Source organism: Aeromicrobium sp. 10G20-16, from assembly GCF_055809665.1.
In genome coordinates, this window is the sequence record NZ_CM147919.1 from 3,184,934 (window position 1) to 3,241,318 (window position 56,385).

Below are 56,385 nucleotides of genomic sequence, written 5' to 3' on the forward strand. Positions count from 1 at the left end.
CGAGGCGGCGCACGGCGTCGAGGACCTGCTTGTCGACGTCGGACGAGATCGACCCGCTGAGCCCGTCGGGCCCGGCGGCGGCGCCGTCCAGGGTGGTGACCATCATGGCCCGGATCCACCTGCGGCCGTCGGGCCACGGATAGGCATCGAGCACCTGGGCGTCGTCGAGGGTTCCCGTGCGGGGGCCAGCGATCATCTCCACGCGGCCAACCTATCCGTCCACAGCCAGTCGGGCTCGCCCTCGATGTCCACAGCGGGCAGACGCACGATGGTTCCCGAACCGCGCCGCGGCGAGGGTCGTGGCATGACCTACGCACACAACAAGGGCCTCGGCGACTACGGCGAGAAGGTGGCGGCCCGACACCTGGAGTCGCTCGGCATGGTCGTGCTCGCGCGGCAGTGGACCTGCCGGTTCGGCGAGATCGACATCGTCGCGCGCGACGGGTCCACCCTGGTGATCTGCGAGGTCAAGACGCGATCGTCCACGCGGTACGGCGGTCCGTTCGAGGCCGTCACGGGGCACAAGGCGGCTCGGCTGCGTCGCCTGGCCACCGAGTGGCTCGCCGTGCACGACGTCCATCCACCGGCCGTGCGCATCGACGTCGTGTCGGTGGTGCTGCCCACGGCCGGTGCGCCCGTGGTCGAGCGGATCGCGGGGGTGGCCTGAGGTGGCCGGCGTGACCCACTCGGTGACGCTCGACGGGCTGGCGGGCCGATCCATCGAGGTAGAGGCCGACATCTCCGGTGGTCTTCCGCGCACCGTCATCGTCGGACTGGCCGATGTCATGGTCAACGAGGCCCGCGACCGGTGTCGCTCGGCGATCGCCAACTCCGGGCGGTCGTGGCCGGACCAGCGCGTCACCATCAACCTGGCTCCGAGCACGCTGCCCAAGAGCGGATCGCACTACGACCTCGCCATCGCCCTCGCCGTGCTGGCCGCGCAGGACACCGTGCCAGCAGCGGCCCTGAAGGACGCGGTGTTCCTCGGTGAGCTCGCGCTCGACGGTCGGTTGCGCGCCATCCGCGGCGTGCTGCCCGCCACGTTGGCGGCCGCCGAGGCGGGCTTCGATCGCGTGTTCGTCCCGGAGGTCAACGTCGCAGAGGCTGAGCTGGTGGACGCGGTCACCGTCGTGGGTGTGCGGTCGCTCGGACAGACCGTCGCCCTGCTCACCGGCACCGAGGAGCCCGACGATCCGCCGGTCCCGCCGCTGGAGGAGGTCGGGGGAGCGGCCTGGACGTCGGCCGACCGGTTGGCTGACCTCGACCTGCTGGACGTGGCGGGGCAGGAGGACGCGCGACTCTCGGTGGTCATGGCAGCGGCCGGAGGCCACCACCTGCTCATGACCGGTCCGCCCGGAATCGGCAAGACCATGCTGGCGCAGCGGCTGCCCGGGCTGCTGCCGGATCTGACGCACCAGCAGTCCCTGGAGGTCAGCGCGGTGCACTCGATCGCCGGTGTGCTGCCGAGTGACTCCCCGCTGCTGGTGCGCCCGCCCTTCCTCGACCCGCACCACACCGCCAGCGCGGTGTCGATCGTCGGAGGCGGCAGCCGGGTGATTCGTCCGGGTGCGCTGTCGCTGGCGCATCGCGGCGTTCTGTTCATGGACGAGGCGCCCGAGTTCGCCTCCAACGTCATCGAGGCGTTGCGACAGCCGCTGGAGAGCGGACGGATCGTGGTCTCCCGAGCCGCGCAGACGGCCGCCTATCCCGCCCGCTTCCAGCTCGTCCTCGCGGCCAATCCGTGTCCGTGCGGACTCGACGGAGCAGCCGGCGAGCAGTGCCGGTGCTCGCCGCTGATGCGCCGGCGGTACGCCGATCGTCTGTCCGGGCCGATCCGCGACCGCATCGACATCCACCGCACCCTGACCGCGCCGGCGCGCCCCGAGCTGGCCGCCGCGGTCGGCAACGGGCGCAGCAGCACAGCGCTCAAGGAAGCCGTCACCGCGGCTCGCGAACGCCAGTCCGCGCGGCTTGCAGGCACCCCGTGGCAGGTCAACGCCGACGTCCCGGGCGCCGACCTGCGGCGACAGTGGCCGGTGCTGCCGGCCGGACGCGAGCTGATCGACGCCCAGCTGCGGGGCCACGCGCTCAACCCCCGATCGGCCGACCGCGTGCTGAGGTTGGCCTGGACCGCAGCCGATCTCGCCGGTCACGAGACGCCCACGGTCGAGGACGTCGAGGCCGGGCTGGCGCTGCGACGGGGCACCCCGCTCGGCGGTTCGGTGCGCGACCTGGTGCAGGCGTCATGAGAACCCAGGCCGCGGCACGTCTCGGGCTGAGCCTCCTGGTCGAGCCGGGCGATCCACGCCTGCGCGACCTGCTCGAGGTCCACCCGCCGTCACGGGTGCTGGAGGCCGTGCTGGGCCGGGAGCGACTCGACGGGTTCGAGCTGCCCACGTCGTGGAGCGACCGATCCGACGAGCTCGAACGACTGCGCGACCAGGCGCGCGATCGTGCGGGGTCAGCCGGGCTGCGATGGGTGTGTCCCGGTGACCCTCAGTGGCCGAACAGCTGGAGGATCTGGATCACGTGGAGCCGCTGCAGGACACCGCAGGTGCGCCGCTGGGTCTGTGGATCCGTGGAGCAGCGCGCATCGACCAGCTCGTGGACAGGTCCGTCGCCGTGGTCGGCGCCCGATCGTGCTCCACGTACGGGGCCGAGCTGGCCGGTGAGATCGCCGCCGACCTCGCGGCCGGCGGCCACACGGTCGTGAGCGGAGCGGCCTACGGCATCGATGCCTGTGCCCACCGCGGCGCACTGGTCGTCGATCGGCCCACCGTCGCCGTCCTCGCCTGCGGTGCCGATCGGGTGTACCCGGAGGCGCACACCACGATGCTGGACCGCATCGTCGACGAGGGCGGGCTCGTGGTCAGCGAGCAAGCCCCGGGGGCCTCGCCGCTGAAGCACCGCTTCTTGTCGCGCAACCGCATCATCGCGGCACTGTCGCAGGGCACCGTGGTGGTCGAGGCCCAGCAGCGCAGCGGCTCGCTCAACACGCTGCACTGGGCCGACCTGCTCGGACGCGCCACCATGGCGGTGCCGGGTCCGGTCACGTCACAACGGTCGGCCGGCGCCCACGCCGCCGTGCGCGCCGGCAAGGCGGTGCTGGTCACCTGCGGCGCCGAGGTCGTCGAGGAGGTCGTCGGCCTCACCCAGCCCGCGTGAGTGTGTACGCCAGGCGTGAACACCCCTGGCGCCGGCTCGCCGGTCGTGATTCGCTCCGAGCATGGGAGACGTGCTGGTGCTCGGCGGGACCTCGTGGCTCGGGGGAGAGGTGGTCCGGGCCGCGGTGCGGTGGGGTCATCACGTGACGTGCCTGGCGCGCGGCGAGTCCGGAGACGTGCCGGCCGGCGCCACGCTGGTCGTGGCTGACCGAGCACGCCCACACGCCTACGATCGCGTCGCGGGACAGCGCTGGGATGTCGTCATCGACGTCGCTCGCCAACCGGGGCAGGTGCGTGCGGCCGTCGCGGCGCTGGGCGACGCCGCGTCGCAGTGGACGTTCGTCTCGACCTGCTCGGTCTATGCGGACCAGAGTGGGCCTCTGACCGAGGACTCCGGGTTGCTCGATCCGGCCGAGGGCGACGAGGTGGGACCCGAGCAGTACGGCGAGGGCAAGGTCGCCTGCGAGCGCGCTGTGCAGTCCCTGCCGGGCTCGCTGATCGTGCGAGCGGGTCTGATCGGCGGGCCGGGCGACCCGTCGGATCGCCTCGGCTACTACGTCGCCCGTCATACGCTGGCCGGCGATGGTCCGGTGCTCGTGCCCGACGTGCCGACCCAGCCAGCCCAGGTCATCGACGTCCGCGACCTCGCGCAGTGGCTCGTCGTGGCGTCGTTCGCACGTCGATCCGGGATCGTCAACGCCGTGGATCGGCCCACCACGGTCGGTGCGCTGCTGGACCTCTCCGGGGCGACCGCAGCCGCCGGGGAACAGGTGTCGGTGGCACCGGACGTCCTCGCTGACCACGGCGTCCAGCCGTGGATGGGCGACCGCTCACTCCCGCTGTGGCTCCCTGCGTCGCACCACGGCATGGGCCTGATGGACGATGCCCGCATCCTGGCCGCAGGGCTGGAGCGTCGACCGCTCGAGGACACGCTGGCCGACGTCCTGGTCGACGAGCGCGAGCGCGGACTCGATCGTCCACGGCGCGCCGGTCTCACGCGGTCCGAGGAGCTCGAGCTCCTCGACGGCAGACTGCAGTCATGACGGATGCGCCGGATCTCAGCGAGGCGTGGGCGCGGGTCCTCGGCGAGTACGAGCAGCATCTCGTCGCCGAGCGGGACCTGTCCGCCCATTCGGTCCGCGCCTACCTCGTGGACCTGGCCAACCTGGCGCAGCACTGCGGCCGCCTCGGGATCGCCGACCCGGCCGACCTGACGATCCGCTCGTTGCGCAGCTGGTTGGCCACCCAGCAGACGCTCGGCCGGGCCAGGACCACCATCGCTCGGCGCGGGACGGCGGCGCGGGTGTTCACGGCGTGGCTGGCGAGGACCGGCCGGGCTGAGGCCGATCCCGGTGCGCTCCTGGTCAGCCCCAAGGCGCACCGCGAGCTGCCCGAGGCGCTGTCGCTGGTCGAGATCCGCGCCGTGCTGGACGCCGCCACGGAGGCGTTGGTCACCGACGGTGCGGCAGGCCTGCGCGACCTCGCCATGCTCGAGCTGCTCTACGCGACGGGCATCCGCGTGGGTGAGCTGGCCGCGATGGACGTCGACGACGTCGATCGCGGCCGGAACGTGGTGCGCGTCCTCGGCAAGGGCCGCAAGGAGCGGACGGTGCCGTTCGGCGGTCCGGCCTCCGATGCCCTCGACCTGTGGGTCGAACGCGGCCGTCCCGAACTCGTCGTCGACGGCAGCGGCTCCGCCCTGTTCCTCGGCGTCCGTGGAGCCCGCATCGATCAGCGAGCGGTGCGCCGGGTGGTGCACGATCGGTTGTCAGCCGTGGAGGGAACACCCGACTTGGGTCCGCACGCGCTGCGGCACACCGCGGCCACGCATCTGCTCGAGGGGGGCGCTGACCTGAGGTCGGTGCAGGAGATCCTCGGCCACGCGTCGCTCGGCACCACGCAGATCTACACCCACGTCAGCACCGAGCGTCTCCGCAGCGCCTACAAGCTCGCCCACCCCCGCGCCTAAAGCCCCGAATTTTGCGGGCCCAGGCACGGTTCTCGACCTGAGGAACGGTGCTTCAGCCCGCAAAATTCGGGGCTTCAGCAGGGGAGGGCGTCGATCAGGGTGCGGAGGCGGGACTGGAGGTCGCGGGCTGCGGACTCGTCGAGACCCATGGCGTCGCGGATCTGGCAGTCGAGGTCGTCGAAGCGTGCGGACAGCTCGCGTCCGGCGGCGGTGAGGTCGATGTCGACGACGCGCTCGTCGTCGGTGCTGCGCGTGCGGCTGAGCAGCCCCGACGACTCCAGACGGCGCAGCAGGGGAGTGAGCGTGCCGTGGTCCAGGTGCAGCTCGCGTGCGATGGCCGACACCGGGCGGGCCGGCCCGTCGCTGAGCAGTCGCACGACCAGGTACTGCGGATAGGTCAGGCCCAGCTCGCCCAGCAGGGGCCGGTAGCAGGCGGTGACGGCCCGCGATGCCGCGTACAGGTCGAAGCACAGCAGGTCGTCGATCGTGGCGCTGCGCGCCGTGGGTGTGGTCGTCATCTGGGCCTCCTGCCTTGCGTGGACGATATCACGTGTGTACGTTCATCTTGTGCACAAGACATTCTGGTGCACGACACCGAGCATCCGCCATCAGAGGAGCAGACATGCCCACACGTACCGCACGCACCGCCTGGAACGGCACCCTCGAGGAGGGCTCCGGCCAGGTCGAGCTGACCAGCTCCAAGATCGCCACGTACGACGTCTCGTTCCCCAAGCGCGCTGCTGACGACGCCGGCGGCACGACCAGCCCCGAGGAGCTGCATCGCCGCGGCGCACTCGTCGTGCTTCGCGATGCAGCTCTCGGCCCTGATCGCGGCCGCGGGCGGCACGCCGGAGTCGCTCGAGGTGACCGCCGACGTCTCGCTCGGCCCGGACTCCTCGGACGGTGGCTTCAAGCTGACCGGCATCGCCCTCAAGGTGACCGGTGAGGTCAACGGCCTCGACGAGGCCGGATTCGAGAAGGCCGCGGCCGACGCCAAGGCCGGCTGCCCCGTGAGCAAGGCCCTGTCCGGCGTCGAGATCACGCTGGAGACCGAGTACGTCAGCTGACCTCTCGTCCAGCTGCTACAGGAGCTGCGCGGGGTCCACGGTGTGGCCCCCGCGCAGCACCATGAAGTGCAGGTGACACCCGGTGGCCAAGCCGGTGGCGCCGATGCGTCCGACGACCTGGCCGGCCGACACCCGGTCGCCGCGACGCACCGATCGCGACGACAGGTGGGCGTACCCGGTCTCGAGGTCACCACGATGGTCGATGACGACCCGCCGGCCGTAGGCGCCGTCGGTGGGCGTTCGCGTCACGACTCCCGCTGCGGCCGCGTGCACCGGGGTGCCGCACGGTGCTGCGAGGTCGGTGCCGTCGTGCAGCTTGCGCACACCGGTGATGGGGTGCACCCGCATGCCGTACGGCGACGACACGGGGCCGGCCACCGGCCGTCGGAGCACGCCGCCGGCACCGGCAGGAGGCGGCGGTGGCGGGCCCTCGGGGGAGATCAGCCGGAACCGTCCGCCGCCCAGCAGGTCGAGAGGATCGAGGTACTCGTCGTCGGCGACGCGTCCCAGGTGCAGGCACGGGCCGGGGCAGTGGCTCGGCCCGGGCTGCAGCGTGCCGATGACCTGGCCGCGCTCGATGGCGTCCCCCTGGCGGACGCCGGCGCTCACGGGCTGGTAGGTCGATCGCTGGTCGCCGTGGTCGATGGTCACGACGTCGACCGATCCCACCCGGCCGACGAACGCCACGGTGCCCGGAGCCACCGCCCGGACGGGGGTGCCGGCGCGCGCCGCGATGTCGATGCCGCGGTGCCCGGCCCCGTACTCGGTGGCCGGAGGGTCGAAGGTGCGACCGAGGCCGGCCCGTCCCACGGGCCAGGTCCACGACTCCGCAGCGACGGCCGGGATGGCGATCGCCGTGCAGGCCGCCATGACGGTCAGGACGAGCAGGACACGAAGGTTTCGCATGCGTCGAGACTCGATCCTGCGCTGGTGCGGTGCCAGCGCTCGGACGCGAGCTGTGGACGGAGCGGTCGATTCCTCGATCTGTGGATCCCGCCGATTTCTCTGCTGGCTGCGACCTGCCGTACAGTGGTGCCATCACTTCTTCGGAAGTGAAATTCGCGCGCCCGTCCCCGTCTTGACGCGAGAGCTGAAAGCCGGACGCGGTCCTGGTCTCCCCACCACGGTGAGGAGCGGGCCACGTTGCACGGGTGCCAGGCCGCCGACAACCGTCGGTGGAACACAACCAGGAATGGCACACGTGTGCCACAAGGAGGTACGACCATGGCCGTCGTCACCATGCGCCAGCTGCTCGAGAGCGGCGTTCACTTCGGGCACCAGACCCGTCGGTGGAACCCGAAGATGAAGCGATTCATCCTCACCGAGCGCAACAGCATCTACATCATCGACCTGCAGCAGTCGCTGGCCTACATCGACGCCGGGTACGAGTTCGTCAAGAACACCGTCGCCCGCGGCGGCACGATCCTGTTCGTCGGCACCAAGCGCCAGGCGCAGGAGCCGATCGAGGAGCAGGCCAAGCGCGTCGGCATGCCCTACGTCAACCAGCGCTGGCTCGGCGGCATGCTCACCAACTTCTCGACGATGCACCAGCGCCTGCAGCGCATGAAGGAGCTCGACGAGATCGACTTCGACGACGTCGCCGGCTCCAACCGCACCAAGAAGGAGCTGCTGCAGATGAGCCGTGAGCACGCCAAGCTCACGCGCACCCTCGGCGGCATCCGCGAGATGGGCCGCACCCCGGCCGCCGTCTGGATCGTCGACACCAAGAAGGAGCACCTCGCCGTCGACGAGGCGCGCAAGCTCGGCATCCCGATCGTCGCGATCCTCGACACCAACTGCGACCCCGACGACGTCGACTACCCGATCCCGGGCAACGACGACGCCATCCGCTCGGTGGGCCTGCTCACCCGCGTCATCGCCGACGCCGTCGCCGAGGGCCTGATCGCCCGCGGTGGCAGCAAGACCGGCGAGGAGGAGGCCGGCACCGAGCTCGGCGCCGACGAGCCCCTGGCCGACTGGGAGCGCGAGCTGCTGGAGAAGAAGGACGCCGACGCCGCTGCAGCCACCGCTGCTCCGGCCGCCGCCGTCGACGCTCCCGCCACCGACGAGAAGGCCGCTGCCGCCGAGACCGCCCCGGTCGACGCCGCCCCGGCCGCGGAGGCTCCCGCCTCGCCGGCCACCACCACCGGAGCCGGCGTCACGCCGCCCGAGGGTGCCACCGCCACCGCCCCGTTCGGTCCCGGCTCCAAGGCCCCGCTCAAGAGCGGCAACGCCCCCAAGGGCTACCCGGTCAAGGGCAACGCCGACTCCGGCAAGTACCACACCGAGGACGGCCAGTGGTACGAGCAGACGATCGCCGAGGTCTGGTTCGACACGCCCGAGTCGGCCGAGGCGGCCGGCTTCACCCGCGCCGGCGCCTGACCGCCACCCCACCCACACGCACGAAGGGACACCTGTCACATGGCCATTGCAGCCGCTGACGTGAAGAAGCTCCGCGACGCCACCGGCGCGGGGATGATGGACGCCAAGAAGGCGCTGACCGAGGCCGACGGCGACTTCGACGCCGCCGTCGAGGCCCTGCGCATCTCGGGTGCGGCCAAGGCGGCCAAGCGCGGCGCCGAGCGTGAGGCCTCCTCGGGCCTGGTCGCCAACTCCGGCACCGCGATCGTCGAGCTCAAGTCCGAGACCGACTTCGTCGCGAAGAACGAGCAGTTCATCGCGCTCGCCCAGGAGCTGGCCGAGGCCGCCGACGCCAGCAAGCCGGCGTCGGCCGAGGAGTTCGCCGAGTCGACCCTGTCCAGCGGCAAGACCGTCGCCCAGTCGATCGCCGACCTGGCCGCGGTCATCGGCGAGAGCTTCGAGCTCGGCCGCGTGGCCGCGTTCGACGGTGACGTCGCCACCTACATGCACCGCCGCGCCAGCGACCTGCCCCACGCCGTCGGCGTGCTGGTGCAGTTCGAGGGCGGCGACGCCGAGGTGGCACGCTCCGTGGCCATGCAGATCGCGGCCATGCGCCCGCGCTACCTGACCCGCGACGAGATCCCCACCGAGATCGTCGACAAGGAGCGCGAGATCGCCGAGGCGACCGCTCGCGAGGAGGGCAAGCCCGAGCAGGCGATCGCCAAGATCACCGAGGGCCGCCTCAACGGCTTCTTCAAGGACGTCGTCCTGCTGGAGCAGCCGTCGGTCACCGATGACAAGAAGACGGTCCAGGCCGTCGTCGACGCCGCCGGCGTGAAGCTCACGCGCTTCGCGCACATCGAGGTCGGCTCCTGACGGACGCCGCAAGGAGAGGACGCGCATGACCACTGCCGAGCACGAAGCATCGACGGAGTCTGCGCGTCCCGTGCGGCGTGTCCTGCTCAAGCTGTCCGGTGAGGTGTTCGGGGGCGGCAAGCTCGGGATCGATCCCGACGTCGTCAACGGCATCTCGGCGCAGATCGCCGCGGCGGTCCAGGAGGGCGTCGAGGTCGCCATCGTCGTCGGCGGTGGCAACTTCTTCCGCGGGGCCGAGCTGAGCCAGCGCGGCATGGAGCGTTCGCGCGCGGACTACATCGGCATGCTGGGCACCGTCATGAACGCCCTCGCGCTGCAGGACTTCATCGAGAAGCAGGGCATCGACACCCGCGTGCAGTCGGCCATCACCATGGGCCAGGTCGCCGAGCCGTACATCCCGCGCCGCGCCATCCGCCACCTCGAGAAGGGCCGGGTCGTGATCTTCGGCGCGGGCGCCGGCATGCCGTACTTCTCCACCGACACCGTCTCGGCGCAGCGCGCACTCGAGATCAAGGCCGACACCGTCCTGATGTCCAAGAGCGGTGTCGACGGCGTCTACACCGCCGATCCGCGCACCGACGCCTCGGCCCGCAAGCTCGACGAGGTGACGTTCGCCGACGCCCTGCAGCAGAACCTCAAGGTCGTCGACGCGGCCGCGTTCGCGCTGTGCATGGAGAACCGTCTGCCCATGATCGTCTTCGGCATGGAGGGCGAGGGCAACATCGCGCGAGTCCTGCGTGGTGAGAAGATCGGAACGCTGGTCCACGCCGACTAGGCGTGCAGCGCAACGGAAGAAGGAAGCATCGTGATCGATCAGACCCTGCGTGACGCCGAGTCCAAGATGGAGAAGGCCGTCGAGCACACCCGCGAGGAGTTCGCGGCCATCCGCACCGGCCGCGCCCATCCGGCGATGTTCTCCCAGATCACGGCCGAGTACTACGGCACCCCCACGCCGCTGCAGCAGCTGGCCGGATTCCAGGTCCCCGAGCCGCGCACCGTGATCATCAGCCCGTACGACCAGGGTGCCAAGGCGGCCATCGAGAAGGCGATCCGCGAGTCGGACCTCGGCGTCAACCCGTCCGACGACGGCAAGGTGCTGCGCGTGACGCTGCCCGAGCTCACCGAGGAGCGACGCAAGGAGTACATCAAGCTCGCCAAGTCCAAGGCCGAGGACGGCCGCGTCGCCGTTCGCGGCGTGCGCCGCAACGCCAAGCAGGCGATGGACCGGGCCGAGAAGGACTCCGAGATCAGCCAGGACGACAACACCGGCGCCGAGAAGCGCCTCGACGGCCTCACCAAGAAGTACGTCGACATGGTCGACGACCTGCTCAAGAACAAGGAAGCCGAGCTCCTTGAGGTCTGAGCCTGCGCCACAGGCATCAGATCCACCTTCGGCCGACCCCTCCACCGACGACGCTGCTCCCGCGAAGAGCAGGGCCGGACGGGACCTGCCCGCCGCCATCGCGGTGGGGCTCAGCCTCGTCGCGATGGTGTTCGCCTCGTTGTTCCTGTTCAAGGACGTCTTCGTCGCGGTCGTCGCGATCGCCCTGACGATCGGGTTGTGGGAGCTCGGCCGAGCCGTTCGCACCGCGGGTATCGCCATGCCGTTGCTGCCCGTGGCAGCCGGCGGCAACATCATGCTGATCGGCGGTTACTACGGCGGCATGGAGACGGCAGCGGTCGCCATGGCACTCACGGTGATCGGACTGCTGGTCTGGCGACTGAGCGACGGGGCCGACGGCTTCGTGCGCGACACGACGGCCGGCATCTTCGCGTTGTCGTACCTGTACCTCATGGGCGTGTTCGTGGTGCTCATGCTGGTCGAGGACGACGGCCCGTGGCGGGTGGTCGCGTTCATCCTGGCCACCATCGCGTCGGACATCGGCGGGTACATCGCCGGCGTCCTGTTCGGCAAGCACCCCATGGCGCCGACCATCAGCCCCAAGAAGTCCTGGGAGGGCGTGGCCGGCTCGCTCACGGTGGGGGTCGTCGCCAGCGCCCTGTTCGTCGTGCTCGTCCTGGACGGCCCGTGGTGGGCCGGTGTGCTCCTCGGCGTCGCCGGTGTGGTCTTCGCGACGCTCGGCGACCTGTCGGAGTCGCTGATCAAGCGCGACCTCGGGATCAAGGACATGGGCGATCTGCTGCCCGGCCACGGTGGCATCATGGACCGCCTGGACTCGCTGATCGCCGTCGCGCCGATCGCCTGGCTCGTGCTGTACACGTTGGTCCCGGTTACCTGAGCGACACACCCACGAGGCAGGCTGGTCCCATGTCCATCAAGGTCGCGCTCGAGCACCGCACCACCTACTCCTTCGAGCGACCGGTGCGACTCGGGCCCCACGTCGTGCGTCTGCGGCCCGCCCCTCACACGCGCACCCCCATCGAGGCGTACGCCCTGGACGTCACGCCCACCCGCGACGCGAGCGGGGTCGCCGCTCCCCACTTCATCAACTGGCAGCAGGACCCGTTCGGCAACTGGATGGCCCGTCTGGTCTTCCCCGAGCCGGTCCACGAGCTCGACATCACGGTCGGCCTGGTCGCGGACCTGGTCTCGATCAATCCCTTCGACTTCTTCGTCGAGGAGTACGCCGAGCGGTTCCCGTTCTCGTACGAGCCCGAGCTGGCCGCCGACCTGGCGCCGTACCTGAGGCCCGTGGCGGAGCAGGGCGGTGAGGGCGAACCCGGTCCCGTGGTGACCGCGTGGCGCGAGGCGCTGCCGCCGGTCGACCCCGATGGCGTGCCGATCGTGACGTTCCTGGCCAACCTGAACGCGGCGGTCAATCGCGACGTCGCCTACTCGGTGCGGATGGAGCCCGGCGTCCAGAGTCCCGACGAGACGCTCGGGCGGGCGATCGGATCGTGCCGCGACAGCGCGTGGCTGCTGGTCTCCCTGTTGCGCCAGTACGGTCTTGCCGCGCGGTTCGTGTCCGGCTACCTGGTGCAGCTGACGTCGGACCAGGAGGCGCTCGGAGGAGGTGCCAACGGTCCGGCCGAGGACTTCACCGACCTGCACGCCTGGACCGAGGTCTACGTCCCGGGCGCCGGCTGGGTGGGCATGGACCCCACGTCGGCGCTGTTCGCGGGCGAGGGCCACATCCCGCTGTCCGCCACACCGCACCCCTCCTCGTCCGCGGCGATCTCGGGGCTCACCGAGCCGACGTCGGTGGAGTTCTCGTTCTCCAACACCGTCACGCGGGTGCACGAGGACCCGCGGGTCACCAAGCCGTACACCGACGAGGCCTGGCAGCGCATCGATGCGTTGGGACAGGCGGTCGATGACCGGCTGGATGCGGGCGACGTGCGCCTGACCCAAGGTGGCGAGCCCACCTTCGTGTCGCTCGACGACATGGTCTCGCCGCAGTGGAACACCGACGCCGACGGTGACGACAAGCGTCGCCTCGCCAGCCAGCTGGCCGACACGCTGCGCGAGACGTTCGCCGCCGGCGGCGTCGTGCACCGTGGTCAGGGCAAGTGGTACCCGGGCGAGCCGCTGCCACGCTGGCAGATCGCGATGCAGTGGCTGAAGGACGGCACCGCCATCTGGTCCGACCCGACCCTGCTGGCCGACCCGTGGGACGAGTCCGCTGCCGTCGACGACGCGCCGGTGCGTGCCGAGCAGCTGGCCCGTGAGATGACCCGCCTGCTGGGTCTGCCGCCGGAGCAGCTGCGTCCCGCGTTCGAGGATCCGCTGCTCCAGCTGGCCGCCGACCTGCGCCGACCCGACGGCGAGCGCCCCGACTCCGATCCGACCGCTCCGACCGCCGCGACGGTGGCCGAGCTCGACGAAGGTGTCGACGAGCCCACCGGTTGGGTCCTGCCGATCGCCACGGGCGAGGAGTGGGTCAGTCCCGACTGGTCGCTGCGCCGCGGACGGCTGGTGCTCATCCCCGGCACGTCGGCCGTCGGACTGCGGCTGCCGCTCGACGCCATCAGCTGGACCGACCCCCAGGCCAGCGGCGACCCGTCGTACCTCGAGGCCGGACCTGCCATTCACGCCGGTATCCCCTCCGTGCCCGTGGTGTCGGTCGAGGACCAGCCCACCACCGCCCTGGCCATCGAGGGCCGTGAGGGCCACGTGCACGTCTTCCTGCCCCCCACCGAGCGGCTCGAGGACTACGTCGACCTGCTGCACGTCATCGACGTCGCCGCATCCTCGCTCGCGCAGCCGGTCGTGATCGAGGGCTACGGACCCCCGCCGGACCCACGGCTGACCCAGCTGGTCGTCACGCCCGACCCCGGTGTCATCGAGGTCAACGTGCAGCCGTCCGGCTCGTGGGCCGAGCTCCGCGACCTCACCCTGTCGCTGTACGGCACGGCCCGCGAGCTGCGGCTGTCCACCGAGAAGTTCGACCTCGACGGCACACACACCGGCACCGGCGGCGGCAACCACATCACCCTCGGTGGCGCCCAGCCGGCCGACTCGCCCATGCTGCGTCGTCCCGACGTGCTGGCCAGCATGGTGGCGTACTGGCAGCGCCACCCGGCGTTGTCGTACCTGTTCTCCGGCCGGTTCATCGGCCCCACCAGCCAGGCGCCACGGTTCGACGAGGGGCGCCCGGAGGCGGTGTACGAGGCCGAGATCGCCCTGTCGGAGATCGACCGGCTGGCCGCGGAGTCATCTGACGCTCCCGCACCCCCGCTGTGGCTCGTGGATCGCTCGCTGCGGCACATCCTCACCGACCTCACCGGCAACACGCACCGCGCCGAGTTCTGCATCGACAAGCTCTACAGCCCCGACTCGGCCCGTGGCCGGCTCGGCCTGCTCGAGCTGCGCGGGTTCGAGATGCCGCCGCACCCGCAGATGGCGCTGGTGCAGTCGCTGCTGGTGCGCTCGCTGGTGGCGATGTTCTGGGAGCAGCCCTACCGTCAGCCTCTGGTGCGCTGGGGCACGGCGCTGCACGAGGACTTCCTGCTGCCGCAGGGCGCCATCGCCGACATCGGAGCCGTCGTGGCCGACCTGCGGGCGTTCGGCATCGACTTCGACCCCACCTGGCTCGACCCGTTCACCGAGTTCCGGTTCCCGCGGATCGGCTCGACGAGCATCGCCGGCATCACGATGGAGCTGCGCAACGCCATCGAGCCGTGGCACGTGCTGGGCGAGGAGGCCACCGCGGGCGGCACGGCCCGGTACGTCGACTCCTCGGTCGAGCGCGTGCAGGTCATGGTCGACGGCGTGGTTCCGGGACGACACGTCGTCACCTGCCAAGGTGTTCCCGTGCCCCTCACACCCACCGGTCGCGCCGGCGAGTACTTCGCCGGAGTGCGCTATCGCGCGTGGCAGCCGCCGTCGGCGCTGCACCCCTCGATCGAGGTGCACTCGCCGTTGACCTTCGAGGTCGTCGACATCCAGGCCGCGGTCTCGCTCGGTGGCGCCACCTACCACGTGGTGCACCCCGGGGGCCGGGCCCACGAGAACCCGCCGGTCAACGCGCGTGAGGCCGAGTCGCGACGCAGCGGACGGTTCGAGGCGCTCGGCCACACCGCCGGCAGTGTCGACGTCGCGGCCATGACGGCGCTGGGCCGCCGTGCCGAGACGCCGGAGTACCCGCACACGCTGGACCTGCGCCGGGTGCTGCGCACGCGTGAGGCTGGTCGGTGACGGCGCTCGGTGACTATGCGGCAGCCGTCAGCCAGCCCGCGCTGACCCCTCAGGTCACCACCCGATACGACGAGGTCATCGCACCCGACGGGTCCTTGCGACCGGCCTGGGCGCCGCTGGCCGAGAGCGCGGTCCAGCTGACCGAGACCGAGCTGCGCCGCGTCGAGGGCGACATCGAGCGGTTCCTGGCCAACGACGGCGTCACCTACACGCCGCCCGACGGCGATCCCGAGGCGTGGCGGCTCGATCCGATGCCCCTGGTGCTGACGGCCGAGGAGTGGGCGCCGCTGGAGATGGGGCTGGCTCAGCGCACCGAGCTGCTCAACGCGATTCTCGTCGACCTCTACGGGCCGCAGACCGTGATCTCCTCGGGCGTCCTGCCGCCGGCCGTGGTCTTCGGACACAGCGGCTTCCTGCGTGTCGCGGCGCGAGCGTCGGCTCGCGACCCTCAGCCGCTCCTGGTCGCGGCCGCCGACCTCGGGCGCAACGCCCATGGCGAGTGGCAGGTGCTCGCCGATCGGGCCCAGGCGCCGTCCGGCATCGGCTACGCGATGGAGAACCGTCGGGTCATCTCCCGGGTCATGCCCGAGCTGTACCGCCGAGCCGGCCTGCACCGCATGGCCCCGTTCTTCCAGGCGCTGCGTGCCACCCTCATCGAGGCCGGGCCCGACGACCGCGCGAATCCTCGCGTCGTCGTCCTGTCGCCCGGCACGCACTCCGAGACGGCGTACGACCAGGCCTTCGTCGCCTCCAGCCTCGGCTTCCCGCTGGTCGAGGGCAGCGACCTGGTCATGCGCGACGGCGCGGTCTGGATGCGGGTGGTCGGGCGGCTCGAACGCGTCGACGTCATCCTGCGCCGGGTCGACGCAGCGTGGAGCGACGCGCTCGAGCTGCGGAAGGACTCCCAGCTGGGCGTGGCGGGTCTGTCCGAGGCGGTGCGGCGCGGCACCGTGCGCGTCGTCAACGGGCTGGGCGCCGGTGTGCTGGAGAACCCGGCCCTGATGCCGTACCTGTCGCAGCTGTGCGAGGTGCTGCTCGACGAGCCGCTGCGTCTGCCGTCGGTGCAGACGTGGTGGTGCGGCGACGATCGGTCCCGCGAGCAGGTCCTGGACCGCCTCGGCTCGGTGGTGGTGCGTTCGATCGACGGCCCCGACGATCTCGGCCATCTGCCGCACGACACGCTGCGCGAGATGATCCGGACCGAGCCCTACCGCTATGTCGGCCAGGAACCGGTCGCGCTGTCGCAGTCGCCCACCCTGCAGGCGCGCGGCGTGCAGCCGATGACGCTGTCGCTGCGCACCTTCACGATGAAGTACGGCTCGGGCTACCGGCCCATGGTGGGCGGGCTCGCCAACGTGTACGACGGTGTCGTCTCGGCCTCCAGCAAGGACGTCTGGGTGCTCAAGGAGCGCCCCGAGGACCCCGACCAGGGGCTGGCCGACGTGCTGCCCCTGACCAACGTGCGTGCTCCGGCGGCCATGGTGCCTCGCATCCTGGAGGACATGTTCTGGCTGGGCCGCTACGGCGAGCGGGCCGAGGACATGCTGCGGCTGGTGATCACGGCCCACGGCTCGGCCCAGGACTTCCGCAACCGCCCGCACAGTGCCGGCGGCGCCAGCCTTGCGGTCATGATGGGCGTCATCGAGCGGCTCGCCGGACGGTCCACCACCGACGACCACGACGAGCGCTTCCGCTCGGTGCTGCTCGATGCGCACCGGCCCGGATCGGTCGCCCAGTCGATCAGCGCTCTGCGTGACGCAGCCCAGAGCGTGCGCGACCAGCTCTCGCCCGACACCTGGCACGCGTTCGGCAGCACGGACCGCGCCTCCGCTGCGCTGCGCAGCTACCCCTACAGCCACCAGATCTCCGAGAGCGCCGGCCGCATGCTCACCGGGATCCTGGCGCTGCACGGCGTCACGGCCAACATGATGCGCGACCCGGGATGGCACCTGATCGGCATCGGTCGGTCGGTGGAACGCGGCCTGCAGCTCACCCATCTGCTGCGCCACACGGCCACGGTCCGTCGCGGCATCGACGTCGACCGCGAAGTGCTCAGCGCGGTGCTGACGGCGGCCGAGAGCAGCGTCACCCATCAACGTCGGTATCGCGGGTACGTGCGTGTGTCCAGCGTCCTCGAGCTGTTGCTGCTCGATCCGGAGAATCCACGATCGCTCGCCTTCGGCCACGCGCGCATGCGTGAGCACCTGGCCGCGCTGCCGGAGTCGTCCGGCGCCAGCCGCCCCGAGCGACTCCTCGACGATCTCGTCGAAGAGCTCGAGCGGGTCGACATCCCCGCGCTGGTGGCCATCGAAGGAGAGCGCCGACCCAACCTGGAACGCTTCCTCGACGCCTACCTCGATGCGCTGAGCCGACTGGCCGACTCGATCGGTCAGGTGCACTTCGCCCCTGCGCCCGTGCCGCGGGTGTTCGGCTTCGCGACGGTCCGCGAGTGATGGGCATGCGCTACCGCATCAACCACCGCACCACGTACACCTACGACGACGACGTGTCGGACAGTCTCGGGATCGCCTACCTCGTGCCGCGCACGATGGACTGCCAGCGGGTGCTGCAGCACGACGTGCAGATCGACCCCGCACCGGCGGATCGTTCGATCGACGCCGACTACCACGGCAACACCGCCACCTACTTCCAGGTGACCGAGCCGCACCGCACGCTGGTGGTGCTGGCGACCAGCGAGGTCGAGTCCGAGACGCCGGTGCACGACGAGGCGTCGCTCGCGCAGCCGTGGGAGCAGGCACGCCCGGCCCACCGGCCCGACGTGCCCGACGCGTGGCGCGCGGCCGACTTCAGCCTGCGATCTCCGCTGATCGACCATCCGCAGGACGCCGCCGAGTACGGTGCGGTCTCGCTGCAGCCCGGTCGTCCGGTGGGGGAGGCGGTCACCGATCTCATGCACCGCATCCACGCGGACTTCGTCTACGACAAGACGGCCACCACCGTCACGTCGACCATCCACGACGTGTTCGAGAAGCGGGCGGGCGTCTGCCAGGACTTCGCCCACCTCACGCTGGCGTGCCTGCGATCGCACGGGATGGCCGCGCGGTACGTCAGCGGCTACCTCGCCACCACGCCGCCGCCGGGCAAGGAGCGCATCGTCGGTGCGGACGCCACCCACGCCTGGGTCGCCGTGTGGGTGCCGGGTGGTGGCTGGCTGGCCGTGGACCCGACCAACGACCAGTGGGTCAACGACCGCTACGTCACGGTGGCATGGGGACGCGACTACGCCGACGTACCCCCGGTCAAGGGCGTCATCTTCACCGAGGCCAAGACCTCGACCCTCACCGTCTCCGTCGACGTCGCCCCGATCTGACCCGCCGCTCCGGCCATCTCGCCGCTCGGCGGATACTCTGCGCCACTCGGAAGGCCTGCGCCGCGTTGCCGCCGTCGGTGCGAAGGCACCGACCCTGACACACTTGGGAAGTGAAGTCGTTCTCGTGTCGTGTCTGTGGCAGCTCCCTGTTCTTCGAGAACTCGATCTGCGTGTCGTGCCGCACGAATCTGGGGTTCTCGCGTGAGGAGCGCGCCATCGTGCCCGTGGACGACAAGGGCCAGTACGTCGACGCCGACGGCGACATCTGGCACGTCTGCAAGAACCTCAACCTGTCCGGCTGCACCTGGCTGACCGAGTTCCCCGGCGGGTACTGCTTCAGCTGCGGGCTCACGCGCACCCGACCCAGTGATGCCGACGCGGTCGGACTGCGCGAGTACAAGGTCGCCGAGGAGGCCAAGCGCCGTCTCGTCGTCGAGCTGGACACCCTCGGGTTCTCCATCACCCCGCGCAGCGTCGACGAGGAGAACGGGCTCGCGTTCGACCTGCTGTCCAGCGTCGACGAGGACGTCACCACCGGCCACGACAACGGCGTCATCACGCTCGACCTCGCCGAGAGCGACGACGCCCACCGCGAGAAGGTGCGGGTCCAGCTCGACGAGCCGTACCGCACGATGCTCGGTCACTTCCGGCACGAGGTGGGCCACTACATCGAGTGGCAGCACGTGCGAGGCGACCTGATCGGCCAGGCTCGCGAGCTGTTCGGGAACGAGGAGGAGAGCTACGCCGACGCGATCGAGCGGCACTACTCCGAAGGCCCTCCCGCCGGGTGGGAGCAGAACTACATCAGCATGTACGCCACGATGCACCCGTTCGAGGACTTCGCCGAGACGTTCGCGCACTACCTGCACATCTGCGACACCATCGAGACCGCGTCGGCGCACGGGCTGTCCACGGTCGGCAACCCGCAGGACTTCACCTCGTTCCGGGACCTCGTGGTCGGCGTCTGGGTGCCGTTGAGCATCGCGCTGAACCAGATCAACCGCAGCATGGGCAAGGGCGCGCTGTACCCGTTCGTCATCCCCGCGCCGGTGCTCGACAAGCTGCAGTTCGTGGCCGACCTTCCCCGAGGGTGAGCCGCGCCGACTGACGATTCGGGCGATTGCCGTGCGGATGGGACACTGGATCGGTGACTGATCTGCCCAAGACGCTGCCGCTGGTGTTCGAGCAGCCCCGCGGACGCAAGAAGCCGCCGCGCCACCTCGCCGACCTCACGGCCGAGGAGCGCACCGAGGTCATCACCGCGCTCGGCGAGCCGGCGTTCCGGGGCAAGCAGGTCGCCACCCACTACTTCTCGCGCCTCGAGCGCGACCCGGCCGGCATGACCGATCTCCCCGCCGGCTCGCGCACCGCCATCGTCGACGCCCTCCTTCCGGACCTGCTGACCTCCGTGCGGGTGATGGAGGCCGACAAGGGCAAGACCCGCAAGACGCTCTGGCGGTTGTTCGACGGCGCGCTCGTGGAGTCGGTCCTGATGCGCTACCCCGGTCGCGCCACGATCTGCGTGTCGAGTCAGGCCGGGTGCGGCATGGCCTGTCCCTTCTGCGCCACCGGTCAGGGTGGGCTGCAGCGCAACATGAGCACCGCCGAGATCGTCGACCAGGTGGTCGACGCCGCCGGCGCGATGGCGCGCGGTGACGTCGCGGGTGGACCGGGCCGGCTGTCCAACGCGGTGTTCATGGGCATGGGGGAGCCGATGGCCAACTACAAGGCCGTCATCGGCGCGGTCCGCCGCATGGTGGCCCCGGCTCCCGATGGTCTGGGCATGTCGGCGCGCAACATCGTGGTCAGCACCGTGGGGCTGGTACCGCGCATGAAGCAGCTGGCCACCGAGGGCATCCCGGTCACGCTGGCGCTGTCGCTGCACGCGCCCGACGACGAGCTGCGCAACGAGCTGGTGCCGATCAACACCCGCTGGAGCGTCAACGAGACCGTCGAGGCCGCATGGGAGTACGCCACGCTCACCGGACGCCGGGTCTCCATCGAGTACGCCATGATGCGTGACATCAACGACCAGGGCTGGCGCGCCGACATGCTCGCCGACGTGCTGCTCTCGTTCGGCGGCGGCTCCGACCGCCCGGGCAGCTGGGTGCACGTCAACCTCATCCCGCTCAACGAGATCCCGGGCGCCAGGTTCACGCGCTCGCGCGACGAGGACATGGACGAGTTCGTCCGCCGGCTCGAGGCCAAGGGCATCTCCACCACCGTCCGCGACACCCGCGGCGACGAGATCGACGCCGCCTGCGGACAGCTGGCTGCGACTGAGGTGTAGTCCAGCGCCTCGACGGACAAGGGACGGTCAGGACGATGTCCAGATTTGAGTACTAACGTCCTGTCTCAAATGTCCAACCTGAGGTCTGCGCGCGTGGTTCAATTTCGTCACGTTTCTGCCACCTCTCACGGTGGCCCGTCGCCGAAGGACCACCGATGTCGCGCAAACTACTCGTTCTCCCGATGTCGCTGGTCTTGGTGACGGGTATCTTCCTTGCAAGCCCCTCCGAGGCGGCCACGTCGACCGGCACGACCGCGGTCAAGACCCAGCTTCAACCAACAGCGAAGGTCTCCGGCGTCCGCCCGATCCTGTGGATCCCCGCTCGCAAGAAACTGACGTTGCAGTGCTTGGCGGTCGGGGAGAAGGCGTACGGGGCGGTGGCGAAGGCCGACCCGTACTACTTCAAGGTGACCTACGGTGGAAAGACCGGTTACGCCATCGATGCTGACCTCTACACGGCCAAGAACGCGACTTCGTTGGGGCTGACGTATTGCTCAATCCCTGCTCAGCCGAGCAGCCCGAAGGCGAGTTCGGTGACGGCGTCGTCCGTCAAGCTTCTCGTGGGTCGACAAGTCCAACAACGAGACATCTTTCAAGACCCAGTACTCCACCAACGGTGGAAGGACCTGGAAGGCCGGACCCCGGGCCGGAGCCAACGCCACGTCCACCACGATCGGAGGACTGAGCGCCTCGACCCAATACACGATTCAAGTTGGGGCTTCGAACAACAAGGGCACCAAGTGGTCGGCCTACGTGCGGGTAACGACAGCCAAGAAGCCGGTCGCCAGTACCGCGCGAATTGCGGCCGTCGCGACTCAGAACCTTGGTCTCGGCCCGTGCTCCACAAATCGGACTGACGGCAAGAAGGGATTCCTGGGTAGTTGTGGAGTTCCCAGCGCGTGGTGCTCGGAGTTTGCCCGCTGGGCCTGGAGCAAGGCTGGGGCGAGGATCTCGGGAATCTCGGCGTCCTCGGCAACCTTTATTACTGCCGCATCAAAACATGGCGGCACGGTGCACAGGTCGACGACGTATGCGCCGAAAGTCGGAGACGCGGTGGTGTTTGGATTCAACGGTTCGAACTACGCCAATCACGTGGGGTTGGTTACTGCGGTCCACAGCAATGGCTCCATCGACATTACCCACGGGAATATCAACGGCGTCGTTGTGCGGGACACGAAGATTTCTGCAGCGAATGCAAGGGTCGGCAGACTTGGCACCAACGGCTACATCGTCGGTGTCGGCCATGTCTCCGCATTCGTGACACCGAAATTTTGAGGCGTCTTGCCATACGCCAATGTTCATGCCGGGCGCGACTTTACGGTGATCTGTAGTTCTTGCCGCGTTCATGGCCTCCCGCCCACTGACTAGCCTTCTACTGTGAGAGTGCTAGCCACCGACCTCGACGGCACGCTGCTCCGGTCGGACGGCACCGTGTCGCCGCGCACGCGGGCCGCGCTCGAGGCCGCGTGGGCGGCCGGTGTCACGACGGTCTTCGTCACGGCCCGACCTCCGCGCTGGCTCGACCAGCTGGTCGACCACGTGGGCCACCACGGCATCGCCATCTGCGGCAACGGCGCCTTCGTCTACGACGTCCCGCGGAGGGAAGTCGTCACCGAACGCGGGTTCGACCACGACCACGTCCTGTCCCTGGTGAGGGACCTGAGGTCGGCGGTGCCGGGCATCGGGTTCGCGGCCGAGCGCGCCGACGGCATGGGGCGAGAGGTCGGGTTCGTCGACCCGGAGGTGGACGAGTACGTGCTGATCGACCACGCCGGAGTCACGGATCGGCCGGTCGGCAAGCTGCTCGCACGGTCGACCCAGGTGGAGGGCCCCGAGTTCCACCGGCTCGTGTCGAACGTGGTCGGGGACCGGGCCGAGCTGGGATTCAGCGGTGTCATGGGACTCGCCGAGATGACCGCCCCCGGTGTCACCAAGGCCAGCGGCCTCGCGGCGTGGTGCGCCGAGCACGGGTTCACCGCCGACCAGGTGTGGGCATGCGGGGACATGCCCAACGACCTGCCGATGCTGCGGTGGGCCGGCCGGGCCTTCGCGGTGGCCAATGCGCACGACGACGTGCGGGCCGTCGCCGACGAGACCGTCGCCAGCAACGACGACGACGGCGTCGCCAGCGTTCTCGAGCGCCTGCGGACCCCCTGACCACCCCCGCGAGTGGCGCAGTCTGGTCGATTTCGGCACCGGATCTCGACCAGACTGCGCCACTCGCGGTTCACGATGCGCCACTCGGTTGCCGCGGCACGGGGCCGGCTCGATAGCGTGGAGCCGACCCGAGGAGGACCATGACCGACGCCGACCAGGTGCTGTCGCTCGACCACGCCGGACCTGTCGCCACGCTGACCCTGCGTCGGCCCGACCGCCGCAACGCGCTCAATCTCGACCTGTGCCGAGCGATCCACGCCGGCGTCGACGAAGCGATCACGAGTGGTGCCCGGGTCATCGTCGTGACCGGGGAAGGGACGGCATTCTGCTCCGGAGCCGACCTCGACGGCGTCTACGGCGGAGAGTTCCTCGACGCCCTCTACGGCATGCTGCACCACCTGGCATCGGTCCCGGTCCCGATCGTGGCCGCCGTCAACGGTCCGGCGATCGGCGCCGGCACCCAGCTCGCGATGGCCTGCGACCTGCGGGTCGCCGACGAGTCGTCGCGGTTCGGGGTGCCCACCGCGCGCAACGGCATGGCGGTCGACGCCTGGACCATCCGCACGCTGGAGAAGCTGGCCGGCTCCGGACCGGCACGTCGACTGATGATCGGCGCCGAGATCCTCGACCAGGAGCAGGCCCTCGTCTGTGGCCTCGCCGACCGGGCCGGGACCCTCGACGACGCCCACCAGTGGGCCGGGCAGATCGCCACCTTCGCCCCGCTGACACTGGCGCACAACAAGATGGTGCTCAACGGCAGCCCGGGCGACGAGGTGGTCGTCGAGCAGAGCTTCCAGCGCGTCTGGGCCAGCGCCGACGTGCGCGAGGCGGCCGCAGCCCGCGCCGAGAAGCGCCCACCGGTCTTCACGGGGGAGTGAGCGTGCCCGACAGCGCCACCGGCAGCCTCGCGTTCCGCGCCCTCGACCACCACGTCATCAACGGCCGCGCCGACGACGTCGCCTACGCAGGCGTCGGACGGCCCATCACCTATGCCCAGCTCCTGCACGACTCGGCATCGATCGCCGGCGCCCTGAGTGAGATCGGTCTGGCCGCAGGCTCTCGCGTGACGCTCGACCTGGATCTGCGCCGCGAGCACGTCATCGCGGTGCTCGCCATCGCCCGTCTCGGGACCGAGCACGATCCGGCCGCCGACATGGCGCTCACCGGGCAGCCGCCGATCCTCAGGACGCCCGACACCGAGGTCCCGTGGGACGTCCTGCTCCACGCCGGCCGCAACGACCCGGCTCCAGCACCGGCAGCAGACCCCGAGGGCTACGCCGACCGCATGCTCGCGGCGCACCCGGACGTCTTCGGCCCTCTGCTCGACGGCGGCACGCTGTCCTGACCGTCAGGCCCAGGCGCGATCCTGCGCCTCGGTGAGGACCGAGCGCAGGATCTGCTCGATCTCGTCGAAGTGGGCCTGCTCGGCGATCAGGGGTGGCGCCAGCGTGATGACGGCGTCTCCGCGGTCGTCGGTGCGGCAGTACAGCCCCTGCTCCAGCAGCCGGCCGTTGAGGAAGCCACGGAGCAGCTGCTCGGTCTCGGCTCGGTCGAAGGTCTGGTGGGTCGCGGAGTCCTTGACCAGCTCGATCGCGAAGAAGTAGCCGTCGCCGCGCACGTCACCGACGATGTCGAGGTCGAGCAGGCTCTCCAGCGTGCTGCGGAAGGACCCGGTGGTCTCGCGCACGTGACCGGTGAGGTCCTCGCGCTCGAAGATGTCCAGGTTCGCCATGGCCACCGCGGTCGACACCGGGTGGCCGCCGAAGGTGTAGCCGTGCACGAAGCTGTTCTTGCCCTGCAGGAACGGCTCCATCACCCGGTCGGACGCGATCATGGCGCCCAGGGGTGCGTAGCCGGACGTGATGCCCTTGGCGCAGGTGATCAGGTCGGGCTGGTAGTCGAATCGGGTCGCTCCGAACATCTCGCCGAGGCGCCCGAAGGCGCAGATGACCTCGTCGGACACCAGCAGCACGTCGTGCCGGTCGCAGATGTCGCGCACCTTCTCGAAGTAGCCCGGCGGGGGAGTGAAGCAGCCACCGGCGTTCTGCACGGGCTCGAGGAACACCGCGGCCACGGTGTCCGGCCCCTCGGCGACGATGGCCCGCTCGATCTGGTCGGCGGCCCAGGTGGAGTACGCCTCGAGGTCGTCGACCGATCCGGCGTACCCCTCCTCGGCCGCCCGGAAGATGTTGGTGTTGGCGACGTGCACGGTGCCGGGCACCAGCGGCTCGAACGCTTCCTTCAGCCCCGCGACGGCGGTGATCGAGAGCGCTCCGTGGGTGGTGCCGTGGTACGCGACGCGGCGACTGATGGCCTTGGTCTTGGTCGGCTTGCCCTGCAGGGCGAAGTACTGCTTGGCCACCTTCCATGCGGACTCGACCGCCTCGCTGCCGCCGGTGGTGAAGAACACCCGGTTCAGGTCACCCGGCGCGTACCCCGCGAGTCGTTCTGCGAGGTCGATCGCGGTGGGGTGCGCGTAGCCCCAGACGGGGAAGAACGCGAGCTCGCGGGCCTGCTTGGCGGCCGCCTCGGCGAGCTCCTGACGGCCATGACCGGCCTGAACGACGAACAATCCCGACAGCGCGTCGAGGTATCGCTTGCCGCGGGTGTCCCACACGTACATGCCCTCGCCGCGCTGCATGACGGGGATGTCGTGCTCGGCGTACGCACCGTGCCGCGCAAAGTGCATCCACAGGTGGTCCTTGCCTGCTCGCTGCAGGCGGTCGTGCTCCTGGTCGTTGCTCATGGCGCCAGTGTGACCCTCCGCCCCGGTCACCCTCAACCACCCCCGTACGGCGGGCGCCATCGGTGTGGGGTCAGGCCGGCACGTGGTCGATGCCGACGGCGTGGCAGGCGTAGGTCCAGAACGACCGGCGCGCGTCGGGGTCGTCCGACCGGCCGGGCAGGTAGGAGGTCGAGCGAGGGCGGCGGTCGCACCAGAACAGGCCGGTCGAGTCGGAGGCCGCGTCCGCCGCGGAGAGCCACACGATCGTGTCGGCGCCCTGCTCGGCGGAGCGCAGCACCGGTCCGAGCACCCGGGAGAACGTCGGCAGCGAGTCGGTGACCCCGGGAGTGTCGGCCCAGCCCGGGTGCATGCTGTGCACCGCGATGCCGTCGCCGGCGTACCGCTGCGCTAGCAGCTCGGTCATGGTGACCTGCAGCCGCTTGGTGCGCGCGTAGGCGCGGATGCCCTCGTACGTGCCGCGCTCGTACTCGATGTCGTCACCGATCGTCGCGTCGAGGGGCGCCGAGTACATGCCGCCCGACGAGACCACCACGACCCTCGAGTCGGCTGCGGCGGCCAGCTGGTCACGCAGCAGCTCGGTCATCAGCAGAGGGCCGAGCACGTGCGTGGCCAGGGTGGACTCGTGTCCCTGGGCCGACGTCACGCGCTGCGGCGGGATCACGCCGGCGTTGTGCACGATGCCGTGCAGCACCGGCACCCTCTGGGCGAGGTCGGAGGCGTAGGCGCGCACGGCGTCGAGGTCGCTGACGTCGCACACCTCGGGCAGCAGGTCGGCGTCGGGCTGGGCACGACGGATGGTCTCCGCGGCATCGATCAGTCGCGACTCGGTGCGGCCCAGCAGGTGCACCGTCGCGCCGAGCCGTGCGATCCCGGCGGCGGCGGCGAGGCCCAGCCCCCCGCTGGCACCCGTCACGACGACGTGGCGGCCCACCAGCGACCCAGGCTCAGCGTCCGCAGGCCACCAGTGCCGCCGAAGGCTCGGGCCGATCGAGGTGTATCCGAGCAGCAGCGACTTGTCGAGCACGACGTCGAGAGCAGACGTGAGGTGGCGGGTCATGTGACCACGGTAGGGGGGACGGTGCAGGGTCGCACCGGGCCGGCTCAGGAGAAACCCTGATTCACCTGGCCGGCGTCGGGTGGGAGTCTCGTCCCATGATCACTGTTGAGAACCTCACGAAGACGTATGGGCCCTATCGGGCTGTCGATGACGTCTCGTTCACGTGCAGGCCGGGTGCTGTGACGGGCTTTCTGGGTCCGAATGGTGCGGGCAAGTCCACGACGATGCGCATCATGACGGGTCTGACTCCGCCGACTGCTGGGTCGGCGAGCATCGGGGGCGTGGATTATCGCGACATTCCGAATCCGGGCACGCAGGTGGGTGTGTTGCTGGATGCGTCGGCGCAGCATGCGGGTCGTACGGGTCGTGAGATCTTGACGTTGAGTGCGTTGACGATGGGTCTGCCGATGAGTCGGGTGGACGAGATGTTGGCGTTGGTGAGCTTGACGCCGGAGGAGTCCAAGCGGCGGGTGAAGAACTACTCGTTGGGGATGCGTCAGCGTCTGGGCATCGCGAATGCGTTGATCGGTGATCCGAAGATCTTGATCCTGGACGAGCCGGCCAATGGTCTGGATCCGGCGGGCATCCACTGGATGCGGAGCCTGTTGCGGACGTATGCCGATCGTGGGGGCACGGTGTTGTTGAGCTCGCACCTGTTGCACGAGATCGAGATCATCGCTGACGAGATCATCGTGATCGGTCACGGCAGGATCGTGGCGCAGGGCACCAAGGCCGAGCTGATGGCCCGCGCCCGTGGCGGGGCCGTCTCCACCTTCGTCCACGGCGCAGACGACATCAGTCTGGAGTCGGCCCTGACGGCCCGCGGCCACGAGGTGTCGACCGTCGAGGGTGGACTCCAGGTCACCGCCGACGCCAGTGACATCGGACAGACCGCGCTCGAGCACGGGCTCGCCCTGATCGAGCTGCGACCCGCCACGGGCGCGGGCCTGGAGGACATGTTCCTCGAGCTGCACGTCCTCGACCCAGCGTGACCAGACCACTGAAGGAGCACTCGCATGAGCGCCACCCCCGCCACCCCGTCGGTCATCACCACCGACACGCTCTCCACCAACACCCCGGACATCCCGTTCAGCCGACTGGTCTCGGTCGAGCTGCGCAAGATGTTCGACACCCGGGCCGGACGCTGGCTGATGATCAGCATCGTCGTGCTGTCGGTCATCGCCACCGCCTCCGTGATCGCGTTCGCGCCCGACAGAGTGATCACCTACGGCACCTTCGGCACTGCCTTCGGCGTGCCCCTCAACGTGCTGCTGCCGGTCGTCGCGATCCTCTCGGTCACCGGCGAGTGGAGCCAGCGCAGCGGACTGACCACCTTCACCCTCGTGCCGCACCGGGCCTCAGTGGTGTGGGCCAAGGTCGTGGCCTCGGTCGTCGTCGGACTGGGCGCCGTGGTGTTCGCGTTCGCGATCGGTGCGATCGGCAACGTCGTCGGAGCGGCCATCAACGGCCTGGACGCCGTCTGGGACGTCAGCGTGCTGCAGTTCTTCACCATCGGGTTGGCGTTCCTGTTCAGCCTGCTGCTCGGCTTCGCCCTCGGCGCGTTGTTCCGCAACACGCCCGCCGCGATCGTCGGCTACTTCGTCTACGGCTTCGTGCTGCCGAGCATCTTCGGGCTGCTGGCGGCGTTCCAGGACTGGTTCAAGAGCCTGCAGCCCTGGGTGGACTTCAACTTCGCCCAGGGTCCGTTGTTCGACGGCAGCATGACCGGCCAGGAGTGGGCCCAGCTGGGCACGTCGGGCCTCATCTGGTTCGTGCTGCCCCTGACCCTGGGCGTGCTGCTGATCCTGCGCTCCGAGGTCAAGTAGGTCTCTGCGACTTTCGGCTACCCGGATGTGACCGATCGGCTGATTCACGTGGCGTGTCCCGTGGTGCACAGTTGGACTCATGATCACTGTTGAGAACCTCACGAAGACGTATGGGCCCTATCGGGCTGTCGATGACGTCTCGTTCACGTGCAGGCCGGGTGCTGTGACGGGCTTTCTGGGTCCGAATGGTGCGGGCAAGTCCACGACGATGCGCATCATGACGGGTCTGACTCCGCCGACTGCTGGGTCGGCGAGCATCGGGGGCGTGGATTATCGCGACATTCCGAATCCGGGCACGCAGGTGGGTGTGTTGCTGGATGCGTCGGCGCAGCATGCGGGTCGTACGGGTCGTGAGATCTTGACGTTGAGTGCGTTGACGATGGGTCTGCCGATGAGTCGGGTGGACGAGATGTTGGCGTTGGTGAGCTTGACGCCGGAGGAGTCCAAGCGGCGGGTGAAGAACTACTCGTTGGGGATGCGTCAGCGTCTGGGCATCGCGAATGCGTTGATCGGTGATCCGAAGATCTTGATCCTGGACGAGCCGGCCAATGGTCTGGATCCGGCGGGCATCCACTGGATGCGGAGCCTGTTGCGGACGTATGCCGATCGTGGGGGCACGGTGTTGTTGAGCTCGCACCTGTTGCACGAGATCGAGATCATCGCTGACGAGATCATCGTGATCGGTCACGGCAGGATCGTGGCGCAGGGCACCAAGGCCGAGCTGATGGCCCGCGCCCGTGGCGGGGCCGTCTCCACCTTCGTCCACTCGGTCGACGATCAACGACTGCACAATGCGCTCGCGCAGTCCGGACAGGAACCCACCGCGGTCGAGGGTGGACTTCAGGTCGCCCTCGGTGCCGAGCAGGTCGGACAGGCCGCCCTCGCCGCCGGTGTGGCCCTCGTCGAGCTCCGCCCCGCTGCCGGTGCGGGCCTGGAGGACATGTTCCTCGAGCTCACCTCCGCCTCCCAGCGCGACCAGACCACCGAAGGAGCACTCGCATGAGCGCCACCACCCCGTCGGTCATCACCACCGACACGCTCTCCACCAACGTCCCGGGCATCCCGTTCAGCCGACTGGTCTCGGTCGAGCTGCGCAAGATGTTCGACACCCGGGCCGGACGCTGGCTGATGATCAGCATCGTCGTGCTGTCGGTCATCGCCACCGTCTCCGTGATCGCGTTCGCGCCGGACTCGGTCATCAGCTTCAGCACGTTCGCCACGGCCTTCGGCGTTCCGCTGGGCGTCCTGCTGCCGGTCGTCGCGATCCTCTCGGTCACCGGCGAGTGGAGCCAGCGCAGCGGACTGACCACCTTCACCCTCGTGCCGCACCGTGGATCGGTGATCAACGCGAAGATCGCCGCTGCCGTCATCGTCGGCGTCGTGTCGGTGCTGCTGGCCTTCGGGATCGGCGCCGTCGGCAACGTGATCGGCGCCGCGGTGAACGGGATCTCGGCAGACTGGGACGTCTCGGTCCGGATGTTCCTGTTCATCCTGCTGGCCAACATCCTGGGCCTGCTGCTCGGCTTCACCCTGGGCGCGCTGTTCCGCAACACGCCGGCCGCGATCGTCGGCTACTTCGTCTACAGCCTGGTGCTGCCCGGCATCTTCAGCCTGCTGGCGGCGTTGCAGGACTGGTTCAAGAGCCTGCAGCCCTGGGTGGACTTCAACTTCGCCCAGAGCAAGCTGTTCAACGACAGCGTCTCGGGTCAGGAATGGGCGCAGCTCGGCACCTCCGGGCTGATCTGGTTCGTGATCCCGCTGGCGGCCGGGGTCTGGCTGATCCGTCGCTCCGAGGTCAAGTGACCCGCACCTGACGTCCGTGGGGGACAATGGCGGCATGCGCAAGCGTGTCGCCATTCTCGGGTCCACCGGATCAATCGGGACCCAGGCCCTCGAGGTGGTGGCCGCCAACCCCGAGCGGTTCGAGGTCGTGGCGCTGGCGGCGGGTGGCAGCAACCCCAGGCTGCTGGCCGAGCAGGCCATCGCCTTCGACGTCCCGCTCGTCGCCGTCGCCCAGGCGCAGGCGGCGCAGGACGTGCAGCTGGCGCTCTACGCCGAGGCGCAGAAGCGCGGGTACGACCAGGGCGACGCCCGCGTGCCGCGTCTGCTCGCTGGTCCCGACGCGGCCATCGAGGTGGCCCGCACGCCGTGCGACGTGGTGCTCAACGGCATGACCGGGGCGGTCGGGCTGCTGCCGACCCTCGCTGCGCTGGAGGCCGGAACCACGCTGGCGCTGGCCAACAAGGAGTCGCTCATCATCGGCGGTGAGCTCGTCACGGGTGCGGCCAAGCCCGGACAGCTCGTCCCGGTCGACTCCGAGCACTCCGCGCTGGCCCAGGCCATGCGCGGCGAGCGACGCGACGACATCAGGCGTCTGATCGTCACGGCCAGCGGGGGACCGTTCCGCGGTCGCACGCGCGAGCAGCTGGCCGACGTCACTCCCGAGCAGGCTGCGGCCCACCCCACCTGGGACATGGGGCCGGTCATCACGATCAACTCCGCCACGCTGGTCAACAAGGGCCTCGAGGTCATCGAGGCGCACCTGCTGTTCGACATCGACTTCGACCGGATCGAGGTCGTGGTGCATCCGCCGTCGATCGTGCACTCCATGGTCGAGTTCACCGACGGGGCCACCATGGTGCAGGCATCGCCTCCCGACATGAAGCTGCCGATCGCGCTCGGGCTCGCCTGGCCCGACCGGGTTCCCGGCGCCGCCCCCGGGTGCGACTGGTCGTCGCCCGCCTCGTGGGAGTTCTTCCCGTTGGACGAGCAGGCGTTCCCCGCCGTCTCGGTCGCCCGCCGAGCCGGCGAGTACGGCCGCACCGGACCGGCGGTCTTCAACGCGGCCAACGAGGTGTGCGTCGACGCCTTCGTGGCCGGCGATTTGGGGTTCCTCGGCATTGTTGACACGGTGGCCGCGGTGCTCGACGAGCATCTCGCCGATCCCGTCTGGTTCACCGACTCGGTCACGCTCGACAGCGTGCTGGGTGCCGACCGCTGGGCGCGTGAGCGTGCAGCACAACTGGTGGGAGACAGCCGATGACCGCGCTCATCTACGCCCTCGGCGTGCTGTTCTTCGTCGTCGGCATCGCCGTCTCGATCGGGCTGCACGAGCTGGGGCACATGTACCCGGCCAAGAAGTTCGGGGTCAAGGTCACCCAGTTCTTCGTGGGCTTCGGCAACACGGTCTGGTCCACCCGGCGCGGCGAGACCGAGTACGGCTTCAAGGCCGTCCCGCTCGGTGGCTACGTCAAGCTCGTCGGCATGCTGCCGCCGGCCAAGGACGCCGATCCGCACGAGGTCCGCGAGTCCAACACCGGCCTGTTCACCCAGCTGGCCACCGACGCCCGCAACGCCGAGTACGAGACGATCACCGACGAGGACATGCCGCGGCTGTTCTACCGCCTGCCGTGGTGGAAGAAGGTCATCGTCATGGCCGGCGGGCCGATGATGAACGTCGTGATCGCCGTCGTGCTGTTCGGCATCGTCATCATGGGCTTCGGCGCCCTGCGGCCCAGCACCACGGTCGAGGCCGTGTCGGACTGCGCCATCAGCGACGCCGAGGCCGGGCGCACCTGCACCGCGGCCGACCCGCGGACACCCGCGAGCATCGCGGGCCTGCAGCGCGGTGACGTGATCACCTCGTTCGCCGGCCAGAAGATCACGTCGTGGGAGCAGCTCAGCCGAGACATCCGGGCCAACGGCAGCGATCCCGCCGAGATCCAGTACGTGCGCGACGGGCAGACTCAGAGCGTCTCCATCCGCCCCACGGTCATCGCGCGCACCGATCTCGACAACCCCGACAAGACCGTCGAGGTGGGCTTTCTCGGGGTTCGTCCCGAGCTGACCACCCAGCGTGGGAACCCGCTGGACGTGCTCACCACGGTCGGCACGTACACGAAGGACACCGCGTCGGCGATCTGGCACCTGCCCACGCGCATGGTCGACGTCACGAAGGCCGCCTTCGGCGCCCAACGGGATCCGGACGGTCCGATCGGCGTGGTCGGTGCCAGTCGCATCTCCGGCGAGCTGGTCACCTACGACGACCCGTCCTGGGCCGAGCGGGGATCCCGGGTGCTGTCGTTGCTCGCCGGGCTGAACCTGTTCCTGGCCCTGTTCAACCTCATTCCGCTGCTGCCGTTCGACGGCGGGCACATCGCCGGCGCCCTCTGGGAGGCGCTGCGACGCGGGATCGCGAAGCTGAGGGGGCGACCCGACCCGGGCTTCGTCGACGTGGCCAAGGCGCTGCCGGTGGCCTACGGCGTGGGCATGGTCCTTATCCTGATGAGTGTGATCCTCGTGTACGCCGACATCGTCAATCCCGTGAGGCTGTCATGACGTCATCAGGTTCGGTCCCGGTCTCCCTCGGCATGCCCGAGGCGCCGCCGCCGGTGCTGGCGCCGCGGCGCAAGACCCGCAAGATCAAGGTCGGCTCGGTCGACGTGGGCGGCGACGCCCCCATCTCGGTGCAGTCGATGACCACGACCCTGACCTCCGACGTCAACACCACGCTGCAGCAGATCGCCGAGCTCACTGCCGCGGGCTGCGACATCGTGCGCGTGGCGTGCCCCAGTCAGGACGACGCCGACGCACTTCCCGAGATCGCCCAGCACTCCAACATCCCGGTCATCGCCGACATCCACTTCCAGCCCAAGTACGTGTTCGCCGCGATCGACGCCGGCTGCGCGGCGGTGCGCGTCAATCCGGGCAACATCCGCAAGTTCGACGACCAGGTCGGGGCCATCGCCAAGGCGGCCAAGGACGCCGGCACCTCGATCCGCATCGGCGTCAACGCCGGGTCGCTCGACAAGCGCATCCTGGAGAAGTACGGCAAGGCCACGCCCGAGGCGCTGGTCGAGTCGGCCGTCTGGGAGGCGTCGCTGTTCGAGGAGCACGACTTCCACGACTTCAAGATCTCGGTCAAGCACAACGACCCGGTCGTGATGGTCAGGGCCTACGAGCTGCTGTCCGAGGCCGGCGACTGGCCGCTGCACCTCGGTGTCACCGAGGCCGGACCGGCCTTCCAGGGCACGATCAAGAGCGCCACGGCGTTCGGGGCTCTGCTGAGCCAGGGCATCGGCGACACCATCCGTGTCTCGCTGTCAGCGCCTCCGGTCGAGGAGGTCAAGGTCGGCATCCAGATCCTGCAGTCGCTGAACCTGCGCCCGCGCAAGCTGGAGATCGTGTCGTGCCCGTCGTGCGGCCGCGCGCAGGTCGACGTCTACACGCTGGCCGAGCAGGTCACCGCCGGGCTCGAGGGACTCGAGGTACCGCTGCGCGTCGCCGTCATGGGCTGTGTCGTCAACGGGCCGGGCGAGGCACGCGAGGCCGACCTCGGCGTCGCGTCCGGCAACGGCAAGGGTCAGATCTTCGTCAAGGGCGAGGTCATCAAGACCGTGCCGGAGAAGGACATCGTCGAGACGCTGATCGAAGAGGCCATGCGCATCGCCGAGACGATGGAGCCGGTGGAGGGCGGAACGGCATCCGTCAGCGTCAGCTGACCCTCGTGGTCGTACGCTGAGCGCACCACGTCGGGCGGGAGGAGTGCGGTGCTGCAGACGTCGTCGTCGACCCGAGCCCTCGGCCCCGAGGACATGCCCGAGCTGTTGTCGCTGATCCGCCGCGACCCGCTCGTGAACCTGTTCGTGCGTTCGCGCGTCGACGCGACGCGGCTCAATCAGCGCTGGCTCGGCGGGCAGGTGCTCGGCTACTTCGAGGACGGCCGGCTGGTGTCGGCCTGCCACGCCGGGGCGAACATCGTGCCGGTCGAGGCCACCGATGCCGCCGTCGAGGCCTTCGCCCAGCGGCTGTTGACCGATCGGGTGCGCCCGTCGTCGATCGTGGGCCCGCAACGACCGGTGATCGACCTGTGGCGCCGTGTCTCTGCCTCGTGGGGGCCGGCTCGGTCGCCTCGTCTGGACCAGCCGTTCATGGCCATCGGCACCGACAGCCCGGTCGAGCCCGACCCCCGTGTGCGGCGATTCCTGCTCGACGAGATCGACATCCTCTATCCGGCGAGCGTCGCGATGTTCACCGAGGAGGTCGGTGTCGATCCTGAGCAGAACGGCGGCGGCTACCGCGCCCGGGTCGCCCAGCTGGTCACCCAGGGGTGGTCGTTCGGGATCATCGAGAACGGATCGGTGCTGTTCAAGGCCGAGGTCGGTGCGGTGTCGCCCGAGGCCTGCCAGCTCCAGGGCGTGTACGTGCGTCCGGATCGCCGGGGCGAGGGCATCGCGGCCGGCGCGCTCGCCGCCGTCGTGCAGCAGGCCCGCAGCAGCATCGCCCCGGTGGTGACGCTGTTCGTCAACGACCACAACGTCGCCGCCCGACGCGCTTACGAGCGCGTCGGGTTCGAGCAGACGTCGACCTTCGCCTCGATCCTGCTGTGAGGGGCGTGTTGTGAGGGGCCTGCCGTGAGTTCTGACCGCGCCCCTGTGCCACTGGCCGGCCTGCTCGTCGGCGCCGGCGTGCTGCACCTCGTACGCCCACAGCTGTTCCGGCCGATGGTCCCCAAGCCCCTGCCGTACAAGCACGAGCTGGTGATCGGGTCCGGCGTCGTCGAGATCGCTGCCGGCGCGCTGCTGCTGCACCCCACCACGCGTCGCGCCGGGGGAGCGGTGGCATTCGGCCTGTTCGCGGGTGTCTGGCCGGCCAACGCGCAGATGACCGTCGATGCGGTCCGGCAGCGACGGCCGATCTGGTTCGTGGCGGCGCTGGTGGCTCGTCTCCCGCTGCAGGTGCCTCTGCTGCGGGCGGCTCTTCGCGTCGCCCGCGGCCACTGACACCGACCCCCGGCCGATAGGGTCGGGCCATGCGCATGTCCCGGATGTTCCTCCGCACCCTGCGCGACGATCCGGCCGACGCCGAGGTGCCCAGCCACAAGCTGTTGGTCCGCGCCGGCTACATCCGTCGCGTCGCTCCCGGCATCTACTCGTGGCTCCCGCTGGGCCTGCGGGTCCTGGCCAAGGTCGAGGCCATCGTCCGTGAGGAGATGAACGCCATGGGCGCCCAGGAGGTCCGGTTCCCGGCCCTGCTGCCCCGCGAGCCCTACGAGGCGACGAACCGCTGGACCGAGTACGGCCCCAACGTGTTCCGGCTCCAGGACCGCAAGGGCAACGACATGATGCTCGGGCCCACCCACGAGGAGTTCTTCACGCTGCTGGTCAAGGACCTGTACTCGTCGTACAAGGACCTGCCCCTGAGCATCTACCAGATCCAGACCAAGTACCGCGACGAGGCGCGTCCGCGCGCCGGCATCCTGCGCGGTCGCGAGTTCATCATGAAGGACTCGTACTCGTTCGACGTGGACGACGCCGGGCTGGAGGCCTCGTACCAGGCGCACCGTGCGGCCTACGTGCGCATCTTCGACCGCCTGGGCTTCGACTACGTCATCGTGCAGGCACAGTCCGGTGCCATGGGTGGCTCGGCCAGCGAGGAGTTCCTCGCCGTGTCCGACACCGGGGAGGACACCTTCGTGCGGTCGCCGGGCGGCTACGCGGCCAACGTCGAGGCCGTCACCACGGTGGCACCCGACCCCGTGCCGTTCGACGGGCTGCCGGAGGCGCACGCCGAGCAGACTCCCGGCACGCCCACGATCGACACGCTCGTGTCCCACCTCGACGAGGCGTTCCCGCGCGACGACCGCCCGTGGACCGCGTCGGACACGCTCAAGAACGTGCTGGTGATCCTGCGCCACCCCGATGGCACCCGCGAGCCCCTCGCGATCGGCGTCCCCGGTGACCGCGAGGTCGACGCCAAGCGGCTCGAGGCCGCCGTCTCGCCGGCCGAGGTCGAGCCGTTCGACGACAAGGACTTCGCGGCCAACCCGGCGCTGGTCAAGGGCTACATCGGGCCCGTGCGCGTGGCGCCCGGGTCCGGCGCGGTCCTGGGTGAGGACAGCGAGTCGGGCATCCGCTACCTGCTCGACCCCCGCGTCGTCGACGGCACCCGGTGGGTCACCGGAGCCAACGTGGAGGGCTCGCACGTCATCGACCTCGTGGCCGGCCGCGACTTCACCGCGGACGGCGTGATCGAGGCCGCCGAGGTGCGCGCCGGCGATCCGGCGCCCGACGGGTCGGGTCCGCTGGCCCTGGCGCGCGGCATCGAGATGGGACACATCTTCCAGCTCGGCCGCAAGTACGCCGATGCGCTCGGGCTCAAGGTGCTCGACGAGAACGGCAAGCTCGTCACCGTCACGATGGGTTCGTACGGCGTGGGCATCTCCCGTGCGGTGGCCGCCGTGGCCGAGTACGCCCACGACGACCTCGGCCTCGCCTGGCCGGCCGCGCTGGCGCCCTTCGACGTGCACCTCGTGCTCGCCGGCAAGGACCAGGCGATCGCCGATGCCGCCGAGCAGCTCTACGTCGACCTGCAGGCAGCAGGTCTCGAGGTGCTGTTCGACGACCGCCCCGGCAAGGTCTCACCCGGCGTGAAGTTCAAGGACGCCGAGCTGATCGGCATCCCGATCACGGTGGTGGCCGGGCGGGGTATCGCGGACGGTGTCGTCGAGCTCAATCGTCGCGACACCGGCGAGCGCGAGGACGTCGCGCTCACCGAGATCGTCGCCCGCCTGACCTGAGTCAGTCGGCCATCCCGGGAAACGCCCGAGGAGCGCCTGACCAGGCGATCTCGGCCAACGCGGCCACCCGCAGACCGCTGACGGCGATCTCGCGGTCCTTGCCGACCGATGTGGCGACCACCGCCAGGCACGCCGCCTGGATGCGTTGCTCCAGGCTGCGCGCTGACGCCGCGACCGTGGTCCTCGAGTCGATCGGGCCCACGTCGTAGGTGGGCTGGGCGGTGGTCGTGTCGTCGGCGACCACGGCCAGGAGGCGGTCGCGCGTGACGGCGTGGGCACGGGCGGCCGCGCGGGCCTGGTCGGCCACGGCGGGCACGCGGGCGCCGGCGAAGGGGTAGAACCACACCGCCTCGCGCTCGAGCGTCAGCCAGGCGATCAGGGCCGCCTCGCGGGTGGTGTCCATCAGGCCTCCAACGCCCGGGCGCACTGGGCCAGTCCGGCAGCCATCGAGGCCAGCACCTGGGCGAGGTCTGTCGAGACCGCGGCGAGAGCGTCCTCGGCCCGGGCGTCGGCCACCGAGAGGCAGGCGGCGCCCAGGTCACCGGTGACCGCCGAGACGTCCGGCAGGGGAGTGGGCAGGGCGTCACGCTGCTCGGTGAGGGCCGCGACCACCTCGGGCGCGGTGTCGGGTCCGGTCAGCTTCACCAGCTGCACCGCATCGGCGCGCGCCCTGGCGGTGAGGCGCAGGTCACCGGAGTCCGGCTCGGGCTTGGGGCGGACGCCCACGGCACGCAGGGCGTCGTCGAGGGTGTCGGTCGCAGCGGCTCCGGCGACGGCCGCGGCGCCGAGGGCCACCACGCCTGAACCGAGGAGCACGCGCCGTCCGACCACGACCACACGGTAGTGCAGGGTCGGTCGGCCGACGCTGTGGGAATCTGGGCAGATGAGCGTTCGTGACCCCGGCACCCTCGTCGATCTCGTGGCCGACCAGTTCGATCCCGACGTCGTGTACCTGAACACGGCCTCGGCGGGCTTGCCGAGCCGGGCCACCGTGCAGGCCGTCACCGCGGTGCTGGACCGGTGGCGCAGCGGCGCGCTGCAGGCGCCGGACACCGACGAGACCATCGCGGCGTGCCGGGCCGGGTTCGGACGGCTCGTGGGCGTGGCCGCCACCGAGGTCGCGATCGGCAGCCAGGCGTCGGCGATGATCGCCCCGATCGCGGCAGCGGTCCGCGACGGCGGCGAGGTCGTGTGCGCCGCCGGTGACTTCACCAGCGTGGTGTTCCCGTTCCTGGCCCAGGCCCGCCGCGGGGTCCGGGTGCGGGAGGTGCCGCTGGCCGACATCGCGGACGCGGTGGGACCGGACACCGACCTCGTGGCCGTCTCCGCGGCGCAGTCCGCCGACGGCACCGTGGCCGACCTCGACGCACTCGCCACGGTCGCGTCCGGCGGTCGCACCCGCGTCCTCGTCGACGCCACCCAGGGCGCCGGCTGGTTGCCGATCGACGCCGGTCGGTTCACGTACACGGTGACCGGCGGCTACAAGTGGCTGATGGCACCGCGCGGGACCGCGTACCTGACCGTCGGGCAGGAGGAGGCGGCGCGTCTCCCGCACGACCAGGCCGGCTGGTACGCCGGCGAGCACCGCTGGGAGAGCCTCTACGGAGGACCTCTGCGCCTCGCCGAGGGCGCGCGCGGTCTCGACGTGTCACCGGCGTGGTTCTCGTGGGTCGGTCAGCTGCCGGCTCTCGAGCTCCTGGAGTCGGTGGGCGTCGAACGGATCCACGCCCACGACCTCGAGCTCGCCAATCGCTTCCGCGAAGGCGTCGGCCTGCCGCCGTCGGACTCGGCGATCGTGTCCGTGCCGGTGGGGTCCGGGGCGGCGGACGCCCTCGAGCGGCACCGCATCGCGGCGGCCACCCGTGCAGGGCGACTGCGCCTGTCGTTCCACCTGTACAACGACCTCGAGGACGTCGACACCGCCGTCGCGGCGATCGCCGATCACGTCGTCCGGTGACGTGCCCACCGTGATGGCGCGAGGACGCTCGCCGGTTCGATAGACTCACCGCACTCCGCCTCGGCGGTCGCACGAGACACCCGCCTGCACGGCCGGGGTCGACAACAGAACACGGGCGGTGGCACATGACGGACTCGCTGGAACAGGCCGTGAGGGCCTGCGTGACCGCGCTCGGCTTCGATCTGGAGGCAGTCGAGCTTCTCCTCCGGGGGCAAGCGGCGTCTGCTGCGCGTCGCGATCGACGGCGACGACGGTGTCGGCATCGACGACATCACCGACGCCACCCGCGCCCTGTCGGTCGTGCTCGACGACGACGACTCGCTCATGGGACCTGCCCCGTACACGCTCGAGGTCACCTCGCGCGGTGTGGATCGCCCGCTCACCGAGCCGCGCCACTGGCGCCGCAACGCCGGCCGCCTGGTGCGGGTTCGCCTGATCGAGGGCAGCGCGTCGGAGCAGCGCCACGACTCCGCCGTGCTCGAAGGGCGCATCGCGGACAGCGACGACGCAGGTGCCGACCTGGCCACCAAGGCCGCCACCCGACACATCGACTACGCCGACATCGAGTCGGCGGTCATCCAGGCCGAGCTGAACCAGCCGGCCGCAACCGGAGAGGACCGCTGAGATGGACATCGACATGTCAGCCCTGCGCCTGCTGGAGCGCGAGAAGGGGCTCAGCGTCGACGTCGTCGTCGACGCGATCGAGACGGCCCTCCTGTCGGCCTACCACAAGTCGCCCGACGCCCATCAGTCCGCGCGCGTGGAGCTGGACCGCACGTCCGGCCACGTGACCGTGTGGGCCAGGGAGCGTCTGGAGACGCCGGAGCCGGCCGAGGAGGCCGAGGGTGCCGACGACGGCACGGACGCCGCCGAGGAGTCGGCGCCGGTCGCGGCCGCACCACCCGCACCTCGCTTCACCGAGGAGTTCGACCACACGCCCGACGACTTCGGGCGATTCGCCGCCACGGTCGCTCGCCAGCTGATCATGCAGCGCCTGCGCGAGGCGGAGGACAAGTCCACCTTCGGCGAGTTCTCCGGCAAGGTCGGCGACATCGTCTCGGGCGTCATCGCCCAGGGCCGTGACTCCGGTGACGTCCGGCTCGACCTCGGCAAGATCGAGGCGATCCTGCCACCCAACGAGCGGGTCCCCGAGGAGCGCTACGCCCACGGTGAGCGGCTCAAGGCCTACGTCTACGACGTCGAGATGGGCATGCGCGGACCCCGGGTCAAGGTGTCCCGCACCCACCCGAACCTGGTCAAGCTGCTGTTCGCACTCGAGGCGCCGGAGATCGCCGACGGCACGGTCGAGATCGCCGCGATCGCGCGCGAGGCAGGTCACCGCACGAAGATCGCCGTTCGCGCCACGGTTCCGGGCATCAACGCCAAGGGGTCGTGCATCGGCCCGATGGGCCAGCGGGTGCGGCAGGTGATGTACGAGCTGCACGGCGAGAAGATCGACATCGTCGACTTCAGCGAGGACCCGGCCGAGTTCATCGGGCACGCCCTGTCCCCGTCGCAGGTCAAGAGCGTGACCATCGTCGACGAGGCGACGCGCTCGGCCCGCGTGGTCGTCCCGGACTTCCAGCTGTCGCTGGCCATCGGCAAGGAGGGGCAGAACGCGCGCCTCGCCGCCAAGCTCACCGGGTGGCGCATCGACATCCGGTCGGACACCCCCGCGGCGGCCCCGACGACACCGGCGCGCGGTGCCGGTGGCGACCCCGTTGGCTGAAACGGGTAGAGTGGGTTCGGTCGTCCGCACGTGCATCGGTTGCCGTGAGCGAGCGGACACCGCCACTCTGGTGCGATTCGTCGCGGTTCAGGAGTCGACGACCCTGGTCGTCACGCCCGATCTGCTCGGTTCGCTGCCGGGGCGAGGGGCGCACCTGCACCCCACGACCCGGTGTCTGGAGCTGGCGACGCGCCGCAAGGCGTGGATGAGGGCTCTTCGAGTCGAGGGGCCCGTCGATCTTCGCCGTGCAACGCAGCACATCACCTCAACCACCACGGAACGCCCTCAGCCATCAGGCGAGGGGTTCCCAGATCCGAAATCGGAGCATCCGCTCATGGAAGACCGATGAGTACTCCGCAATGAGTTTGTTCGCCAACTAGGGTCTGATCCTCCTTCGGATCGGCCCGCCCGAAGGAGAAAAGTGGCTGTCAGAGTCCACGAGCTCGCCCGCGAGCTCGGCGTCGAGAGCAAGGTCGTCCTCACCACCCTCAAGGACATGGGTGAGTACGTGAAGTCGGCTTCCTCGACCGTCGAAGCACCTGTCATCCGGCGCCTCAAGGAGGAGCACGGCGACGCGCTCGCCGCTGCCGCCGCCAAGAAGGGCGGAGGGGCCAAGAAGGCCGCCGCTCCCCAGAAGGCCGCACCCACGCCCGAGCCCGCCGAGCAGCCGGCTCCCGAGGCCGCCGAGGACGCGCAGGCCGCCACGCAGGTGGCCGGCCAGCCCACGGCACCTCGCCCCGGTCCGCCGGTGCGCGCAGCAGAGCCCGAGGCACCTGCTGCCGAGGCCCCCGCTGCGTCGGCGGGCAGCACGCCCACGCCGGACGTCGAGGCTCCCGCAGCTCGCGCCGGCGACGCCACGTCGTCGGACGACTCACCGCGACCGACCCCGGGCCCCCGGCCCGGCGGAAGCGCACGCCCCGGCAACAACCCCTTCTCGTCCACCCAGGGGATGCAGCAGCCGCGTGCACCGCGCCCGCCGTCGGCACGTGATGGCAGCGCGCCCACGCCACGCCCCGGCATGCCGCGTCCCAACCCGGCCATGATGCCCAAGCAGTCGGGCCTGTCCGGTCCGCCCGCCCGTCGCGGTGGTCCCGGCGGAGCTTCCCGGCCGCCCCGGCGCTCCGGCCCGAGGAGGTCAGGGCGGTGGCTTCGGTGGCCGTCCCGGCGGAGCCGGTGGCGGTGCTCCCGGTCGTCCCGGTGGCGGAGGATTCTCCGGACCCCCGCGGTCCGGTGGACCCGGCCGCAACCAGCGCGGTGGCACCCAGGGTGCCTTCGGTCGCGCCGGTGGCCCCGTGCGCCGCGGACGCAAGAGCAAGCGCGCGAAGCGTCAAGAGTTCGACCAGATGCAGGCTCCCTCCATCGGAGGCGTGCGCCTGCGCAAGGGCGACGGCGAGACCGTGCGCCTGGCCCGCGGTGCCTCGCTGACCGACTTCGCCGAGAAGATCAACTCCGACGCAGCGTCGCTGGTCGCGATGCTGTTCGCGCTCGGTGAGGTCGTCACGGCCACGCAGTCGGTCAACGACGAGACGCTGCAGCTGATCGGCGAGGAGCTGCAACTACGACGTGCAGGTCGTCTCGCCCGAGGACGAGGACCGCGAGCTGCTCGAGTCGTTCTCGCTGGAGTTCGGCGACGACGAAGGCGGCGAGGAGGCCCTCGAGGCCCGTCCGCCGGTCGTCACCGTCATGGGTCACGTCGACCACGGCAAGACCAAGCTGCTCGACGCGCTGCGCAGCAGCAACGTCGTCGACAAGGAGGCCGGTGGCATCACCCAGTCCATCGGCGCCTACCAGGTCGCCACCGAGGTCGACGGCAGCGAGCGTCGCATCACCCTGATCGACACCCCCGGTCACGAGGCGTTCACCGCCATGCGTGCCCGCGGCGCGCAGGCCACGGACATCGCTGTCCTGGTCGTCGCCGCCGACGACGGCGTGATGCCGCAGACGGTCGAGGCGTTCAACCACGCCAAGGCCGCCGGCGTGCCGATCGTGGTCGCGGTCAACAAGGTCGACAAGCCCGACGCCGACCCGAGCAGGACGCGCGGCCAGCTGGCCGAGTACGGCCTGGTGCCCGAGGAGTACGGCGGCGACACCATGTTCGTCGACGTCTCGGCCAAGGCCGGCACGGGTCTGGACGACCTGCTGGAGTCGATCGTCCTGACCGCCGACGCAGCCCTGGACCTGCGGGCCAACCCCGAGCAGAACGCCGAGGGCCTGTCCATCGAGGCGCACCTGGACCGCGGTCGCGGCCCGGTCGCCACGGTGCTGGTCCAGCGCGGCACGCTGCGCGTCGGTGACACGATCGTGGCCGGTTCGGCCTTCGGTCGCGTTCGCGCCATGCTCGACGAGCACGGCAACAACATCACCGAGGCGCTGCCGTCGCGTCCGGCCCTGGTGCTCGGCCTCACGTCGGTGCCCGGCGCCGGTGACAACTTCATGGTCGTCGACGACGACCGTGTCGCCCGTCAGATCGCCGAGAAGCGCGAGGCGCGCGAGCGCAACGCCGCGCTCGCCAAGCGCACCGGCCGCCGGACCCTCGAGGACTTCATGTCCTCGATGGAGAAGGGCGAGACCGACGAGCTGCTGCTCATCCTCAAGGGTGACGGTGCCGGATCGGTCGAGGCGCTCGAGGACGCGTTGTCCAACATCGAGGTCAGCGACGAGGTCGCACTGCGGGTCATCGACCGTGGTGTCGGTGCCATCACCGAGACCGACGTCAACCTGGCCGCTGCGTCGGACGCCGTCATCATCGGCTTCAACGTGCGCCCCCAGGGCAAGGCCACCGAGCTCGCCGACCGCGAGGGTGTCGAGATCAAGTACTACTCGGTCATCTACCAGGCGATCGACGAGATCGAGGCATCGCTCAAGGGCATGCTCAAGCCCGAGTTCCAGGAGAGCCAGCTCGGCACCGCCGAGATCCGCGACATCTTCCGGTCGAGCAAGATCGGCAACATCGCGGGCTGCATGGTCACCTCCGGCACCATCCGCCGCAACGCCAAGGCGCGTCTGCTGCGTGACGGTTCGGTCGTGGCCGACAACCTGGACTTCTCCAGCCTGCGGCGCGAGAAGGACGACGTGTCCGAGGTCCGCGAGGGCTTCGAGTGCGGTCTGGTGCTCCGTGGCTACGGCGACATCAAGATCGGCGACGTGGTCGAGACCTTCGAAATGGTGGAGATCGAGCGTAAATAGGTCGGCTGTCTGTTGCTCGTCGGGTCGCCTCTCTCAGGAGTCGGGCGCCCGACGAGCGCGGCTGGCACGTACGGGGTCGCCTGAGCGTGCGGGCCGCGTCGGGCGCGTTCCATGGCCGGGTGCCGACGTGGTCCATGTCGCGGGGTGGCGCGTCCAGGTAGCTCTAGGAAGAAATTCGAGGTGTGATGATGGCGGGTCAGCGGAATGCCAAGGTGTCGGACCGGATCAAGGTCGTGGTCGCGCAGATGCTGGAGCGGCGGGTCAAGGATCCGCGGCTGGGGTTCGTGACGATCACCGACGTGCGCATGACCGGTGACGGCCAGCAGGCGTCGGTGTTCTACACCGTCATGGGCGACGAGGCCCAGCGTGCCGACACCGCCGCTGCGTTGCGCAGCGCCACCGGACTGATCCGCTCGGAGGTCGGCAAGCAGCTGGGCACGCGCATCACGCCCAGCCTGGAGTTCTTCCTCGACGCGGTGCCGGAGACGGCCCGCGAGATCGAAGAGCTGCTCGCCCGGGCCAAGGCGTCCGACGAAGAGGTCTCCACCCGTTCCGCGGGAGCCTCCTACGCCGGCGACCCCGACCCCTACAAGAAGCACGACGACGAGGACGCCGCGGAGTGACCGCCGACGCCACCTCGGGCACTCCGCTCTCCGGACTCGTGGTGGTCGACAAGCCGGCCGGGTGGACCTCGCACGACGTCGTCGGTCGCATGCGCCGTCTCGCAGGCACCCGCAAGGTCGGGCACAGCGGGACGCTCGATCCGATGGCCACCGGCGTGCTGGTGCTCGGCATCAACCGCGCCACCCGGCTGCTCGGTCACCTCACCCTGGCCGACAAGGAGTACCTCGCGACGATCCGGCTGGGTCAGACCACCGTCACCGACGACGCCGAGGGAGACGTGCTCGAGCAGGTTCCGGCCGGTGACCTCGACCGATCGGCCATCGAGGCGGCCGTGCTGCCGCTGACCGGAGCGATCGAGCAGGTGCCGTCGGCCGTGTCGGCCATCAAGGTCGACGGTCAGCGGTCCTACGCCCGGGTCCGGGCGGGGGAGTCGGTCGAGCTGAAGGCCCGCCCCGTCACGGTGTCGACGTTCGAGGTCACCGACGTGCGCCCCGAGGGGTCTGTCACCGACGTCGACGTGCGCGTCGTGTGCTCCAGTGGCACCTACGTGCGCGCGCTCGCCCGTGACCTCGGCGCCGCGCTCGGCGTCGGCGGACACCTGACGATGCTGCGCCGCACGCGGGTGGGCGGCTTCGGGCTCGACGTCGCTCACACGCTCGAGGAGCTGGCGCAGCAGCTGAGCGTGGTCGACCTCGACATGGCGGCCCGCAGCGCCTTCACCTGTGTCGATCTCGATGCCACGCAAGCCACCGACGTCCGGTTCGGTCGCGTGCTGACCGGTGTCGACCTGGGCGCCGCCGGCCCCGTGGCCCTGTTCGACCCGGCAGGGGAGTTCCTCGCCCTCTACGAGCAGCGCGGGTCCACCGCCCGCGCCGTCGCCGTCTTCGTCTGACCGCCGACGAGTCACGTAGGTCCGCTGGCGAGTCACGTACGTCCGCTGGCGAGTCACGCAGGCACGGGAGCGGCGTTCAGTAGGGTCGCAGCATGGGCATGCGACGATCCACCGGCGGGCTCCTGCGGCGTGGAGTCGTGGGCTTCCTGCTGATGCAGATCGCCGCGGTCGCCTCGCTGATGGCCGCAGACCGGGTGCGCCGTCTGTGGCGTCAGACCAACGTCGAGCCGCTGCCGCCCACCCGCCCGCGCGAGCACGTGGTCGAGGGCGGCGTCGGGCTGACCACGTATACCTACGGTGCGACGTTGTTCGACGACATGATCGATGCCATCCGTGGCGCACGGACCCGGGTGCTGCTGGAGTCGTACATCATCAAGAACGACGCCATGGGACAGGCGTTCAAGCAGGCGCTGGTCGACGCTGCGAACCGCGGCGTCGACGTCTGCGTGGTCTACGACGGGTTCGCCAACGTGGTGGTCGGGCGCCGATTCTTCGACTTTCCCCAGCCGATCCGCGTGTTCCGGTACCCGCTGTGGAACGTCGGCTGGAGGGTGTTCGATCCCCGGCGCTACGGACGTGACCATCGCAAGATCCTGGTGGTCGACGACACCGCCGCGTTCATCGGCGGCTACAACATCGGCTCGCTCTACGCGACCGAGTGGCGAGACACCCACGTGAAGGTGACGGGCCCCGGCGTCTGGGACCTCGACAACGCCTTCATCGACTTCTGGAACGCGCACGCCACGATCAACACCCGCCGACCACAAGGACCCCTCGCGCCGATCGGCCGGGCGAGCTGGGTCCGCAGCTGCGGGCGCACCGCAACGTGCCCCGACAGCTGATCTATCCCATCCGCGCCATGTACCTCGAGGCCATCGACCGCGCCCACACCAGCATCGACATCACGGCCGCGTACTTCATCCCCGACCGCGACATCCTCGAGGCGCTGCTCGAGGCGGCGAAGCGTCGGGTGACCGTTCGGATCCTGGTGCCGCGGGTGTCCAACCACGTCATCACCGACTGGATCTCTCGCGGCTTCTACAGCCAGCTGCTGCGCGGGGGCGTGCAGATCCACCGGTACGAGGGCCACATGGTGCACGCCAAGACCGCCACGATCGACGGCGAGTGGTCCACCGTGGGCACGGCCAACATCGATCGCCTGAGCCTGTTCGGCAACTACGAGATCAACCTCGAGATCCTCGATCGCGGGTTCGCCGCCGGCATGCAGTCGGTGTTCGAGGACGACCTGCAGCGCTCCGAGCGGCTGACGCTCCAGCAGTGGAACCGCCGCCCCAGGGTGGCGCGCGCCTACGAGGCGATCCTGCGCCCCCTCGGTCCTCTGCTGTGAGGTCGTTCGGATGTGGCACAGTTCTGCCGTGACGATCTGGCGAGACACGGCTGGCGCGACCGTAGCACCGCGCACGGAGCCCTCGGTCCTCACCATCGGTGCCTTCGACGGGGTCCACCGAGGTCACCAGGCCGTGCTGGCTCGCACGCGCGAGGCGGGTGGCGGTCTGCCGGTCGTCGCCGTGACCTTCGACCCGCACCCCACGGCGGTCTTCGCCCCGGACAGCGTGCCTCCGCAGCTGACCACGCTGGAGCGGCGCGTCGAGCTGCTGCGCGAGCACGGTGCCGACGAGGTGCGCGTGCTGGCGTTCGACCGCGACATGGCCGCCTGGTCGCCGGAGGAGTTCGTGCAGCGGGCGCTGCTCGACCAGCTGTCCATGCGCGGAGTCGTCGTGGGCGAGAACTTCCGCTTCGGCTCGCGGGCAGCGGGACACGTCGAGACCCTGGTCGAGCTCGGCGCAGGACAGGGCTTCACCGCCGAAGGGCTGGCGCTCGCCGGTTCCGGTGACCCGTGGTCGTCGACGCGCGTGCGCGGGCTGGTCGCCGACGGTGACCTGCGGGGCGCCGCCGAGATCCTCGGCCGGCCGCACGAGGTCGTCGGCGAGGTGGTGCGCGGCGAGCAGCGTGGCCGCGAGCTCGGCTACCCGACGGCCAACACCCCGATCGACGACACCTACGTCGTGCCGCCCGACGGTGTGTACGCAGGACGCGTCGTTCGAGCCTCCGGAGAGGCCCTGCCCGCGGCGATCTCGATCGGCACCAACCCCACCTTCGGCGAGCACGACCGACGGGTCGAGTCCTACGTGCTGGACCGCCCCACCGGTTCAGGACACGATCTCGACCTCTACGGCGAGACCATCCGGGTCGAGCTGGTCGAGCGTCTGCGCGGCATGGTCGCGTTCGACGACGTCGACGCACTGCTGGTGCAGATGGCCGAGGACGTGACCGCCACCCGGCGCCTGATCACCTGATCTCAGCCCAAGGTGCGCTCGATCTCGTCGGCGACGGCGCGCATCCCGGCCGGCCGTGGGTGGTACACGATGCCCTCGCCATCGGCTGCCGTCGCGCCGTTGGTCCAGGCAGCGTCGCCAGCGCATGCGTCGTGACCCTCCGACGCAGCGCGCATGGACACGAAGGTCACGTCGGCCCGTCTCGCCGCGGCGCGCAAGGCGTCGTCGAGGTCGGTCTCCGCGGTGCGGACGGTGTCGGCGGCCGATGCGGCGATCCCGAGCGCAGGGCACGTGCCGGACGCGGGGGAGAGGCGCAGATACCCGACCAGCACCACGGTCGCCCGCGGCGCAGCCCTCTTCACGTCGTCCAGCACACCGGCGACGGAGGTGGTCGTGGTGGACAGAACGCCAGGAGCCGTGCCGCCCACGTACTGCTCGCAGGCGGCCGCGCTCCGTGCGCAGGACTGCAGCAGCGTCTGGAACAGTCCGCCGTCGTTGCCGCCGACGCCCACGGTCACCAAGGTGGTGTCCGCCGTCAGGGCGTCGAGCTGCGGTGCCACGCTGCCGGTCAGGCCGTTGGAGCCCCGGGTCACGCTGCGGGTCGTCGCGCCCGAGCAGCTCACGTCGACGAGGTTCGTGGAACGGTCGGCCGCGAGCAACGAGGCGAAGTTGGCCCTCGAGCGCAGACAGAAGCCTGACGTCTCGTCGACCGGTGAGATGCCCGGACCGGCGGTGTAGGAGTCGCCGATCGCCACGTATCGGCCCTCCAGCGGCGCCGGGGTGCTCGGTTCGGTGGCGCTGGGCCGGGTGGCGCTGGGCTGGGGAGCGGGCGTCGAGGTCGAGGGCGTCGAGACGGGCGTGGATCCGCCGCACCCGCTCGCGAGGAGCGCGGCGGCGGCCAGCACACCGACGACCCAGCGGACAGACATGCCCGAAGCCTAGGAGGCGCACCCTCGCCGGCGATTCGCCTCCATCGGGTCCGCGCTGATATTCTGGGCAACGCCGTCGATCGGCCACGGATTCGCAGAGCCCCGGAGAACATGCCCGGGCGCGCCGTGCAACAACACCCACTCAGGAGAAATGTGTCGAAGAAGACCGCTGCACCCACTGTCGCTGACATGGACCGCGCAGACATCATCAAGGCCTACGCACGTGGCGACAACGACACGGGATCTCCCGAGGTCCAGGTCGCACTGCTGACCGGTCGCATCGCGCACCTCACCGGCCACCTGCAGGAGCACAAGCACGACCACCACAGCCGTCGCGGACTGCTGCTGCTCGTCGGCCAGCGTCGTCGCCTGCTGAACTACCTGCAGAACACCGACATCGAGCGCTACCGCTCGCTCATCGAGCGACTCGGCCTGCGCCGCTGACACGACGAGGCGGTCATTCCATCCGGGGTGGCCGCCTCGCTCGTATGCTCACAACTGAAGAACACATCACGACGAGAGCCGTCGGACATCGCACCCGCGATCCACGCTCGGTCCTCGGTAGTGGCTCCCGGAGCCGATGCGACCTGTGGGTCGTGCGAGTTCCGCGGGCCTCGATCGAAGACCGGCACCGCCCACTCCGGGGCGACCGAGGGAGCAGTCCGCCATCGAGGTCACCGCGACTCTCGTCCCGTACAGCAGGTTCTTGCCTGCAGAAGGGACTTTCATGTCCGAACCCACCTTGCACACCGCCGAGACCGTCATCGACAACGGCTCCTTCGGCACCCGCACCATCCGCTTCGAGACCGGCGTCCTCGCCCAGCAGGCCGCCGGCTCGGTGTCGGCGTTCCTCGACGACGACACCATGCTGCTGTCGGCCACCACGGCCGGCAAGCATCCCAAGGACCACTTCGACTTCTTCCCCCTCACCATCGACGTCGAGGAGCGCATGTACGCCGCGGGACGCATCCCCGGCTCGTTCTTCCGTCGTGAGGGCCGCCCGGGCGAGGACGCCATCCTCACCTGCCGCCTGATCGACCGGCCGCTGCGCCCGACGTTCAAGAAGGGCCTGCGCAACGAGGTCCAGGTCGTCATCACGGTCCTGGCGCTCAACCCCGACACCCCGTACGACGTCCTGGCCATCAACGCCGCGTCGGCCTCCACGCAGATCTCCGGCCTGCCGTTCACCGGTCCGGTCGGCGCCACCCGCGTCGCGCTGATCGACGGCCAGTGGGTCGGCTTCCCGACGCACAGCCAGCTCGAGAACGCCGTGTTCGACATGGTCGTCGCCGGTCGCATCACCGACGAGGGCGACGTCGCGATCATGATGGTCGAGGCCGAGAGCACCGAGATGACCTGGGACCTGGTCCAGGCCGGCGTGCAGGCTCCCACCGAGGAGATCGTCGCCGGTGGCCTCGACGCCGCCAAGGGCTTCATCAAGCAGCTGTGCGAGGCGCAGAGCGAGCTCGCCGCCACCGCTGCCAAGCCGGTCCGCGACTTCCCGATCTTCCTGGACTACGAGGACGACGTCTACGCCGCCGTCGAGTCCGCAGCCAAGGACAAGCTGGCCGAGGCCATGACGATCCTGTCCAAGGCCGACCGCGAGGAGCGCGAGTCCGAGATCAAGGCCGACGTGCTCGACCAGATCGGTGCGCAGTTCGAGGGACGCGAGAAGGAGATCGGCGCGGCCATCCGCTCGGTCACCAAGTCGGTCGTGCGCGAGCGTGTGCTCCGCGACAAGATCCGCATCGACGGCCGTGGGCTCGCCGACATCCGAGCCCTCAGCGCCGAGGTCGGCGTGGTGCCCCGCGTGCACGGCTCGGCACTGTTCCAGCGCGGTGAGACCCAGATCCTGGGCATCACCACGCTGAACATGCTCGACCTGGAGCAGAAGCTCGACACGCTCTCGCCCGAGACCACGCGTCGCTACATGCACAACTACAACTTCCCGCCGTTCTCCACCGGTGAGACCGGACGAGTGGGCTCGCCCAAGCGTCGCGAGATCGGCCACGGCGCGCTCGCCGGGCGGGCCCTGCTGCCCGTGCTGCCGACGCGCGAGGAGTTCCCCTACGCGATCCGCCAGGTGTCCGAGGCGCTCAGCTCCAACGGCTCCACGTCGATGGGCTCGGTCTGCGCCTCGACGCTGGGTCTGCTCAACGCCGGCGTGCCGCTGCGCGCACCGGTCGCGGGCATCGCGATGGGCCTGATCTCCGGCGAGGTCGACGGTGAGACGCAGTACGTCACCCTCACCGACATCCTCGGAGCCGAGGACGCCTTCGGCGACATGGACTTCAAGGTCGCCGGCACCCGTGAGTTCGTCACGGCGCTGCAGCTCGACACCAAGCTCGACGGCATCCCCGCCGACGTGCTCGGTGGAGCGCTCACGCAGGCCTACGGCGCGCGCATCGCCATCCTGGACGTCATGGCCGAGGCCATCGACGAGCCGGACGAGATGAGCGAGCACGCTCCGAAGGTCCTCACGATCAAGATCCCCGTGGACAAGATCGGCGAGGTCATCGGCCCGAAGGGCAAGATCATCAACCAGCTGCAGGCTGACACCGGCGCGAAGATCTCGATCGACGACGACGGCACGGTCTACGTGGCTGGCATCGGCGGCGCCGCCGAGGCGGCGCGGGACGCGATCAACCAGATCGCCAACCCGACCATGCCCGAGGTCGGCGAGCGCTACCTGGGCACCGTCGTCAAGACGGTCGACTTCGGTGCGTTCATCTCGCTGAGCCCCGGCAAGGACGGCCTGCTGCACATCAGCAAGCTGCGCGACCTCAACGGTGGCCAGCGCGTCAACAACGTCGAGGACGTCGTCTCGGTCGGTCAGAAGATCCAGGTCCAGATCGCCGAGCTCGGCGACCGCGGCAAGATCTCGCTGGTCCCGGTCACCGAGGACAAGGCCGAGGACGCTCCTGCCGAGGAGCCCGCGGACGCCTGATCGCTCGACCGACGCCCCCATCCGCACCTCGCGGGTGGGGGCGTCGTCGTTCCCCACCCGTCGCGGTCCCGTTCCCCCCACCCCGCGAGTGGCGCAAACCGGCTGATTTTCGCTGCTCAGACGGACCATTCCGCGCCACTCGGTGAACACAATGCGCCACTCGCGAGACCATGGGGCGGTGACCTCGCCCCACCTGACGTCTGCCGCCGAGCTCGACGCGGCCGATCCGCTGGCCAGCTTTCGTGAGCGCTTCGTGATCGACGACGACCTGATCGCCTACTTCGACGGCAACTCGCTCGGTCGACTGCCGATCGCGACGCGTGACCGCCTCGAGGCCTTCGTGCGCGAGGAGTGGGGTCGAGACCTGATCCGTGGCTGGGCCGATCGGTGGGTCGACCTGCCGGTCCACGTCGGTGACGAGCTGGGCGCGCTGATGGGGGCGGCGTCCGGCCAGACGGTCGTGGCCGACTCCACGTCGGTCTGCCTCTACAAGCTGCTGCACGCCGCGGCGGACCTGCGGCCCGGTCGCACCGAGATCGTGGTCGAGCGTGCCGGCTTCCCGACCGATCGCTACCTGGTGGAGTCCGTGGCTCGCGCCCGCGGGCTCGAGGTGGTCTTCACCGACGACCCCACCGACCTCACCGACGTGGTCGGTGAGCGGACGGTGGTCGTGGTGCTCAACCACGTCGACTACCGCTCCGGGGTGCTGCTGGACCTGCCCGGCCTGACCCAGCAGATCCACGCCGTGGGTGCGCTGGCGCTGTGGGACGTCTGCCACTCGGCGGGCGTCGTCCCGATGGACCTGGACGCCGCAGACGTCGACCTCGCGGTCGGGTGCACCTACAAGTACCTCAACGGCGGACCCGGATCACCTGCGTTCGTCCACGTGGCCGAACGGCTGCTGTCCGCGGTGCGTCAGCCGATCGAGGGCTGGTGGAGTGCTGACGACCTGTTCGCGATGGGCGACCGGTACCAGCCGTCGCCGTCCATCCGACGGATGCTGTCGGGCACGCCGCCGGTCGCGGGCATCATCGCGGTCCAGGAGGGGGTGCGCCTCACCGCAGAGGCGGGGATCGACGCGATCCGAGCCAAGTCGATCGACCTGACGACGTTCGCGCTGCAGCTGCTCGACGCCAACGGCCTGGAGACGACCACGCCGCGGGACTCCGCCACGCGCGGGGGACATGTGACCGTGCGTCATCCTCGCGCTCGCGAGGTCACGGCCGTGCTGGCCGAGCGCGGGGTGCTGCCCGACTTCCGCGAGCCCGACCTCGTCCGGATCGGCCTGTCGCCGTTGTCCACGTCCTTCGCCGAGGTCGAGGCGGGCATCGAGGTGCTGGCCGACGTCGTCGCCTCGCTAGGCTGACGTCATGACGCGCGTGGCAGTGCTGGGAGCCGGGGGTCGCATGGGATCGGCCGCGGTGGCGGCGATCTCGGCCGCCGACGGTCTCGAGGTGGTGGCACAGGTCGAGGTCGACGATTCACTCGACCAGATCGCCGCGTCAGGCGCCACGGTGGCGCTCGACTTCACGCAGCCGCACGTCGCGCTCGACCACGTCCGATGGTGCATCGAGCACGGTGTGCACGTCGTGGTGGGAACCAGCGGGTTCGACGACGCCAAGCTCGCCGAGGTCGAGGCGTTGTCACCCTCGACCGGAGTGCTCGTGGTGCCGAACTTCTCGATCGGCGCGGTGCTGATGATGAAGTTCGCCGCGGAGGCCGCCCCGTACTTCGAGTCCGTGGAGGTGGTCGAGATGCACCACCCCGACAAGGTGGACGCTCCCTCCGGCACCGCCACCCGGACGGCGGAGATGATCGCGGCCGCACGGGCCGAGGCGGGTGCGCCCGCGTTGCCCGACGCCACCCACACCGACCCCGACGGCGCCCGTGGCGCCACGGTGGCCGGCATCCCTGTCCACGCCCTGCGGGCCCGCGGCTACGTGGCCAGCCAGGAGGTCGTGCTCGGGGGAGCGGGCGAGACCTTCACGATCCGCCACGACTCCCACGACCGCGAGTCCTTCATGCCCGGCGTCGTCGCGGCCGTCCGGGCCGTCGCGAACCACCCCGGTCTCACCGTCGGCCTCGACACCGTCCTCGGCCTCGGTTCCCGCTGAGCCTGACGTGATGACGTCGACACGCTGGCGTGTCGCGTCGAAACGTCAGTCCCAGCGTGATCAGAGCTGACGGAGCAGGGCGGCGGTGAGGGCCGCCAGCGCCACCATGGGCAGGAACGGGACGCGCAACCACAGCAGGACCGCGGCCACGCCGAGCGCGGGGAGGCGGGCGTCGACGGTGAGGCGGGTGCCGTCCGCGAGCACCTGCACGGCGATCAGGGCTCCGAGCAGTCCGAGGGGGATCAGGTCGGAGATGCGCACCGTCAGGGGGTGCGCCAGCACGCGGTCGGGCACGGACATGCCCGTCAGCTTGAGTCCGTAGCAGCCCACCGCGCTGATCACGATGCCGATCCACACGGGGCTCATCGGGTGGCCTCCGGGTCGGAAGCCTCGGAGCGCCACAACAGCCCGAGCCCCACCGCGACGGCACCGCCGATGATGATCGGTGCCCCGGCTGCCGTGACCGGCACCAGGCCGGTGGCGACCGCCGCCCCCACCAGGGCGACCACGCGTCCGGTCCTGCTGGACAGCCGCGGCCACAGCAGACCGAGGAACGCCGCGCCGACGGCCGCGTCGAGCCCGTAGGTGCGCGGATCGCCGAGGGCCTCACCGGCGACCGCCCCGATCAGCGTCGACAGGTTCCACAGCGTGAACACGCCCAGGCCGGTCCAGAAGAAACCGAGACGCGTGTGCCGCAGCGTGGTGCGGGTGATGGCCATGGCCGTGGACTCGTCGATCACGAGGTGGGACGCGGCGACGCGAGCGCCCCGGGACAGCCGCAGTCGAGGTGCCAGCGCGATGCCGTAGAACATGTTGCGACTGCCCAGCAGCATCGCGGTGACGGCGCCGGTGATGGCCGAGCCGCCCGCACCGACCACGCCGACGAACGCGAACTGCGACGCACCGGTGAACACGAACAGGGACAGCGCGCACGCCTGCCAGATCGACAGGCCCGAGGACGTCGCGATGGCGCCGAACGACACCCCGTAGAGACCGACGGCAGCGGAGACGCCGAGCGAGTCGGCGATCACCGCCCGGTCGGACGGGTGCACGCCTGAGCGGCTGGAGTCCGCGGAGCTCACCCGAGGCTCGTGTGCAGCCGCACCTGCTTGACGTGAGCTCCGGTCTCGGCCGCCAGCTCGCGGTGCGCGCCGTCGGCCTCCCAGCCCGACTCGGTCACGAAGGCACGCAGGTCGTCGTCGGTGGCGTCGACCCACCAGACGGCTCGGCTGAAGCCATCGGCGCGCATGGTGTCGACGGCGGCGTTGACCAGCCGTGAGCCATGACCCGCCTCGCGGTGGGCGGGGTCGACGGCGAACTCGCCGATCTCGCCGTCGGCGACCTGGTCGGCGTCCGGGTCGAAGGACGGGTGCACCAGCACGAAGCCGTGCAGGTTGACGCGCTCGAGCGCCACGAGCACGCGCATCCGGGCGTCGGGCGGGGTGGCGATGGTGCGGGCCCACTGGTCGGCGATCTCGGTCGGGTCGAGGGTCGCCAGGGCGTCGGCGCCGATGACGTCGGCGTAGTTGCGCTGCCAGGCCGCCACCTGCACCCGGGCGATCGCTGCTGCGTCGTCGGGCCAGGCCAGCCGGGCGCTGACGTCGGGTCCGGGCTCGATGGTGCCGCTCATGGGGCCTCGAACCGCTCGAGCAGGCCGGACCGGGCTCCATCGGCGTCGAGCATGGCCTCGACGAGCGAGAGGTTGCGAGCGCTGGGCCAGGTCTCGAACGCGAGCACGACCCAGCCCACGACTCCGACGGTCAGCAGCAGCCACCCGCCGTGGTCGAAGGCGAACGACAGCAGGACCGTGAACAGCAGCGCGCCCTCGCAGAAGATGAACTTGCGCACCGTGTGCGCGACGAGGGCGTCGATCGAGTCACGCCGCACGTCCGGCGACGACGGATCGAGGGGCTTGACCTTCAACCACGAGCGCTCGGCCACGACGGCGCAGGCCGCGATGACCACCAGGGGGAGGACGATCAGCCAGACCGGGGGCAGGTCGGCGTCGAGACCGCCGAGGATGACGAACACGACGGCCACGAATCCGGCGGCGAACGCGAGGAGCACGACGACCACCTTGCGGACCTCGGCCGGCTGGCTCTCCTGGGGTGCGGGCACCCGACGATGTTGTCACATCGCCTCGCTCAGACCCGCCGTCGTGTCGTCGCGTCGTGCCATGGTGTGTCGCCGACCGTTGGTAGTGTCGCCCCATGCAGGCCTACCTCGATCTGATGCAGCGGATCCTCGACGAGGGCGCGGTCAAGGGTGATCGCACGGGCACCGGCACCCGCAGCGTGTTCGGCCACCAGATGCGTTTCGACCTGCGCGAGGGCTTCCCGCTGGTCACCACCAAGAAGATCCACCTCAAGTCGGTCGTCGGTGAGCTGATCTGGTTCATCTCCGGCGACACCAACACCGCGTACCTGCGCGACAACGGCATCAGCATCTGGGACGAGTGGGCCGACGAGAACGGCGACCTCGGCCCGGTGTACGGCCACCAGTGGCGATCCTGGCCCACGCCGGACGGGCAGACCATCGACCAACTCGCCAAGGTCGTCGAGCAGCTCAGGACCGACCCCGACTCGCGACGCCACATCGTCAGCGCCTGGAACGTCGCCGACCTCGATGCCATGGCGCTGGCCCCGTGCCATGCGTTCTTCCAGTTCTACGTGGCCGAGGACGCCGAGGG

56 protein-coding genes and 4 pseudogenes (2 of these 60 only partly in view) are annotated in these 56,385 nt (G+C 70.1%); 48 read left to right on the plus strand and 12 right to left on the minus strand.

Annotated elements, in window-relative coordinates; translation table 11 throughout:
* Positions 1–196, minus strand: the start of a protein-coding gene (locus tag AC0L5F_RS16400; RefSeq protein WP_473316214.1) for a dihydropteroate synthase. It extends 1,445 nt beyond the left edge of the window; 196 of the gene's 1,641 nt are visible here — the first part of the coding sequence; it begins with the start codon at positions 194–196; its stop codon lies off the left edge, out of view.
* A gap of 108 nt (positions 197–304) precedes the next feature.
* On the opposite strand from AC0L5F_RS16400, the gene AC0L5F_RS16405 reads away from it, so the two are divergent.
* From AC0L5F_RS16405 to AC0L5F_RS16425, 5 genes are all read left to right on the plus strand, one after another.
* Entirely contained in the window at positions 305–667 is a 363-nt protein-coding gene (locus AC0L5F_RS16405) for a YraN family protein (RefSeq protein ID WP_473314498.1), read from the plus strand.
* A gap of 10 nt (positions 668–677) precedes the next feature.
* Positions 678–2,249 (plus strand): YifB family Mg chelatase-like AAA ATPase, encoded by a 1,572-nt coding sequence (locus AC0L5F_RS16410; protein ID WP_473314499.1) that lies wholly within the window; start codon positions 678–680, stop codon positions 2,247–2,249.
* A gap of 280 nt (positions 2,250–2,529) precedes the next feature.
* The gene (gene dprA / locus AC0L5F_RS16415; RefSeq protein WP_473314500.1) at positions 2,530–3,165 is read left to right on the plus strand and encodes a DNA-processing protein DprA; all 636 of its coding nucleotides are present in this window, start codon (positions 2,530–2,532) and stop codon (positions 3,163–3,165) included.
* 61 nt (positions 3,166–3,226) lie between these two features.
* Positions 3,227–4,207, plus strand: coding sequence for a Rossmann-fold NAD(P)-binding domain-containing protein (locus AC0L5F_RS16420; RefSeq protein ID WP_473314501.1), 981 nt, complete (start codon positions 3,227–3,229; stop codon positions 4,205–4,207).
* Positions 4,204–5,133 carry a tyrosine recombinase XerC gene (locus AC0L5F_RS16425; RefSeq protein WP_473314502.1) on the plus strand — a complete coding sequence of 310 codons (930 nt, stop codon included), beginning with the start codon at positions 4,204–4,206 and terminating at the stop codon, positions 5,131–5,133. Before AC0L5F_RS16420 ends, AC0L5F_RS16425 begins: the two co-directional genes overlap by 4 nt.
* Before the next feature lie 74 nt (positions 5,134–5,207).
* On the opposite strand, the gene AC0L5F_RS16430 is transcribed toward AC0L5F_RS16425, so the two are convergent.
* Positions 5,208–5,651, minus strand: a complete 444-nt coding sequence (locus AC0L5F_RS16430; RefSeq protein ID WP_473314503.1) for a MarR family winged helix-turn-helix transcriptional regulator — start codon at positions 5,649–5,651, stop codon at positions 5,208–5,210.
* Between the two features lie 291 nt (positions 5,652–5,942).
* Between AC0L5F_RS16430 and AC0L5F_RS16435 the strand changes: the two genes are divergently transcribed.
* Positions 5,943–6,200, plus strand: coding sequence for an OsmC family protein (locus AC0L5F_RS16435; protein ID WP_473314504.1), 258 nt, complete (start codon positions 5,943–5,945; stop codon positions 6,198–6,200).
* Positions 6,201–6,215: 15 nt separating this feature from the next.
* Here the strand turns inward: AC0L5F_RS16435 and AC0L5F_RS16440 are convergent, their stop codons facing one another.
* The gene (locus AC0L5F_RS16440; protein ID WP_473314506.1) at positions 6,216–7,106 is read right to left on the minus strand and encodes a peptidoglycan DD-metalloendopeptidase family protein; all 891 of its coding nucleotides are present in this window, start codon (positions 7,104–7,106) and stop codon (positions 6,216–6,218) included.
* A gap of 318 nt (positions 7,107–7,424) precedes the next feature.
* Between AC0L5F_RS16440 and rpsB the strand changes: the two are divergent.
* From rpsB to AC0L5F_RS16520, 16 genes and pseudogenes are all read left to right on the plus strand, one after another.
* Positions 7,425–8,372 (plus strand): annotated as a pseudogene (rpsB, locus tag AC0L5F_RS16445) (30S ribosomal protein S2); the annotation flags it as partial.
* Positions 8,373–8,510: 138 nt separating this feature from the next.
* Positions 8,511–8,582 (plus strand): annotated as a pseudogene (locus AC0L5F_RS16450) (sunset domain-containing protein); the annotation flags it as partial.
* A 39-nt stretch (positions 8,583–8,621) separates the two neighbouring features.
* Positions 8,622–9,437, plus strand: a complete 816-nt coding sequence (gene tsf / locus AC0L5F_RS16455) for a translation elongation factor Ts (protein WP_473314507.1) — start codon at positions 8,622–8,624, stop codon at positions 9,435–9,437.
* A gap of 25 nt (positions 9,438–9,462) precedes the next feature.
* Positions 9,463–10,212: a UMP kinase gene (gene pyrH / locus AC0L5F_RS16460; RefSeq protein ID WP_473314509.1), complete on the plus strand. Its 750-nt coding sequence runs from the start codon at positions 9,463–9,465 to the stop codon at positions 10,210–10,212.
* A 33-nt stretch (positions 10,213–10,245) separates the two neighbouring features.
* Positions 10,246–10,800, plus strand: coding sequence for a ribosome recycling factor (frr, locus tag AC0L5F_RS16465; RefSeq protein WP_473316215.1), 555 nt, complete (start codon positions 10,246–10,248; stop codon positions 10,798–10,800).
* Positions 10,790–11,677 carry a phosphatidate cytidylyltransferase gene (locus AC0L5F_RS16470; RefSeq protein WP_473314510.1) on the plus strand — a complete coding sequence of 296 codons (888 nt, stop codon included), beginning with the start codon at positions 10,790–10,792 and terminating at the stop codon, positions 11,675–11,677. Before frr ends, AC0L5F_RS16470 begins: the two co-directional genes overlap by 11 nt.
* A 29-nt stretch (positions 11,678–11,706) precedes the next feature.
* Entirely contained in the window at positions 11,707–15,036 is a 3,330-nt protein-coding gene (locus AC0L5F_RS16475; RefSeq protein ID WP_473314511.1) for a transglutaminase family protein, read from the plus strand.
* Positions 15,033–17,489: a circularly permuted type 2 ATP-grasp protein gene (locus AC0L5F_RS16480; protein WP_473314512.1), complete on the plus strand. Its 2,457-nt coding sequence runs from the start codon at positions 15,033–15,035 to the stop codon at positions 17,487–17,489. Before AC0L5F_RS16475 ends, AC0L5F_RS16480 begins: the two co-directional genes overlap by 4 nt.
* Positions 17,489–18,367, plus strand: coding sequence for a transglutaminase family protein (locus AC0L5F_RS16485; protein ID WP_473316216.1), 879 nt, complete (start codon positions 17,489–17,491; stop codon positions 18,365–18,367). Before AC0L5F_RS16480 ends, AC0L5F_RS16485 begins: the two co-directional genes overlap by 1 nt.
* Before the next feature lie 110 nt (positions 18,368–18,477).
* On the plus strand, positions 18,478–19,461 hold the full coding sequence (locus AC0L5F_RS16490; protein WP_473314513.1) for a zinc-binding metallopeptidase family protein: 984 nt from the start codon (positions 18,478–18,480) through the stop codon (positions 19,459–19,461).
* A 62-nt stretch (positions 19,462–19,523) separates the two neighbouring features.
* Positions 19,524–20,657, plus strand: coding sequence for a dual-specificity RNA methyltransferase RlmN (gene rlmN, locus AC0L5F_RS16495; protein WP_473316217.1), 1,134 nt, complete (start codon positions 19,524–19,526; stop codon positions 20,655–20,657).
* A 182-nt stretch (positions 20,658–20,839) separates the two neighbouring features.
* Entirely contained in the window at positions 20,840–21,514 is a 675-nt protein-coding gene (locus tag AC0L5F_RS16500; RefSeq protein WP_473316233.1) for a hypothetical protein, read from the plus strand.
* Positions 21,411–21,932: a CHAP domain-containing protein gene (locus AC0L5F_RS16505; protein WP_473314514.1), complete on the plus strand. Its 522-nt coding sequence runs from the start codon at positions 21,411–21,413 to the stop codon at positions 21,930–21,932. Before AC0L5F_RS16500 ends, AC0L5F_RS16505 begins: the two co-directional genes overlap by 104 nt.
* A gap of 102 nt (positions 21,933–22,034) precedes the next feature.
* Entirely contained in the window at positions 22,035–22,814 is a 780-nt protein-coding gene (locus AC0L5F_RS16510; RefSeq protein WP_473314515.1) for an HAD family hydrolase, read from the plus strand.
* 140 nt (positions 22,815–22,954) lie between these two features.
* Positions 22,955–23,692, plus strand: a complete 738-nt coding sequence (locus AC0L5F_RS16515) for an enoyl-CoA hydratase (protein ID WP_473314516.1) — start codon at positions 22,955–22,957, stop codon at positions 23,690–23,692.
* Between the two features lie 2 nt (positions 23,693–23,694).
* Complete coding sequence (locus AC0L5F_RS16520; protein ID WP_473314517.1) at positions 23,695–24,159, plus strand: AMP-binding protein; 465 nt, start codon at positions 23,695–23,697, stop codon at positions 24,157–24,159.
* A 3-nt stretch (positions 24,160–24,162) separates the two neighbouring features.
* Here AC0L5F_RS16520 and AC0L5F_RS16525 read toward each other — a convergent pair whose 3' ends face one another.
* Together AC0L5F_RS16525 and AC0L5F_RS16530 are read right to left on the minus strand one after the other, a co-directional pair.
* Entirely contained in the window at positions 24,163–25,560 is a 1,398-nt protein-coding gene (locus tag AC0L5F_RS16525) for an aspartate aminotransferase family protein (protein WP_473314518.1), read from the minus strand.
* Between the two features lie 70 nt (positions 25,561–25,630).
* Positions 25,631–26,617: an SDR family NAD(P)-dependent oxidoreductase gene (locus tag AC0L5F_RS16530; protein ID WP_473314519.1), complete on the minus strand. Its 987-nt coding sequence runs from the start codon at positions 26,615–26,617 to the stop codon at positions 25,631–25,633.
* 95 nt (positions 26,618–26,712) lie between these two features.
* Between AC0L5F_RS16530 and AC0L5F_RS16535 the strand changes: the two genes are divergently transcribed.
* The 10 genes from AC0L5F_RS16535 (at position 26,713) to AC0L5F_RS16580 (ending at position 37,021) form a co-directional block, all read left to right on the plus strand.
* On the plus strand, positions 26,713–27,609 hold the full coding sequence (locus AC0L5F_RS16535; protein WP_473314521.1) for an ABC transporter ATP-binding protein: 897 nt from the start codon (positions 26,713–26,715) through the stop codon (positions 27,607–27,609).
* 24 nt (positions 27,610–27,633) lie between these two features.
* Positions 27,634–28,443, plus strand: coding sequence for an ABC transporter permease (locus tag AC0L5F_RS16540; protein WP_473314522.1), 810 nt, complete (start codon positions 27,634–27,636; stop codon positions 28,441–28,443).
* A gap of 79 nt (positions 28,444–28,522) precedes the next feature.
* The gene (locus tag AC0L5F_RS16545; protein ID WP_473314523.1) at positions 28,523–29,446 is read left to right on the plus strand and encodes an ABC transporter ATP-binding protein; all 924 of its coding nucleotides are present in this window, start codon (positions 28,523–28,525) and stop codon (positions 29,444–29,446) included.
* Positions 29,443–30,246 carry an ABC transporter permease gene (locus tag AC0L5F_RS16550; RefSeq protein WP_473314524.1) on the plus strand — a complete coding sequence of 268 codons (804 nt, stop codon included), beginning with the start codon at positions 29,443–29,445 and terminating at the stop codon, positions 30,244–30,246. The genes AC0L5F_RS16545 and AC0L5F_RS16550 overlap by 4 nt, the downstream gene beginning before the upstream one ends.
* A 34-nt stretch (positions 30,247–30,280) precedes the next feature.
* Entirely contained in the window at positions 30,281–31,486 is a 1,206-nt protein-coding gene (gene dxr / locus AC0L5F_RS16555; protein ID WP_473314525.1) for a 1-deoxy-D-xylulose-5-phosphate reductoisomerase, read from the plus strand.
* Positions 31,483–32,781 carry a M50 family metallopeptidase gene (locus AC0L5F_RS16560; RefSeq protein ID WP_473314526.1) on the plus strand — a complete coding sequence of 433 codons (1,299 nt, stop codon included), beginning with the start codon at positions 31,483–31,485 and terminating at the stop codon, positions 32,779–32,781. Before dxr ends, AC0L5F_RS16560 begins: the two co-directional genes overlap by 4 nt.
* Positions 32,778–33,944, plus strand: coding sequence for a flavodoxin-dependent (E)-4-hydroxy-3-methylbut-2-enyl-diphosphate synthase (ispG, locus tag AC0L5F_RS16565; protein WP_473314527.1), 1,167 nt, complete (start codon positions 32,778–32,780; stop codon positions 33,942–33,944). Before AC0L5F_RS16560 ends, ispG begins: the two co-directional genes overlap by 4 nt.
* A gap of 48 nt (positions 33,945–33,992) precedes the next feature.
* Positions 33,993–34,832 carry a GNAT family N-acetyltransferase gene (locus AC0L5F_RS16570; RefSeq protein WP_473314528.1) on the plus strand — a complete coding sequence of 280 codons (840 nt, stop codon included), beginning with the start codon at positions 33,993–33,995 and terminating at the stop codon, positions 34,830–34,832.
* Positions 34,833–34,856: 24 nt separating this feature from the next.
* Positions 34,857–35,225: a DoxX family protein gene (locus tag AC0L5F_RS16575; RefSeq protein WP_473314529.1), complete on the plus strand. Its 369-nt coding sequence runs from the start codon at positions 34,857–34,859 to the stop codon at positions 35,223–35,225.
* Positions 35,226–35,260: 35 nt separating this feature from the next.
* Positions 35,261–37,021 (plus strand): proline--tRNA ligase, encoded by a 1,761-nt coding sequence (locus tag AC0L5F_RS16580; protein ID WP_473316218.1) that lies wholly within the window; start codon positions 35,261–35,263, stop codon positions 37,019–37,021.
* A 1-nt stretch (position 37,022) separates the two neighbouring features.
* Here AC0L5F_RS16580 and AC0L5F_RS16585 read toward each other — a convergent pair whose 3' ends face one another.
* Together AC0L5F_RS16585 and AC0L5F_RS16590 are read right to left on the minus strand one after the other, a co-directional pair.
* A complete protein-coding gene (locus tag AC0L5F_RS16585; RefSeq protein WP_473314530.1) occupies positions 37,023–37,424 on the minus strand; it encodes a DUF4439 domain-containing protein in 402 nt (133 codons plus the stop codon).
* The gene (locus AC0L5F_RS16590) at positions 37,424–37,852 is read right to left on the minus strand and encodes a hypothetical protein (protein ID WP_473314531.1); all 429 of its coding nucleotides are present in this window, start codon (positions 37,850–37,852) and stop codon (positions 37,424–37,426) included. The genes AC0L5F_RS16585 and AC0L5F_RS16590 overlap by 1 nt, the downstream gene beginning before the upstream one ends.
* A gap of 52 nt (positions 37,853–37,904) precedes the next feature.
* On the opposite strand from AC0L5F_RS16590, the gene AC0L5F_RS16595 reads away from it, so the two are divergent.
* The 11 genes and pseudogenes from AC0L5F_RS16595 to AC0L5F_RS16645 all read left to right on the plus strand — a co-directional run bounded on the left by AC0L5F_RS16595 (position 37,905) and on the right by AC0L5F_RS16645 (position 47,727).
* Entirely contained in the window at positions 37,905–38,978 is a 1,074-nt protein-coding gene (locus AC0L5F_RS16595; protein ID WP_473314532.1) for an aminotransferase class V-fold PLP-dependent enzyme, read from the plus strand.
* A 237-nt stretch (positions 38,979–39,215) separates the two neighbouring features.
* Positions 39,216–39,290 (plus strand): annotated as a pseudogene (locus tag AC0L5F_RS16600) (ribosome maturation factor RimP); the annotation flags it as partial.
* Positions 39,291–39,302: 12 nt separating this feature from the next.
* On the plus strand, positions 39,303–39,602 hold the full coding sequence (locus AC0L5F_RS16605; RefSeq protein WP_473314533.1) for a hypothetical protein: 300 nt from the start codon (positions 39,303–39,305) through the stop codon (positions 39,600–39,602).
* Between the two features lies 1 nt (position 39,603).
* Positions 39,604–40,707, plus strand: a complete 1,104-nt coding sequence (nusA, locus tag AC0L5F_RS16610; protein ID WP_473314534.1) for a transcription termination factor NusA — start codon at positions 39,604–39,606, stop codon at positions 40,705–40,707.
* A 70-nt stretch (positions 40,708–40,777) separates the two neighbouring features.
* Positions 40,778–41,056 (plus strand): YlxR family protein, encoded by a 279-nt coding sequence (locus tag AC0L5F_RS16615; RefSeq protein WP_473314535.1) that lies wholly within the window; start codon positions 40,778–40,780, stop codon positions 41,054–41,056.
* Positions 41,057–41,128: 72 nt separating this feature from the next.
* Positions 41,129–43,893, plus strand: a pseudogene (infB, locus tag AC0L5F_RS16620) (translation initiation factor IF-2).
* 188 nt (positions 43,894–44,081) lie between these two features.
* The gene (rbfA, locus tag AC0L5F_RS16625) at positions 44,082–44,516 is read left to right on the plus strand and encodes a 30S ribosome-binding factor RbfA (RefSeq protein ID WP_473314536.1); all 435 of its coding nucleotides are present in this window, start codon (positions 44,082–44,084) and stop codon (positions 44,514–44,516) included.
* Entirely contained in the window at positions 44,513–45,409 is an 897-nt protein-coding gene (gene truB, locus AC0L5F_RS16630) for a tRNA pseudouridine(55) synthase TruB (RefSeq protein ID WP_473314537.1), read from the plus strand. The genes rbfA and truB overlap by 4 nt, the downstream gene beginning before the upstream one ends.
* Before the next feature lie 92 nt (positions 45,410–45,501).
* Positions 45,502–46,251, plus strand: coding sequence for a phospholipase D-like domain-containing protein (locus tag AC0L5F_RS16635; RefSeq protein WP_473314538.1), 750 nt, complete (start codon positions 45,502–45,504; stop codon positions 46,249–46,251).
* Entirely contained in the window at positions 46,236–46,757 is a 522-nt protein-coding gene (locus AC0L5F_RS16640; protein WP_473314539.1) for a phospholipase D-like domain-containing protein, read from the plus strand. The genes AC0L5F_RS16635 and AC0L5F_RS16640 overlap by 16 nt, the downstream gene beginning before the upstream one ends.
* 28 nt (positions 46,758–46,785) lie before the next feature.
* Positions 46,786–47,727: a bifunctional riboflavin kinase/FAD synthetase gene (locus AC0L5F_RS16645; protein ID WP_473314540.1), complete on the plus strand. Its 942-nt coding sequence runs from the start codon at positions 46,786–46,788 to the stop codon at positions 47,725–47,727.
* 2 nt (positions 47,728–47,729) lie between these two features.
* On the opposite strand, the gene AC0L5F_RS16650 is transcribed toward AC0L5F_RS16645, so the two are convergent.
* Positions 47,730–48,635 carry an SGNH/GDSL hydrolase family protein gene (locus tag AC0L5F_RS16650; RefSeq protein ID WP_473314541.1) on the minus strand — a complete coding sequence of 302 codons (906 nt, stop codon included), beginning with the start codon at positions 48,633–48,635 and terminating at the stop codon, positions 47,730–47,732.
* Positions 48,636–48,824: 189 nt separating this feature from the next.
* Between AC0L5F_RS16650 and rpsO the strand changes: the two genes are divergently transcribed.
* The 4 genes from rpsO (at position 48,825) to dapB (ending at position 53,696) form a co-directional block, all read left to right on the plus strand.
* Positions 48,825–49,079 (plus strand): 30S ribosomal protein S15, encoded by a 255-nt coding sequence (gene rpsO, locus AC0L5F_RS16655; RefSeq protein ID WP_473314542.1) that lies wholly within the window; start codon positions 48,825–48,827, stop codon positions 49,077–49,079.
* 283 nt (positions 49,080–49,362) lie between these two features.
* The gene (locus AC0L5F_RS16660; RefSeq protein ID WP_473314543.1) at positions 49,363–51,582 is read left to right on the plus strand and encodes a polyribonucleotide nucleotidyltransferase; all 2,220 of its coding nucleotides are present in this window, start codon (positions 49,363–49,365) and stop codon (positions 51,580–51,582) included.
* A gap of 178 nt (positions 51,583–51,760) precedes the next feature.
* Positions 51,761–52,948, plus strand: coding sequence for a kynureninase (locus AC0L5F_RS16665; RefSeq protein ID WP_473314544.1), 1,188 nt, complete (start codon positions 51,761–51,763; stop codon positions 52,946–52,948).
* A gap of 4 nt (positions 52,949–52,952) precedes the next feature.
* The gene (dapB, locus tag AC0L5F_RS16670; protein WP_473314545.1) at positions 52,953–53,696 is read left to right on the plus strand and encodes a 4-hydroxy-tetrahydrodipicolinate reductase; all 744 of its coding nucleotides are present in this window, start codon (positions 52,953–52,955) and stop codon (positions 53,694–53,696) included.
* Between the two features lie 60 nt (positions 53,697–53,756).
* Here the strand turns inward: dapB and AC0L5F_RS16675 are convergent, their stop codons facing one another.
* Genes AC0L5F_RS16675 through AC0L5F_RS16690 form a run of 4 tightly spaced genes read right to left on the minus strand, consistent with a single transcriptional unit; the run spans position 53,757 to position 55,814 of the window.
* Entirely contained in the window at positions 53,757–54,062 is a 306-nt protein-coding gene (locus AC0L5F_RS16675) for an AzlD domain-containing protein (protein WP_473314546.1), read from the minus strand.
* On the minus strand, positions 54,059–54,778 hold the full coding sequence (locus AC0L5F_RS16680) for an AzlC family ABC transporter permease (protein ID WP_473314547.1): 720 nt from the start codon (positions 54,776–54,778) through the stop codon (positions 54,059–54,061). The genes AC0L5F_RS16675 and AC0L5F_RS16680 overlap by 4 nt, the downstream gene beginning before the upstream one ends.
* Positions 54,775–55,326: a GNAT family N-acetyltransferase gene (locus tag AC0L5F_RS16685; protein WP_473314548.1), complete on the minus strand. Its 552-nt coding sequence runs from the start codon at positions 55,324–55,326 to the stop codon at positions 54,775–54,777. The genes AC0L5F_RS16680 and AC0L5F_RS16685 overlap by 4 nt, the downstream gene beginning before the upstream one ends.
* The gene (locus tag AC0L5F_RS16690; RefSeq protein WP_473314549.1) at positions 55,323–55,814 is read right to left on the minus strand and encodes a hypothetical protein; all 492 of its coding nucleotides are present in this window, start codon (positions 55,812–55,814) and stop codon (positions 55,323–55,325) included. Before AC0L5F_RS16690 ends, AC0L5F_RS16685 begins: the two co-directional genes overlap by 4 nt.
* Before the next feature lie 92 nt (positions 55,815–55,906).
* Between AC0L5F_RS16690 and AC0L5F_RS16695 the strand changes: the two genes are divergently transcribed.
* Positions 55,907–56,385: the 5' portion of a thymidylate synthase gene (locus tag AC0L5F_RS16695; RefSeq protein WP_473314550.1), read on the plus strand. 331 nt of this gene lie beyond the right edge of the window; only the first 479 of its 810 coding nucleotides appear in the window; it begins with the start codon at positions 55,907–55,909; the stop codon falls past the right edge of the window.

Excerpts from the sequence above, each read along its gene's own strand:
- AC0L5F_RS16635 (WP_473314538.1), top strand. The coding sequence starts at position 45,502 with ATGGGCATGCGACGATCCACCGGCGGGCTCCTGCGGCGTGGAGTCGTG.
- AC0L5F_RS16440 (WP_473314506.1), bottom strand. The coding sequence starts at position 7,106 with ATGCGAAACCTTCGTGTCCTGCTCGTCCTGACCGTCATGGCGGCCTGC.
- AC0L5F_RS16605 (WP_473314533.1), top strand. The coding sequence starts at position 39,303 with ATGGGACCTGCCCCGTACACGCTCGAGGTCACCTCGCGCGGTGTGGAT.
- AC0L5F_RS16530 (WP_473314519.1), bottom strand. The coding sequence starts at position 26,617 with ATGACCCGCCACCTCACGTCTGCTCTCGACGTCGTGCTCGACAAGTCG.
- dapB (WP_473314545.1), top strand. The coding sequence starts at position 52,953 with ATGACGCGCGTGGCAGTGCTGGGAGCCGGGGGTCGCATGGGATCGGCC.
- AC0L5F_RS16685 (WP_473314548.1), bottom strand. The coding sequence starts at position 55,326 with ATGAGCGGCACCATCGAGCCCGGACCCGACGTCAGCGCCCGGCTGGCC.
- AC0L5F_RS16435 (WP_473314504.1), top strand. The coding sequence starts at position 5,943 with ATGCAGCTCTCGGCCCTGATCGCGGCCGCGGGCGGCACGCCGGAGTCG.
- nusA (WP_473314534.1), top strand. The coding sequence starts at position 39,604 with ATGGACATCGACATGTCAGCCCTGCGCCTGCTGGAGCGCGAGAAGGGG.
- AC0L5F_RS16595 (WP_473314532.1), top strand. The coding sequence starts at position 37,905 with ATGAGCGTTCGTGACCCCGGCACCCTCGTCGATCTCGTGGCCGACCAG.
- AC0L5F_RS16650 (WP_473314541.1), bottom strand. The coding sequence starts at position 48,635 with ATGTCTGTCCGCTGGGTCGTCGGTGTGCTGGCCGCCGCCGCGCTCCTC.
- AC0L5F_RS16525 (WP_473314518.1), bottom strand. The coding sequence starts at position 25,560 with ATGAGCAACGACCAGGAGCACGACCGCCTGCAGCGAGCAGGCAAGGAC.
- AC0L5F_RS16485 (WP_473316216.1), top strand. The coding sequence starts at position 17,489 with ATGGGCATGCGCTACCGCATCAACCACCGCACCACGTACACCTACGAC.
- tsf (WP_473314507.1), top strand. The coding sequence starts at position 8,622 with ATGGCCATTGCAGCCGCTGACGTGAAGAAGCTCCGCGACGCCACCGGC.
- AC0L5F_RS16675 (WP_473314546.1), bottom strand. The coding sequence starts at position 54,062 with ATGAGCCCCGTGTGGATCGGCATCGTGATCAGCGCGGTGGGCTGCTAC.
- AC0L5F_RS16475 (WP_473314511.1), top strand. The coding sequence starts at position 11,707 with ATGTCCATCAAGGTCGCGCTCGAGCACCGCACCACCTACTCCTTCGAG.
- pyrH (WP_473314509.1), top strand. The coding sequence starts at position 9,463 with ATGACCACTGCCGAGCACGAAGCATCGACGGAGTCTGCGCGTCCCGTG.
- AC0L5F_RS16515 (WP_473314516.1), top strand. The coding sequence starts at position 22,955 with ATGACCGACGCCGACCAGGTGCTGTCGCTCGACCACGCCGGACCTGTC.
- AC0L5F_RS16560 (WP_473314526.1), top strand. The coding sequence starts at position 31,483 with ATGACCGCGCTCATCTACGCCCTCGGCGTGCTGTTCTTCGTCGTCGGC.
- AC0L5F_RS16425 (WP_473314502.1), top strand. The coding sequence starts at position 4,204 with ATGACGGATGCGCCGGATCTCAGCGAGGCGTGGGCGCGGGTCCTCGGC.
- dxr (WP_473314525.1), top strand. The coding sequence starts at position 30,281 with ATGCGCAAGCGTGTCGCCATTCTCGGGTCCACCGGATCAATCGGGACC.
- AC0L5F_RS16580 (WP_473316218.1), top strand. The coding sequence starts at position 35,261 with ATGTCCCGGATGTTCCTCCGCACCCTGCGCGACGATCCGGCCGACGCC.
- rpsO (WP_473314542.1), top strand. The coding sequence starts at position 48,825 with ATGGACCGCGCAGACATCATCAAGGCCTACGCACGTGGCGACAACGAC.
- AC0L5F_RS16540 (WP_473314522.1), top strand. The coding sequence starts at position 27,634 with ATGAGCGCCACCCCCGCCACCCCGTCGGTCATCACCACCGACACGCTC.
- AC0L5F_RS16430 (WP_473314503.1), bottom strand. The coding sequence starts at position 5,651 with ATGACGACCACACCCACGGCGCGCAGCGCCACGATCGACGACCTGCTG.
- AC0L5F_RS16405 (WP_473314498.1), top strand. The coding sequence starts at position 305 with ATGACCTACGCACACAACAAGGGCCTCGGCGACTACGGCGAGAAGGTG.
- rbfA (WP_473314536.1), top strand. The coding sequence starts at position 44,082 with ATGGCGGGTCAGCGGAATGCCAAGGTGTCGGACCGGATCAAGGTCGTG.
- AC0L5F_RS16660 (WP_473314543.1), top strand. The coding sequence starts at position 49,363 with ATGTCCGAACCCACCTTGCACACCGCCGAGACCGTCATCGACAACGGC.
- AC0L5F_RS16420 (WP_473314501.1), top strand. The coding sequence starts at position 3,227 with ATGGGAGACGTGCTGGTGCTCGGCGGGACCTCGTGGCTCGGGGGAGAG.
- AC0L5F_RS16550 (WP_473314524.1), top strand. The coding sequence starts at position 29,443 with ATGAGCGCCACCACCCCGTCGGTCATCACCACCGACACGCTCTCCACC.
- ispG (WP_473314527.1), top strand. The coding sequence starts at position 32,778 with ATGACGTCATCAGGTTCGGTCCCGGTCTCCCTCGGCATGCCCGAGGCG.
- AC0L5F_RS16500 (WP_473316233.1), top strand. The coding sequence starts at position 20,840 with ATGTCGCTGGTCTTGGTGACGGGTATCTTCCTTGCAAGCCCCTCCGAG.
- AC0L5F_RS16535 (WP_473314521.1), top strand. The coding sequence starts at position 26,713 with ATGATCACTGTTGAGAACCTCACGAAGACGTATGGGCCCTATCGGGCT.
- AC0L5F_RS16585 (WP_473314530.1), bottom strand. The coding sequence starts at position 37,424 with ATGGACACCACCCGCGAGGCGGCCCTGATCGCCTGGCTGACGCTCGAG.
- AC0L5F_RS16545 (WP_473314523.1), top strand. The coding sequence starts at position 28,523 with ATGATCACTGTTGAGAACCTCACGAAGACGTATGGGCCCTATCGGGCT.